This window comes from Nocardia amamiensis (assembly GCF_015477605.1).
GTDB lineage: Bacteria > Actinomycetota > Actinomycetes > Mycobacteriales > Mycobacteriaceae > Nocardia > Nocardia amamiensis_A.
On sequence record NZ_JADLQX010000016.1, the window covers coordinates 57,121 to 113,225 of the forward strand.

Sequence of the window (56,105 nt, forward strand, 5' to 3'; positions counted from 1 at the left end):
GCGGCGCGATCGGCGGCGGTGGTATCACCCGATCGATGAGCTGTTGCAACTCGGGCAGCAGCCCACCGGGCGGCGGGAAGACGCCGGACACGTCGGGCAGCGGCGGCGCGGGCGCCGGCTCCGCGGCGGCAGGGCCGGCCAGGACCGAACCGGCGGCGAGCAATGCGACGGCAATGGCACGCAGGTATCTCATGGCACACGCCTTTGGGTGCGACGGCTATTTCTCTGGCACCCGGGCGTTGCGGCGTTCGACCCCCGAATCTCCCCCTGTCGGACCGGGAGCCAGGACGTCAGGCTACGTCAGTACCCGCAACTCGAGGCGGGAATGCGCTCGAGTTGTGTTGTCGCGTATCCATATCGCAACAACCGGGGCCGAGATCCATGCGGAGACAACGGGTCCGGCTCGGCCGTCGCGCGCTCGGTCAGCAGTTGCTCGGTGCGGGCTCCCCTCGGAACCGGGCGTCCAGCCAGCTCAGTGCCGCCGGGATGCCGAGGACCGCCGCCGTCAGGTGGTCGGGTACCGGGATCTGCTCGGATTGCACCCTGACACCGGCGGCACACCACCGCTTGTCGGTGTTGACCACCGAGTCGATCGGGATCAGACCGTCGATCGGCGAATGCCATTCGAACACCGGTGTCTTGGGCACACCGTCGTAGAGCTCGAGGCTGTTCTCCTCGACGACCGCACGCGCGGTGCTGTCGTTCATCATCGAGGTAGTCTTGGCGAAGTCCATCGCACCGCGGCCTGCGCCGGCGGCCAGGATGTCGTTGGTGCAGCTGTTGGCGATCTGCGCGCGAGCGGCCAAGCCCCGCTCGTTCAGCTGGTCGCTGAGCGGGAAGCGCTGCGGATATTCCCGTTCCAGCCCGAATCCCGCGGCGAGCGCGAGCCCGAACACCGGGTGCGGGTTCAGCCCGAGTCCCTCGAGCATCTTCACCAGATTCATCGGCACACCGCCCATGGCCGCACCGGCGATGTCCAGCTCCGGCGCGTATTTCGGCTGCAGGGCGGCCGCCCACGCGGTTGCCATACCGCCGCCCGAGTATCCGACCATGGACACCGGGCTGCGCTGCACTCCGAGTTCGGCGACCTGCTTCACGGCGCGAATGCCGTCCAGGGTGATCTGGCCGCCGAGTTTGGCCGCGCCGTAGGCGAAGTTCGGCCCGAGGTGGTCGGGCAGCGCGACGCTCCAGCCCCGCGCGAGCAGCACGTTCCAGCCCGGTGCTTCCCGCACGACCAGGTTCGGGTCACCGGTGTAGAGGACCCGCGAGACCGAGCACTCCGAGCCGAGCCCGTTGATGATGTGCTGGAACGACAGCAGCGGCCCGTCGGCACGGTGCGCCTTGGGGGTGAGCACCGTGGTGGTCGCGGCGATCGGCTTCCCCTCCGAGCTGGTCGACCGGAACCGCACCACGGTCACGGTGGTGTCCGGGAAGACCGCCAGCGGCGGCATCGCCCGGGTCGCGAGCACATCGCCCGGCTTGCGGTCGGCGATGTCCGCGGGTGTCGCGTAGAAGGGATCCGGATCCGGCTCCGGGAACAACGGCGCGCTGGTTGCCGCACCGGCCATGCTCACCACCAGCGCCAGGCCCGCGGCCATCGCGCCGATCGCACGTGCGAGACGTCGTCGCCCCACTCCCCTACCCAGCGAACGTGGGTCCTGACTCATCGAACGTGTGCCTCCTGATCGTCCAACGCTGTGACCATCCTTGGCAACATGACCCGCGTAAGGCACCCTTGCACCACGAACATGTTGACAATTCACAAGTTTGGGGTATCGAGCCGGTGGCCGCGACACTGCCCGGCTCGTGACTGTACCCCACCGCCGGGTGTCCGATCTGTGAAATTTCCAGCCGATAACCTGGAACATGTTCTCAGCATTGGCGGCGCTCTACCGTCAGTGGTACGGCGCGGTTGCCGCGCCGGCCGGAAGGAGACGGTGGCATGGACGGCACTGCGCAACGACTAGCTCACTGCGATGACACCCAGGAGACGCCGACCCGGCGGATCACTGTCTACTTCGACGGACCCACCCCTGAGGACGCGTTGATCCTCGAGTACGCGGCGACTGGGACCGAGGCGTGGGAGTTCACCTCGGCCGCCGCGCATGCCGGGCTCACCGTCACCGTTGACGGCGATGTCCGACCCGACCTGCGCAGGCTCCCCTGCCGCTCGCTCTGGCGCTGAGTACGCGAGCTCAGGGCCGATCCAGCACCGCACGCAGGAACGCGAGTGCGTCGGGAAACGCTTCGCGCGCCGCGCCCAGATGATCGCCGGGGTACCAGCCCACGCGCAGATCGGTTCCGGACGAGTGCAGCTGAGCGATCAGTTCCAGCGCCAGCGGCGCGGGAACCTCCAGGTCCGTCAGCCCCTGACCGAGAAACAGCGGCACCGAGTAACCGCTCGTCGGCACCCGCAGCATCGCCCGCAGTGCGGCGAGCAGGGCGGGATCGTCCAGCGGCCGCGACAGCATGGCGCCGATGCCGACACCGGACACCCTCGCGTCCGCCTCGACCGCGCACTCCGTTTCCACGATCCGCAGCACGTCAAGGCCCACCGGCGTCAGATACCCGTCGATATCGAGTTCCGGTGCGCTGGACCGCAGCCCCGCCAGCAGCATGCCGAAGTAGGCGGTGGTCTTCTGCAGCGGCAGCCGCGGCAGCCACGGCCCGGCGAGTCGAACCACCAGATCCAGATTCGACGGTGTCCCGGTGGCGGCCGCGCCGCGTAACTCCAGCTCTGGGGCGTCACCGGGCGCGAGCTGAGCGGTGAACATCGCCGCATGCCCGCCTTGGGACTGGCCGAACACCGCCCAGCGCGTGCCGAGGGAGGGGGCCACCGCGCGCGCGGCGCGCACGCCGTCGATAATGCTGCGCGCCTGCGCTGGACCGTCCAGATAGGGATGGATGCCGGGCGTGCCGAGCCCGACGTAGTCGGAGACCACGACCGCGTACCCGGCGCGCAGGAGATCCGGGTACACCGACGTCAGGTAATAATCCCGCGGTTGCAGCGTGAACGCGCAGTGGTCGGCGATGCCCGACGTGCCGTGCGCGTAGGCGACGATCGGCCACCCGCCGTGCGGCGACCTGCCTTCGGGCAAGTACAGCACGCCGGTGCTCTGCATCGGCCCGCGCGGGCCACGCGACCAATAGGTGAACCGCTCGGCTGTCACGGCTCCCTGCACATGTAATCGCCCAGCCAGTTCCACCAGTTCAGTCACGGTCCCCGGCGCCTCGCCCACTCGCGCCGCAGCGGGGCCGCCCAGCACGACCGTCATCGAGACCACGACCCCCGCCGCCCCCGCCATGATCCGTCCACAACGCATGACCGACTATCTCCAGCCCGAGCCGCACCGGCAAGCCACCACAATCGGTGGCCCGACCGCCTGCCTGCCCGCCGCGGCCGGCTCGCCATGCGGCGACGTCCGCCTTCGCTGCGCCGGGTGCGGGCTGGGACGGACCTCCTCCGGCCGCGCCCATTAAGCTCGAGAGAGCACGCCCGACGGTGCCGAGGAGAACACGGGAGGTTCGATCGTGGCGCAGCGGTACCCGCATCGCCTCGTCCTCTGGCGCCGGGCCGCCGCGGTGTTGTCGATCGGGCTGCTGTCATCGATGGCGTCTTGTGGTTCCGATGAGCCCACCTCCACGACGACCACCGCCACGCCCGTTCCACCGGCATACCCGTCGCCGACCCCGCTGGCCGCCGTGCCCACCGCCGACCCCTACGCGGGACAGCCGCTGGTGGACCACGTCACCTGGACCGAAACGATCGACGGCCCCCGGCTGCTCGTCGTTCCGACCCAAGCAGGGCGGCAGACCACCTTCCCCGGCTCCGACGAGCGGGCGTGGCAGGAGGTCCTGGCCCTCTCGGCGGACGCCGATGCGCCCGGTATGCGCGACCAGTTCCTCTGCCACTGGGCATGGGCGCGGCTTGTGCAACCGGACAAGCCGAGCTGGAATTTGGAACCCTGGCGTCCGGCGGTCGGTTATCCGGCCACCGTCGAAGCACGCTGCAATCCCGGCGGGCCCGAGCGCTAGCGCGGGCATCGCCCAGACGGAAAGGAGCGATTCCATGCGCGTCGTCATCGCGGGCGGACATGGGAAGATCGCGCTGCTGCTCGCCCCCTTGCTCACCGCGGACGGCCACGAGGTCGCCGCGCTGGTCCGCAATCCCGAGCACGCCCCCGAGGTGCGCGCCGCCGGCGCCGATCCGGTCGTGTGCGACTTGGAGAAGGTCGGCAGCGACGACCTGGCAGACGTCGTAAAAGGCGGCGACGCGGCGATTTTCGCCGCCGGCGCCGGTCCGGGCAGCAGCGTGGAACGCAAGTACACCGTGGATCTGGGCGGGTCGGTCCGGCTGGCCGAGACAGCCGAGCGGACCGGAGTGCGTCGATTCCTGCAGATCTCCACGATGGGCGCCGGTCGCCCGCCCGCGCCCGGCACCGACGAGGTGTGGGCCGCCTATGTCGATGCCAAGACCCAGGCCGAAGACGACGTGCGAGGACGGGACCTGGACTGGACCATCCTCCGTCCTGGCGTGCTGATCGACTCCCCTGGCGCCGGACTGGTGACTCTCGCCCCGCCGCCGGTCGGGCGCGCGAAAATCCCCCGCGCCGATGTGGCGGCCGTGCTGGCCGGGCTCCTGCCCGCCGCGCACACCTTCGGCACCACGCTCGAACTCGTTTCCGGCGACACTCCGGTTAGCCAGGCGATAGCGCAACTGGCCGACTGAGCCGGACGAACCTCGCTGCTGCCCTTGCCGATCGACCCAAACGGTCACGATGGGAGAACAACCGTGTTCAGTCGTATCGTCTCGATGAAGATCCGCCCCGGCTCCCGCGCCGAGTTCCTGGCGGCCATATCCCGCAGCGCCGACGCCTCCGTGCGGACCGAGCCAGGGTGTCTGCGTTTCGACATCTGCGCAGATCGGGTGGACCCCCACCGCTTCTTCCTGTACCAGCTCTACACCGACGACGAGGCGGCCGAGGCACACCGTTTCACGGAGCATTTCCTCGCCTGGCGGGAAGCGGCCGATCAATTCGTCGAGCCGGGTACACAGATCGATTACAGCACGGACGTCCTGTTCGGTCGCGAGTGAATTTTTCTCGCGAGCACCTTGTTCGCAAACTCACGCAGCCGAAATACCCACAGCGCACGTGCAATCGATCGTGCAGATGTGCTTGCATCTGAAAGGCGCAGCGACATAAACTCAGTGCCGCAACGCTTTACAGGGGACCACCAAGGGGAGGCGTGTTGGCGAGCCGAAGGCCGAAGTCGCCGCAGGTCCGTCGCCGCCGAACAGCAGGGGCATTCGAATGGAACAACCACTTGCCGGCGGCAGGCTCGGACCAGCCGACGCCGCACTGGCCGACCAGCCAGCGAGCGACAGAACTATGAGTACATACTCGGCCCGAAGCGGCCACACGACCACCACTTTCTCCCGGGAAACCGCCGTGGCGTATGTCATCGACGCCGTCGAATCCACCGGTGCGGCAACACGGCACGACTTCGACATAGAGCGGATCGTCACCACAGCACACGCTATGGCCGACGATTGGGATCTAGACGCATTACAGCCCGCGACGTTCTGGCGAATCGCCTCCAGCTGCATCAAGCAGTAAACCGCCGGCTCCGCTATCCGATGTCCGGCGGCCGCCGAAAAAGGTTGTGCCGTACCGAGTTCCGTCGCACACGCCCGACGCCCTGCGCAGCGTCGGCTGCGACCGGCGCCGGGCGTTCACCCATGTCCACTGTCAATGCGATCACCAGCATGTTGTAGCGAGAACATGCCGACGTCCACCGCCGATTCCGGGGTGGACGTCTCAGGTTGCCGGGCCGTTCGGCATGCCGCCGCGCGGTCTCAGCGACCGGCGGCGTACTGCGCGATGATCTCGATAGATTTGTCCGGGCGTTCGGCCTGGACGCTGAGCCGGTCCATGACCGACAGATAGAGCGCCAAGTCCTGGCGCCGTTCCAGATACAGCGCACTGGTCAGGTGTTCGAGATACACGATGTCGGGAAGTTCCGATTCCGCGAAACGCAGAATACTGAACGAGCTGCCCGCCGCGGCGTGCTCGCCCGCGGAATACGGCAACACCTGGATCGTCACGTTCGGCAAGTCGGCCAAGGTGATCAGATGCAGCATCTGCTCCCGGTGCACCTGCGCGCCGCCGACCGGCCGGTGCAACGCGGCCTCATCGATCACCGCCCAGACCACCGGCGGGTCCGGCCGGAACAGGATCTCCTGCCTGCGTTGCCGCACCGCGACCCGCCGATCCGTGTCGGCGTCGTCATACCCGAGCGCCACGACCGCCCTGGCGTATTCGGGTGTTTGCAGCAGGCCGGGCACAAGGTGCGCCTCGTAGGTGCGGATCTTGCTCGCGGCCTGCTCCAGACCGAGGTAGGTACCGAACCACTGGGGCAGCAGATCGTTGTAGCGATGCCACCACCCGGGCTCATTGGCCTGCCTGGCCAATTCGAGGAACGACTCGCGCTCCTCGGGATCGTGAACGCCGTACAGGGTCAGCAGGTCGCGGATGTCGCGTTCCTTGAAACCGGTACGGCCCAATTCGAGACGACTGATCTTGGCGTGTGAACCCCGGATCGCATCACCCGCTGCCTCGCGGGTGATGCCCTTCTTCTCCCGGAGCTTGCGCAGCTGGCCACCCAATGCGATGCGTAGCACGGTCGGACCACGTTCTGCGACAATGGATTGCACGTGGCCATCGTCATCGGGTTCAGCGATCATCGAGTTCGTCTCCGATACTCCGGGGTTGCCCACAGTGTGTCACAACCACCAGTCGCGAAGACACACCGCACCGACCGCTAATGCTACCGCTCAGCTAGTCAAATAGTCGAACTCACCGGCCTTCGCGCCGCGGACGAACGCATCGATCTCCGGCCGCGTATAGAACAGTACACCGCCTTCCGGATCCCGCGAGTTACGGACCGCGACCTGGCCATCGGACGCTTCGGCCAGCTCGACACAGTTGCCGCTCGGATTGCTGAAGGAACTCTTGCGCCAAGTTCCGATGATCTCGTTGGTGGATGTATCCGACATCTTGCCCACTCCTCGGTTCCCGCAGTTCGGCGAATCGGTTCGTGCAGATGCACGCTCAAACGTTCTTGCATTTGCACCAACACCGGACGATAGCACGAAGTTCGCCCCTTGCGCCCCTGCGCATTCGGGCCACGTGGGCGCAAATGTGAAACATGATCGCGTCGCTGCCAGAACACCGTGATCAGCCGCCGATCCCACCAGACGAGGGACCCCGAATCTTGTAGTGTCACAGTGCACATCGGATGTACCAGTCATTCGCGACACCCGCAGCGCCCACCCGCACGGCAGTGCCGCAAACACGTTTCGCGAGGAGTCCCTCATGCCCGACGACCACACCCCCCTCATCCGGACCGACATTCCGCACTCCGCGCGGATCTGGAACTACTGGATGGGCGGAAAGGACTACTACGAGATCGACCGCATCGCCGGCGACGCGGGCATCGAGGTCGACCCCGACATCACCACCATGGCGGTGCAGTCGCGCCAGTTCCTCATCCGCGCGGTGCGCTACCTCACGGGCGAGCAGGGCATCCGCCAGTTCCTCGATATCGGGACCGGCCTGCCCACCATGCAGAACACCCACGAGGTGGCCCAGAGCGTCGTGCCCGAGTCGCGGATCGTCTACGTGGACAACGACCCTCTGGTGCTCACCCACGCGCGGGCGCTGCTCACCAGCACGACGCCGGAAGGCGTGACCACCTACATCGACGCCGACTACCACGACCCCGAGCGAATCATCGCCGACGCCAAGAACGTCCTGAACTTCAACGAGCCGATCGGCGTGATGTTCATGGGCGTGCTCGGCCACGCGAAGACCTATGACGAGCTCCTGCGGATCGTCCGGACCGTGCTCGACTCGGTGCCCTCCGGCAGCTATCTGGTGATGTGGGACGGCACCGACGACAGCAAGGCGTATGTCACGCTGTGCGAGAACTACACCGGCACCGGAGGCACTCCTTATATTCCCCGCCCCCAGGCCCAGATCAAGGCCGTGTTCGACGGTTTGGAGTTGGTGGAGCCAGGTTTCGTGTCCATTACTCAGTGGCGCCCGTCCGAGACCCAGGTGGGTGAGGTCCGTCCGATCTCGGCCTATGGCGCGGTCGCCCGCAAGCCGTAAGGCCCCTGAACGCCAAACCGCAAGCGGCACAGCGGCGATCGCCGGTACGAGACCGGCGATCGCCGCCGCTTTTTTCTGCAACCGATCGTGCAGATGTACTTGCATCTGTAAGTGCCGCAGGCATAGACTCGGATATGAAATCAGGGAGGTACGCAGGGAGTTCGATCCCGCGTCGCCAGCAGGTCAGCCTCCCATCCGCACGTTGGACGCAAGGGGCAGTCGAATGATCCAGCCATTCCGAACTCCCCATCCGGTTGCCGTCATCGATGGCGCCGGCGCCGAGCCCCTGCGCCGATACCCGGCACCGGATTTCGCCATGTCCGACTGCTCCGCGGAGCCACGCGGCCTCACCTATCGGCAGGCCCGCGACATCCTCACCGCCCATGAGGTCCACGGACCACAGTGCAGGCAGTGGCTGGCTGCCGCCGCCTACCTATCCGCCGGACTGGACGACGAGTAGATCCCTAAACGCCTGGCAAGCAAGAGTTCTGGCCTGCCCTCTCCCCCTGGACCGCAGGCTACGTGGCGCACCGGCTGCGAAGGACGTCCCGAGTCGACCCAGCAGCTCATCCGGCAATGTTCTAGGTCGCCATCGATCTCAGCGATCACTCCCCGCGGACACGACCGTTTCGTATAGTGATCCGATCGACTCGGGCACCATTTATCGCACGCCTGATGTGGCATTTGGAGCGAACTCGTCATGACCTACTCCGCGTTGGACCTGTCCGCTGGCTCGTCCGACCCGGCGCTGGAGATCGGCGGACAGCCGGCTTCGGTGCCGCTCCAGAACACCGACCGCGTCGCCTCCCGCATGGTCGGATACCTAGAGAACAACATGGCCCCCTGCCGGACGCTGCCCGGCGAGCATTTACGCGGAGACGTCACCAAACTCACCCGAAGCTGTCTCAGCCTGGCCGCCGAGATGCTCGACCGGCGCGCCGTGCCGGACGACGAACAGCTCGGCGCGGTGCGCGCGGCCGCGACCCGCTGGGCCCGCGAGGGCGTGCCGCTCAGCACCATCCTGCGCGCATACCACGAGGGGCTGCGGATCGCGCTCGGCCTGGTCACCGCGCGAGCCGAGGCGGATGACGTCGGCGAGGTGCTGATTGCCACCGACCTCATCCTCGAGCTCCTGGAGGCGATCACCGCAGCGGTGTCGGACGCCTACGTCGAGGAGCAGCACTTGGTCGCCAAGGAACACCAGACCGCGGCGCAGACGCTCGCCTCGGCACTGCTCAGCGGTCGCGGCAGCTCGGCATTGGCACGACAGACCGGCATTCCGATCGCGGAGTCCTATCAGGTTGTCGCGCTGTCGATTCCGGAACACCCGGACGAGCGCGATCCACGCGTCGACGGGAACGTCGCCGCGCGCCGCAAGCTACGCAGGCTGCAGTCGGAGCTGGCCACCGTGTTCGCCTCACGCGCGCTCGCGCTGCTCAGCATCAAGGGCGGCACCCTGCTCATACCGCTCGGCGACGAGGCCGAGAGCGCCCTCACCGACGCGACGCTCGACCTGTTGGCCATCGCGGCCGAGGTCCCGCTCACCGCGACGGTGGTGGCCAGCGAGACCGACCAGATACCCGAGTCCGCCGATCAGGCCCACGAGCTGCTCAATCTGGTCCGCGTCGGCGACAGACCGCCCGGTCTCTATCAGATGTCGGATCTGGCCGTCGAATACCAGCTCACCCGTGGGGGCCCGGCGACCCGGCGGATCGCGACCATCCTCGATCCGCTCGACGCCCATCCCGAACTGTTCGACACCATGCGCGCCTACCTCGGCAACGACATGAACCGCCAGCTCACCGCACGCCAGCTCTACGTGCACCCGAACACCGTCGACTACCGGCTGCGGCGCATCGCGCAGCTGACCTCGATCGACCTGGCGACCTCGGCGGGTATCTCGCAGGCGGCGATCGCGCTGCTGGCGCGCGACCTCGACCGCAGCGTCGCCCGGCGCCTCTGAGGCCCGCGCCGTGACCGAATCGTGGCCTGTAACGGATTCGTGCTGGTCACCGGGCCGCGAACTTGCGATCCTTGAAGTGCCGCGACGTCTGGATGGTGAAATATGCGAATTTCGGAGATCCTGCGCAGGAAGGGCAGCGACGTAGCCACGGTCGCACCCGACACGACGGTGCGCACGCTGCTCGCCGCGCTGGCCGAGCGGAATATCGGCGCGGTGGTCGTCTCACCGGACGGGAATGCGATCGCGGGCATCGTCTCCGAGCGCGACGTGGTGCGCAGTCTGCACGCCCGCGGTGCGGACCTGCTGGACACGCCCGTCTCGGAGATCATGACCGCCGACGTGCGCACCTGCGCCCTCGACGACCGGGTCGACGGCCTGCGCCGGATCATGACCGAGCACCGCATCCGGCACCTGCCCGTGGTGCACGAGGGCAGGCTGGTGGGCATCGTCAGCATCGGCGATGTGGTGAAGAGCGCGATCTCCGAACTGGCGGACGAACGCGAACACCTCGTCGAGTACCTGCAGGGCCGGTACTAGTACTTGCTGAGGTCGCCCAGATCGGCCGAGAGCCAGTGCTCCGGCCGCAGATAGACCGCGACCTGCTCACCGAAGGCCTCGGCCGCCTTCAGGTAGCCGTCGACCGATTCGGCGGGCAGATACCGCGCGGCCATTTCGCGGTGCATCTCGTCGGTCATCGGAGTGATCCGGGTGACCGGCCCCTCCACACTCACATACCGGACGGTCGGCTCGAGCTGCTGCACCATCAGGGTGAAGCGACCAGCCTCGCGGAGCAGTCGCATCTTCTGCGACTCCGGGCCGGTCAGCACCCACACCTCTGCGCCGGGACGGTACTGGTACCAGATCGGGACGGTCAGCGGGCCACGACCGGCGCCCGCGGACACCGAGAACGCCGCGATGTGCGGCTGCGCGAGAAACTCTTGACGCTCTTCCAAGGTCAACGGCATGTGGGCCAGGCTAGTCGTGAAAGCCGTTGTCCACGACAAAACTTCGTAGTCCGTACCAAAAATGCGTATCGTGGGTGGCGTCCGAGCAGCCGATGAAGGGAGCGTCACGTTGCGGTCCCCTGCCTCGAGATCGCCGATCACGCGGGCGGAGGCTCTCCGGCTGTCGGCAGCATCCGCGCCGGCCCCTGCCGCGGTGCGGTCGCTGTTCCCCGCGCTCGCCGACGCCACCGAGATCTATCTCGACAGCGCCGCGACAACGCAGAAACCGCTGCCGGTCATCGAGACGATCCACCGCTATCACAGCGGCGGCACCGCCAACGTGGGACGCGGCACCTACCCGTGGGCCACCGGCCTCACCGCGCGGATCGCCCGCGTCCGGGAGCGGGCCGCCGCCTTCATCGGCGCCGAGCATCCGGACGAGGTGGTCTTCACCGGCGGAGCCACCGCGGCGCTGAACGCCGTCGCACTGTCCTGGGGCCTGGCCGCGCTCGCCGACGGCGACGAAATTCTTTACAACGCTACTGATCACGCCTCGAACGTGTATCCGTGGCTGCATCTGCAGGGGCTGCTCGCCCGATTCGGGCGCCGCATCGAGCTGATCCCCTACCGGGTGACCGGCGCCGGTGAGGCGGACACCGACGACATCCTGGCCAGGATCACGCCGCGGACCCGGCTGATCACGGCCAGCCATCTGCACCACGTTTTCGGCGGGCTGAGCACACTGGAGGAACTGCGCGGGCGCATCGACCCCGCCATCCTGCTGTGCTTCGACTGCTCGCAGAGCGGCGGGCATCTCCCGGTCGACGTGACCGCGCTCGGCGCGGATTTCGCGATCTTCGCCGCGCACAAGATGTTCGGCACGCCGGGCACCGGAATCCTGTACTGCCGCAGGCGCGTGCACGACCGCCTCGTGCCGTTCCTGCCCGGCGGCAACTCCGGCGTGCGGCCGGACGCGACCGGACTGACCGCGGGGACGATGCCCGAACTCCTGGAGGGCGGCACCCCCAACATCCCCGGCATCCTGGCGCTCGGCAGCGCGCTGGAAGTGCTGGAGTCCTTCGGCGTCGGCGCCATCGCGGTGCACAACCGCACCCTCACCCGGCGCCTGATCGACGGATTGCGACCGGTTCCCGGCGTCGAGTTCCTGCCCGGCCCCGCGCATGCGGCGTGCGCCGTCGGCTACGGCATCGTCTCGTTCACGCTGAACGGGATCTCGGCCACCGACCTGGGATTCGTGCTGAGCGAGCTGGGTTTCCTGGTGCGCACCGGCGCGCACTGCGTCCCCGCCGATGACGACGGCGCGGGCTCGGTGCGGATCAGCACGCACATCTACAACACGCCCGACGAGATCGACCGGTTCGTCGCGTGCGTGCAGTCCGTCGCCGAGGAGGTCACGTGAACACCGACACCCCGAGCTACGACCGGCGGGCCGCGTCCCGGGTGCTGGCCGAGCTGGCGCAGCCGGGGCTGTTCACCGCGGCGACGCCGCCTCCTCCGCCGCCGCGTCGCTTCGAATTCACTTGTGCTGCATTACGTCCGGAGGCAGGCAGCCGTCTCACGTATTCGCAGCGGCTGTATCTGGAGCGGTTCATGCGGCCGTGCCGCGCGGATCAGGTGACCAGCGCTACGCACCGGATCGCCTGGACCGACAGCGACGGCATCCCGAATACGGGACATTTCCGCACCGACGGCCTCGGCCCCTCGGTGCCGATCGCGATGCGCGAGACCGTTCTGGCACTGTGGCACGAGCTGGACGCGGATCCCGGTTTCGCCCAGCGTGTCTCGACGCTGGGACCGCGGGAGAACGCGGTGCTCGCGGGCACCACCACCGATCACGATCCGCGCGACATCTTCCGGGTCGGCGTCGAAGCCGCCGGGCGCGCGCTGGCCCAGCACGCGCTGGTGGCCGGGCAGACCCCTTATCGCGATCCCGCTGAATTCGCCAGAGCCATGCGCGATTCCGGTCTGTTCGCCGCGGTTGCGACCCGCTGGTACTGGGAGTTGCAGGCGTCGACCTATCGGCGCGGCATGATTCCGGTCGGCCTCGTCGCGCAGCCCGACGGCACCGTCCGCTACTCGGCGGAGACGGTGGCGACGCTGCGGGCGATGAAGGACGCCACCATCGCCGACGCGCACGCCGTCATGCACCGCGCCACCACCGCCGAGGGCCGCACGGTCGCGGAGGCGATCGCCAAGTACCACGACGATCTCGACCTGATCTCCCGGCAATACGCGCTGCTGCCCGCCGGAAACCACCCCGCCTGCCTGGCGGCCATGCCGCATCAGCTCGACAGCGGGCACTACAGCATTCTCCCCGGGCTCGTCGACCGGTTCGTCACCGTGTTCACCGAGATCGTCGATCGCTGCGAGGTCATAGAGGTGAGCGCCGAACTCGACGAGGCGACCGCCGACCGCGCCGCCACCGCCGAGGACCAGGTGTTCTACGTGCCCGACATGACCTGCAAGCATTGCGTCCGCACCATCGGCGGAGTGCTGGAAGCAATGGACGTCCGCGTGCTCCACATCGATCTGGACAGCAAGCGCGTGGTCGCGGAGTTCCGCAGCCCGCGCAACCGGGCCAGGGCATTCGAGGCGATCCGGGACGGCGGCTACAACCCGGTCGCGGAGCAGCCGGCCGTCGCCGCGCGGACAGCGGCCACCGAACCATCGGAAGCCGCGGTGTGACGGGATGGCCTCCGGCGCTACCGGCGAAGCTGCATCCGCTGGTACGCGCCTTCCTCGACGCGCCAGGCGCCGTGGCCGGAACGCTCGCGCGGTTCGGCTCTCCGGCGCACCTGGTGTTCCCTCAGGTCTACGCGGACAATCTCGCCGACTTGCGCGCCGTGCTGGAGCGCAGGCTGCCGCGACACCGAATCTGTTATGCGCACAAGGTGAATCAGTCCCGCTCGTTCGTGCGCACCGCGGAGCGCGCCGGCATCGCCATCGACGTGGCATCACCGTTCGAACTCGCCGGCGCACTCGACGCCGGGTTCGATCCGGCGCGCATCGAGGTCACCGGCCCGAAGGGCGAGTCCTTTCTGCGGGATATCGCCGGCCGCGGGGTGACCGTCAACGTGGACAACCTATGGGAACTCGGCCGGATCGCCGAGCTGGCTGCCGAAGGCACGAAAGTCCCTCTGCTGCTGCGCCTCTCCGGATTCGAAGCCGGACAGGTGAGCCGGTTCGGCGTTCCGCTCGCGCAGCTGGGGCAGGCATTCGACCTGTTGTCGGCGCATCGCGGGCGGCTGGCGTTCCTCGGCTTCGCCTTTCACCTCGACTCCGGCGATCTCGGCGAGCGGGTTCGGGCGATCGACGCCTGCCTCCGCGCGATCGAGCAAGCCTACGATCGCGGGCTTGCGCCGTCGGTGCTGGACATCGGCGGCGGATTCCGTCAAGTGTTCACCGCCGACGCCGAGCGGTTCGACGCGTACGTGCTCGCGCTGCGCGAATCGCTGCTCGGGCGCGGCGAGCCGATGAGCTGGGGCAGCAATACCTTCGGCTATCACGTCGCGGGTGGCGCCGTGCACGGGACGCCGGTGTTCCACAAGTACGCCAACACCATCCCGGCCGCACGCATGCTCGACGACCTGCTGGCCGCGCCGCTGGAGCGGCACGCAGGGCGGACGGTGGCGCAGGTGGCGGGCGACAACCTGCTGGATGTGTGGCTGGAGCCGGGCAAGGCGCTGGTCGACCACGCGGGCATCACGGTGGCCACGGTCGAGTTCGTCAAGGAGGTCGCCGACGGCAGCGTCCTGGTGCACGTCGATCTCAGTCGCGATTCGGTGACGCCCGCCGATCAAGAAGTCATGGTCGATCCGCTCCTGCTGCCCACCGATGCCGCCGAGCTCCGCCGCGGACCGGTCGGGGTGTACGTAGCCGGACGACTGTGCTTGGAACGCGACCTGATCACCAATCACAAAGTGTGGCTGCAGGCCGAGCCCAGGCCCGGTGATGCGATCGTGTTCCCGAATACGGCCGCCTACCATATGGATTTGTCCGCAGCCACGGCGTCGATGCATCCGCTGCCGGTGAAACTCGCCGTCACCCGGAACACCGACGACTTCCAGGTCGTCCCCGACGCGGACTATGAACCCGACGCACGCGTCGAACCGTCGCGGCCCCACCGTGCCGCGCCACCCGAACACCGCCCCACCAGGCCGGTCCGATCCGTCGAGGCTTCCTGATGCGCTACGACCACATCACCGAACTCATCGGCAACACCCCCCTGCTCCGGCTCGATCCCGCGGTGCACGGGCTGGCGAACGTCGAGCTCTACGCGAAGCTGGAGTCGCACAACCCGTTCGGCTCGGTCAAGGACCGGGTGGCCTGGGGGATGCTCCGCGACGACCTGGACGAGATCCGCGCGAGCGGTCAGGCGCTCATCGAGGCCTCCAGCGGCAACACGGCCAAAGCGCTGCGCGTTCTCGGTGCGGTACACGGCGTCGGCCTGCGGGCGGTGACCAATCGGATCAAGGTGGCCGAGGTCCGTGACCTGCTGGAGCTGTTCGGCACCGAGATCGTGGAACTGCCCGGACTTTCCGAATGCCCGGACCCGACCACACCGAACGACGTCTACTCGGTGATCGAGTCGACCATGGCGCAGCGGCCCGGCGCGTACCGCCATCTGTCGCAGTACACCAACGAGAAGAACGTCGAGGCGCATTATCAGGGCACCGGCCGGGAGATCCACGAGGACCTCGCCGGCGATGGCATCACCAGGATCGATTACCTGATCGGCGGGCTCGGCACCACCGGCTCGACCCGCGGCGCCGCCACCTACCTGCGCAAGCACAATCCCGAATTGCGGACCGTCGCGGTGGTCTCCGAACGGTCGGACTTCATTCCCGGGATCCGGTCCGAAAGCGAGATGTGGGACGTCGGACTGTTCCAGCCCGATTTCTACGACTCGATCGTCACCGTGGCCGCAGGCGACGCCGTGGACGCCACGCTGCGGCTGGCGACCGGATACGGTGTGCTGGCCGGGCCGACCAGCGGCGCCAGCTACGCCGCCGCGCTGGAAGCGCTCGGCGCGCTGGATCTTTCGGCAGTCGACTCGGAGGATCCGATCGTCGCGGTGTTCATCGTCTGTGACCGGCTCGAGCCGTATCTGTCGTACGTCAAGAAGCGCAGGCCGGAGCTGTTCGGCCGCGCCGAACGCGAGGCGGACCCGACCGCGCAGGAACTGGCCGCGACACCGGTCCTGACCCCAGAACAACTCGCCGAGCTGGACCGGACCGGCCGCCCGACCATCGTGGACACCCGCGGCGCGATGGCCTACCGCATCGGCCATGTCCCCGGCGCACTCAACATCCGCGACGACCAGCTCGACGACATGTTCGGTCACGGCATCCCGTTTCCACGGTCGCGTCCGGTGGTTTTCGCCTGTCCCGTCGGCGAGCTGTCGCTGCGGTTCGCCGCGCGGGCCCGGCGGGCCGGATACGACGCCGCCAGCCTGGCGGGCGGCGTCGTCGCGTGGCGCGACGCGGGACTGCCTTTGGAGCGCGGCTGACCTTCGGGAGGCCGCACTGGGCTGCTATCGCACCGCGATCGGACCAGGGGCGTGCCCCAGCAATGGAGCGACCGGACCGCAGTAGCCGGTAGCGAACAATTCGACTGTGGCCGTGAACAATTCGACGAATGCCGTCGCGGTACCGCGCTCGAAGAGCGCGGTCGGATAGATGAAAACGCCGTCGATGCCCGCGGGCGCGCCCACCCGGTCGTAGCGGTCCACCAAGCCGAACTCGAGATCGTGCTTGGCGCGGATCACGCCGGTGTCGATCTCGGTGACGGTCAGTTCGCCGCCGGTGCCGGCCGGCTGGGCGGCCGCACCGCGCTGGAGGATGAGCGTCGCCTGGAACAGCGGGCAGCTCGCGTCTTGCAGCAAACAGCGTTTCAACCGCTGATTCGGGGTGTCGGGGTGGGCGAACGCGGCCAGCGCCACCCTGCGCACCTGGTCGAGCAGCTCGTCCACGTCGCCGGCGCGGTCGAGACGCACACGCAACAGCACATCGTCGGCGAAGTTGCCGACCAGGTCGTCCAGCAGGCGATGATCGCGGCCGGCCACCGCGGTCGCCACCGTGACGTCGTCGCTGCCGGAGAACGCGCCGACCGCCACCGCGAACGCTGCTTGCAGCACCATGAACAGGCTGGCTCGCGCTTCGCGGGCTCGCTCCAGCAACGCCCGGTGCACGTCGGGGCCGAACGCCACCGGCGCGGTTGCCCCGGCGCCTGTCCTGCCCGTCCTTCGGGCCGGACGCGGGCGATCGCACGGGAATTCGAGCACCGCGGGCCGACCGGCCAGCGTGTTGGCCCAGTAGCGCAGCTGTTGGGTGGCGCGACTCCATTCGTCCGAATAGTCGCCGAGCTGGGCGTGTTTCCACAGGGTGTAGTCGACGTAGTCGATCGGGAGCGGCGTCCAAGCCGGTGCGGCGCCCGCTGCCCTGGCGAGATATGCGGTGACGAGGTCGCGCAGCAATGGGGCCACCGACCGGCCGTCGATCGAGATATGGTGCACGACCAGAACCAGCACGATGTCGTGCGGACCGAGCACGCACAACCGTGCCCGCAGGGGAAGGCCGGCCGCCAGGTCGAATTCGCGTGCGGCGAATTCCGCGATGCGGTGTGGCAGTTCGGCTTCGGTGACCGCGACGAATTCGGGCGGCACAAGGGCCTCGGCCGCCGGGACGACCACTTGGGCCGGACCGGAAGCGGTCTCCGGATAGCGGGTGCGCAGCGGTTCGTGCCGGGCGACGACGTCACCGATCGCCGCGACGAGTGCCTCCGGTCGCAGCCTTGGTCCGGACAAGCGCACCGCCCGTGCCACATTCCAGTCACTCGAGTTCCCGGCCCGCGCGGCGTGCCACATCCGTTCCTGCGCGGGCGCCAGCGGCACGTGCGCCGGACGCGGACCGCGAGCCAGCAGCACGGGAGGCCGTGGCGGCGGAACAAGCCGCACCGCTGGTCGTGCACCGCGGGCCCAGACGGGCCGCAGGCCGGCGCCGATCGGCTCGGACAAAATCTCCGCAGCGGAGTTGTTCACGCGCCGTTTCCTCCACCACAGAACCACCGATAGACCCGGGGACGGTAACCGGCTCGAGTAAACCTTCAGTTACCGCACCGTGACCGCAGGGAATCCGTTTCGGCAAGCCCGCGCTGCGCGGGCCGGTGAGCGCCGCGCCGGGCACGCCGCCGGGGCACTATCGTTGGGCCGTGCAGACAGGTCAGGAAGCAGACGGAGACGCCGGCCCACGAATCTGGGGTGGAACGACGCTCACCGAGCGCAGAGAGGCGCGCCGGGCGGCGCTGCTGGAGGCCGCGCTCGATCTGATCGGCGAGTCGGGCGCCAGCGGGGTCACCATGCGCGCGGTCTGCCGCAAGGCGGGCCTCACCGACCGCTACTTCTATGAGAGCTTCGCCAGCCGAGACGAGCTGCTCGACGTGCTCTACCGTCAGGTCGCCGATGAATTCCTGAAGCCGATGACGGCCTTCGCCGCCACCGACGACCCGTCCCGTGATCGCGCCCTGTCGGAAATCCTGGTGGACAAGGTGCTGGCCGACCCACGCAAGTCGCGGCTGTTCCTGGTCGAGCCGTACTCGAGCACCGGTCTCGGCCAGACCACCTTCGCCGTGATGCCGGTGTTCACCAGGATCATGCAGGACCATCTGTTCGCCCACATCGATGACCCGGTCCAGCGCAGGCTCGCGGCGGTGACGATGGCCAGCGGCAACGCGGGCATGTTCTCGGCGTGGCTCAATGGGTCGTTGCGCGCTTCCCGGGAGCAGATCATCGACCACTGCGTCGCGACACTCACCGCCTACCGCTCGCTGTACCGCTCCGGACGCTTCTAATCCCCGGAGCGGCCCCGCCAGTAGACCAGGGTGTTCTTGGTCCGGATGGTAGCGGTGTGATTGGGCCCGAGGGCGCGCAGCTCCGCGACGAGCAGCACCTCGAGTTCGGCGATGGCGCGCGGGAGGTCCCCGTCGCGGGCGCGGCAGGCGGCGAGATCGTTGCGGGTATCCAAGGTGTCCGGATGTTCGGGCCCGAGCACGCGCAGCCGGTCGGTGAGCAGTTTCTCCAGGTCGGCGATCGCGCCCGCGAGGTCGCCGCTGTCGGCGCGATAGGTGGCCACCCGCCCGCGGGTCAGCAGGGTGTCGGGGTGCTCCGGGCCGAGCACCCGCAGCCGGTCGGCGAGCAAGCGGGTGAATTCGGCGCCCGCCCCGGCCAGGTCACCGCTGCGGGCACGGAACGCAGCGAGGTTGTTGCGGGCGCCGAGCGTCTCGGGGTGGTCGGGACCGCGTACGCGCAGATAGTCGGCAACCAGCTGTTCGAATTCGGCGCGCGCGCCGTCGAGATCGCCGCTGTCGGCACGCCAATACGCCAGGCTGTTGCGGGTACGCAGGGTGTCCGGATGGTCCGGCCCTTGGACCCGGGCGCGGTCGGCGCGCAGCTGCTCGAAAAGTGCGATCGCACCGGCAAGGTCGCCGATGTCACCTCGATTCGATGCGAGATGGGTTCTGGTGCGCAAGGTTTCGGGATCGTCGGGCCCCAGCAGGCGGAGCTGGTCGGCGAGCAACCGCTCGAACTCCGCGCCCGCGCCGGTGTGGTCGCCGCAGTGGGCGCGGTAGCTGGCCAGTCGGTCCCGGGTGTTCAGCGTGTTCAGGTCGTCGGGGCCGAATACGCGCAGGCGGTCGGCGAGCAGCCGCTCGAAATCGGCGATGGCACCGACCAGATCGCCGCTCTCGGCGCGGTGGAAAGCGCACCGAGAGCGGGTGGTGAAGGTGTCGGGGTGGTCGGGGCCGAGTGCCGCGACGAAGTCGGGCAGCCATGCGGCCCACAGGTCGCGGTCGTCGGCCGATCTCCCGGTCTCCAGCTTCACCAGGAAGTCGATGGCCAACGCGGAATCGCCGTAGGCCAGGCAGTGGCGCACCGCGGCACCGCGCGCGTAGTCGGCGGCGCGGTCGCTGGAGGTGGACTGGATCGCCGCGACGAGGGCGCGGTGCGCGTTCATGAGAGAAACGCCCAGCCTGCGGCATTCGCGATCCAGGGCGGGCAGGAACGCGCCGTGGCTCACGCCGAGCGACTCGCGGGCGGTGCCGGGGTGACTGCGGATGACCAGTGCTCCGAGATTCACCGCGATGTCGCGGATCCGGGCGGTGCCGAGGTCGACCCCCGACGACGCCAGTGCCGCGTCCAGCAACTCCAAAGGCAACACCGGGCCCACCCCCGCCGCCACGAGCACGCCCAGCAGAGCTCCGGTCGCCTGGGCGGTTTCGGAAGCGAGCGGCCGCATCGCGGTCTCCAACCGCAGCGCGACCACGCTGTCGAGACCGATCCCCGCTGCGACGGCGCCGTCGGTCAGTCGCCCGGCCACCTCCAGCAGGAGCCGCGCCAGCAACCAACCGCCCGACACGACGCGCGAACCACTCTTGTCCGTCGGCGTCTCGGCCAGCAGCCGCTGGATCCAGCCGATCCAGTCGACCGGGCCGATCGGCGCCGTCCCGCGGGCCGTCTCCACCACCGCGGCGATGTCGTCGGCACCCGGTTCGGCGACCTCGATCCGATGCATATGCGCCAGCGCCGGATCGTCCTCGACGCCGGTACCCGGCCGGATGCCCGCGATCACGCGCACGTGCCGCAGATCCTCCCGCCGGGTCAGATCGGCGATCGCGGCGACGAGCAGCCGCCTGGTGCCCTCCTGCGGGTGGTTGAGCCCGTCGAACACCAGGGTGACGCGGCGGCCCGCGGTGGATAGTCGCGTCAGCGGATGACGGACCATGGTGTCGAAGATGTCGGACTCGTCCCTGGTCCGATGGCTGCGCGCCGCCTGGGACGCCTCGGTGAAGCCGGGCATGCGCGCACCGAGCTGCGCGGCCAGCTCCGCGGCGACCGACTCCACCGAGCTGTTCACCGTCAGGAATACCGCGGCGGTGATGTATTCGGGGGTCACGGCGAGCCCGTCGACCAGGCTGGGGCGGATCAGCAAGGCCAGCAGCGTCGATTTGCCCACCCCCGCCGGCCCCAGCACCGCCCGGAGCCGATAACTGCCCGCGTCGACGATCGCGGCGAGATTCTCGCGCACGTCGGGGGTCAGCAGCAGTCTTCTGGTCAGCTGGTCGACGAAACCCGCGGCGGAACGCCCGCTCACCGCGTCCCGGTGGCGCGCGGTGTTCGGTACCAGCCACAACCCCGGGTCGACACCCTCCTCTGTCGACACCGCCCCGGAGTTGAACGAAAGATGTTGCGGCTGTTGCTGCGTGCACTGCACCGCGACCGGGTCGACCAAGTCCGAGGCAAGCAGGTTCTCCCCGCGCAGCGGCAGCCCGGTGTCGAAGGTGGCCAGCATGGTCCTGGTGAAGCATCCGGAGAACGCGGGCCCATCGCCGGAGGCGACCAGCAGCTCCATCCGCCCGCCCGCCTGCGCCAGCAGATCGGTCCACCGGCGCGCCGCGCCCTGCACGCCCTGCCCGGCCTCGCACGCGTCGACGAGCATCACCAGCCCGTCGAGCGCCGCGCGATCGAGCCGCTCCCTGATCTCCTGGGTCAGGTGAAACGCGTTGTGCGAGTTGGGCGCCGACGGCGAATCGTGGCCGAGCAGGTAGAAGTCCTCCGCATTGGTCGACACCCCGTGTCCGATGAAACCGAGCAGCAGCGTGGCCTGGCGCTCCGACGCCGCCGCGAACGCCGCGTCCACCGCGGCGAACAATTGCGCCGCAGTGGGATTCAGGACCGGCCCGTCGAACTCGGTCGCCGACCGCCAACCGCCCACCTCGATCAGACTCGTGTACAGCCCGGTGGCGAGTTCCTCGGTGAACCCCAGTTCCCCCAGTGCCGCACATTCCGAACCCACCACCAGCGCGAGACGCCCTCCCATGCGAAAAACATACCTGCGCGGGCGAGGTTTACCCGCGCTGGCATCGAATCCGCCGGGTGACTACGCGATATCGAAAGACGCTGTGCGAGACGTAGGGTGACGGTTCGAGCGGCGGAAAAGGAGATCATGGGATGACCGACCCGGTGGTGGGTTTGACGGGTACGCTCACATCGCCGATCCGGGGCGCCGGGACGCTGGGTGAGGTCCTGGTCGCGATTCGAGGGGGAACCGAGCTGTACATCGCACAAGCCACCGAGCCGATCTCGGCCGGTTCGGCCGTGCTGGTCATCGCGGTCCATCCGGGGCGCGTCGTCGACGTCGTCCCGTGGATTCCGCTCGGCCCGGATCCGGCGGACGGAACCTGAAACAGTAAGGGAGACAGACGTGCTGGGCTACCACGTGCCGGACCCGGACGAGGCGATGCTGGTCAGCGGCGGCAAGAGCCGGGACAACACGCCGTTCAAAGTGATCATCGGACGCGGCGCCTGGGTGATTCCGCTGTTCCGCAAGGTGCGATACCTGTCGCTGGCGATGTTCGAATCCGAGATCAAGGAGCGCTGCGTCACCAAGCAGGCGATCCAGCTCGACGTCCGCGCGGTGATCGCGTTCAAGGTCGCCAACGACACCCAGTCCATCGTCAACGCGGCGCAGCGGTTCCTCTCCGAGCAGGAGCGGGAGATGTCGGTGCTGACCGGACGGATCTTCTCCGGGCACCTGCGCTCGATCGTTGGGTCGATGACGGTGGAGGAGATCATCCGGGAGCGGCAGAGGCTGGCCGACGAAGTGCTCGTCGCCTCGAAAGTGGAAATGAGCAATATCGGCCTGTGGGTCGATTCCTTCCAGATCCAGTCCATCGATGACGGCAACCTCGGCTATATCGCCGCGCTGGCCGCACCGCACAATGCCGCGGTGCAGCGGGACGCGCAGATCGCGCAGTCGCAGGCCGCGCAGGCGGCGGCGCAAGCCGAGCAGGAATCCCAGCGCAGGCAGGCGGAGTACCAGCGCGAGACGGCGATCCTGCGCGCGCAGTACCAGCGCGATATCGACAAGGCGAACGCCGAGGCCGCACAGGCCGGACCGCTCGCCGAGGCGATGGCGCTGCAAGAGGTGCTCACCGCCCAGGCCGAGCAGGCGCGGAAAGAGGCGCAGCTGCGGGAACAGCAGTTGCAGGCCGAGGTCGTGAAACCCGCTCAGGCCGAAGCGGAACGGGTGCGCATCCTGGCCGAGGCGGAGGCCGACCGCACCCGCATCCAGGCCGAGGCGGCCGCATCGAACAACCGGATCGCGCTCGACCAGTTGTTGATCGAACAACTTCCGGAAATCGTCAAGCAGGCATCCAACGGGTTGGCGAACGCGAATCTCACCGTGCTCAACGGTCCCGACGGCGTCGGCGAACTCGTGAACGGAATGGTCGGTCAGGGACTGACCGTTTTCAATTCGCTGCAAAAGGCGCTTTCCTCCAACGACGGCGAAAATGCGGGTTAAGGTGACCGAGTAGCGACGGCGACGAGGAGCGGGTGTTGGTGTCCATCGGGAAATTGGTGTCGTTCGACAGCTCTCGGGGGTTCGGATTCATTCGGCCGGAAGACGGCGGACCGGACGTGTTCGTCCATGTCAACGACATCGGTCTGGATGAGGACGAGTTGCGTCAGGGGCGGGTGTTCGAATTCGAGGTGACCGAAGGCGACCGCGGGCCGAAGGCGGTCAATCTCAGCGCGGTCGGCGGATCGTCCGCCCCGCCTGCCCGGCACAAAGGAAAAGACCGGACGGGTTCGGGACAGCTGACCGTCGCCGAACACAAACGTCTGATCACCGAGTTGCTCCTGGATGCCAGCCCCGCGCTCACCGCAGGCGAGATCCTCACCATCCGCGACCGGCTCACCGCGTTCGCCGACCAGCACGGGTGGCTGGAGAACTGAGCGGGGACATCCACGCCGGTGTCGGTGCGGCCACCTACGATCGAGCCGAGGCGGCCGCATACCGATGAGTTTTCTCTATGCGCGACGTCGGTATGGGTGAGGATCGAACCCGAGGAGGATCGCGTGGACCTACCGGTGATGCCACCCGTCCGGCCGATGCTGGCCAAATCCGCGTCCGCGGTGCCGCGCGAGCCGGGCCTGAGCTACGAACCCAAGTGGGACGGCTTCCGCTGCATCGTCTTCCGCGACGGCGCCGAGGTGGAACTCGGCTCCCGCAACGACCGCCCGCTGACCAGGTATTTTCCCGAAGTGGCCGAGCTGCTGCGGCAGGCGCTGCCGGATCGGTGCGTGGTGGACGGCGAGATCGTGGTGGTCACCGACCACGGCTTGGACTTCGACACTTTGCAGAACCGGCTGCACCCGGCCGCGTCCCGGGTCGCCAAGCTCGCCGCGGAGACGCCGGCCAGCTTCGTCGCGTTCGATCTGCTCGCGCTCGGCGACAAGGATCTGACCGGTCAGCCGTTCACCGAGCGCAGGCGGCTGCTGGAGACGATCCTGGACACCGCGCTCGCCCGCGTGCACCTCACCCCGATCACCCACGACCCCGATGTCGCCGAGGACTGGTTCACCCGGTTCGAGGGCGCCGGGTTCGACGGCGTCATGGTCAAGTCCGACGACCTGGCGTATCTGCAGGACAAGCGGGTGATGCTCAAGGTCAAGCACGAGCGCACCGCCGATTGTGTGGTGGCGGGCTTCCGCTGGCACAAGGACGGCGCCGGGGTCGGCTCGCTGCTGCTCGGGCTCTTCGACGACGAGGGCCGCCTGCACCACGTCGGCGTGGCAAGCAGCTTCACCGCGGCGCGGCGTAGAGAACTCGTCGAGGAGCTGGCGCCGCTGCGGGAGAACGCGCTGGCCGAGCACCCGTGGCGGGACTGGGCCGACGCCGCGGCGCAGGCCGCGGCCGAGGGCAAGATGCCCGGCGGGGTGAGTCGCTGGACCGGCGGCAAGGACCTGTCCTGGGAAGCGCTGCGACCGGAGCTGGTCGCCGAAGTCCGCTACGAACACGTCCAATCCGGTCGGCTGCGCCACGGCGGCAGGCTGGTGCGTTTCCGCACCGACCGCACCCCCGAATCCTGCACCTATGCGCAGCTGGACGAAGTCGCGCCCGCGGAATTGAGCGCCCTGTTCGGCGACGGTGCGGCGGCGCGGCACTCGCTCGTGCCGGAGGCGAGCGCCGGCGAGGTGCAGGGATGAGCGAGTCGGTCGATATCGAGGTCGACGGCAGAACCGTCGCGATCAGCAACCCGGGCAAGGTGTATTTCACCAAGCGCGGCGAAACAAAACTCGATCTGGTTCGTTACTACCAAGCGGTCGCCGAACCGTTCTTGAACGTGGTGGGCGGACGGCCATTGCTGCTGGAGCGTTATCCCGACGGCGCCTCCGGAAAATCCTGGTTCCAGAAGCGCGTGCCGAAATCCGCGCCGGAGTGGTTGCACACCGTGGAAGTCTCCACGCCCAACGGCACCACCAGCGACGCGCTCGTCGCGCACGATCTCGCCCATATTCTGTGGGCGGTGAATCAGGGCTGTCTCGGATTCCATGTCTGGCCCAACCGCGCCGACAATCTGGAGATCGCCGACGAGTTGCGCATCGACCTCGATCCCTCCCCCGGAATCGCGTTCGCCGATCTCAAACAGGCCGCGGTGCGGACAAGGGACTTGTTCGCCGAACTCGGCATCGAATCCCGGATCAAGACCTCCGGTTCCCGTGGATTACACATTTACGTCGCATTGGAACCGAAGTGGGACGGTTATCAGGTGCGTGCCGCCGCGGTCGCGCTGGCGCGCGAATTGGAGCGCAGATATCCAGCGGACATCACCGCGCAGTGGTGGAAAGAGGAGCGCGGGAACCGGGTGTTCATCGATTTCAATCAAAATGCGCCGCACAAGACGGTTTTCGGTGCCTGGTGTGTCCGGCCCAAGGTCGGTGCGCAGGTGTCGACGCCGATCAGCTGGTCGGATCTGGATTCGGTGGTCCCCGACGATCTGACGATCGCCACGGTGCCCGCCCGCTACGCCGAATTCGGCGATCCGTGGGCCGACCGGACGCCGCAGTCGATCGCCCCGTTGCTGGAGATGTCCGAGCGGGACATGGCGGCGGGGCTCATGGACGCTCCCTGGCCACCGCAGTATCCGAAGATGCCCAACGAGCCGCCTCGCGTGCAGCCGAGCCGCGCGAGGAAGGCCGAATAGCGTCGGCCGCTATTCGGTCCACAGCACCCACGTGCCGCTGCGGCCGCTGACCTCGCACACCAGGGCGCGGCCGTCGGCGGTGCGGCCGGTCTTCGCCCCCGACGCGTCGCATTTGGCGCCAGGCTGCTGCACGGCGGTCGCCACGGTGTGCGGCCCGGACCACTGATAGCCGCTCGCGGCGGTGAGGCAGATCAGCGTGCTGCCGTCGGTGCCGGTGCCGATCTGGCCGAGCTGGGCCTCGGTGCACACCGAGCCCTTCGTCACGGGTCCCTGTGCGGCCGTCGATGGTGGAGTCGTCACGGCGGGACTCGGCGCGGCGGGCGTCGTCGCCACCGGACGCTCGACAGTCGTCGGCACCGAGGCGACGGCCGTCGGCCCGGCTGCGGCCGTGCGGTTCATCACATCCGGCAGCCAGTTGCCCGACAGCAGCACGAATCCCGCCACCGCGGTGATCTCCGCGACGCCGAGCAGCAGCGCGAACATCGCCATGACGCGACCACGGGGATGGCTGAAGGCGATGAACCCGAACACGATGGCGACCGGGAACAGCCCGAGCAACGCGGCGACCAGCGCGATGATCGCGTACGGGTTGACGATCGGCGGAATCTCCACCCGGAGCCGTCCGGTCCGGCGGCGGCTCGGCGGCTGCTCCGGCCAGCGTTCGTCGTCATCCTCTTGCCAGCGGCGGTCGGACTCCTGCTCCGACCAGCGCTCCTCCGGCTGTGGCGCAGCCCAGCGATCCGTCTCACGCCGTTCCGCTCGTGTCATCCAGGTCCCTCTCCACACCAACACACCGCGCAGGAACCTCGAACCTGTCCGGACCCGCCCCGATATACCGACACAGAATAGGGTGCGCAACGCCAAAAGTTGATCCGAAGTATGCAATATCCGTGATCGAGCGGTAATAACAAACCCGCTGCAGCCCTCGCGGATCTGTTAGCCGAGGTGCATGCTGGTCGGCAAGCAGCTGGTCCGGCCACGGCGCTTCCCCAGGAGGATCCATGTCCGATAAGACGACGTCCACCGGTCAGGACAGGCCCGACTGGCATGCCAGGGCCGGGGATTTGCTCGACGACAATTTCAACCTGCCCGGCATCGTGCTGTGCGCGCTGGCGGTCGCGGCGATGGCATGCACGCTGACCGCCGCCGGGTACGGCTTCACCGGATGGACCGGGGTGGGCGCGGTGGTGACCGCGACCCTGTGGATCGCGGGCGTCGGCGCCCTGCTGCTCGAGCATCACCGGGAGCAGGTGATCGAGCGGAAGTACGGTCGTCACGGGCACGCTCCCGGAGGTCTGCGACCAGTCCACTACAGCCACGAGCCGCACCGGCGCTGACTCTCGCGGCCGCCGGCTCATCGTCTGCGGTGCACCTTCGGCAGCGACTCGGTAACCAATGTCAGCAACATGTCGCACAGCAGCTCGTGCACCTGCTCGCGGGTGAGCGTGCCCCGGGTGATCCATTCCCGGCCCGCAACCTTGACCATGCCGCCGTAAGCGCGGACCATCGCGCGCAATTCGGCGCCGTGTGCCGAGTCGGCGAGTCCCACCATCAGCAGCAGACGTTCGGCCGCCGCGTCGTCGGCGGCGTCCAGGATCTGCTGCACCTCCGGATCATCGCCGACGCCCTCGTGGCTGGTCACCTTCACCCAAGTGCTGCCGTGCTCGGCGATGGTGTCCAACAGCCAGTGCACGCTGGCGTCGACCCGTTCGCGCGCGGTGCCGGTGGGCACGACCATGTTGTCGAGCTTGGGCAGGGTGACCATCCGCCGCACCACTGCCAGATAGAGGTCGCGCTTGTTGCCGAAGTAATGGTTGATCAGGCCGCGGGCCACGCCCGCCCGCTGGGCCAGCTCGGCGGTGGACACGGCCGCATACGGCCGCTCGCCGAACATGTCGATCGCACAGGCGAGAATCTGCGCGCGCCGCTCGTCGGGTTCGAGCCTGCGGCGGCGCGGTGGCGCCGAGTCGGCGCCATCGTCCGCCGTGGCGCTGCTGGTTTCAGAGAGACCGCGCAATGAGATCCTTCATCACCTCGTTGCTGCCCGCGAGGATGCGCAGGACGCGGGCGCCGGTGTAGAGCTGCGAAATCGGATACTCCGTCATATAGCCGTAGCCGCCGAACAGTTGCAGGCAGCGGTCAACCACGATACCGAGCTGATCGGTCAACCAGTACTTCGACATGGCAGCGGTGGGAACGTCGAGATCGCCGCGCAGGTGTTTGCTGATGCAATCGTCCAGGAAGGTGCGGGAGACCCTGGCGATGGTCGCGCACTCGGCGAGTTCGAATTTGGTGTTCTGCATCGCGAACAGCGGTTTGCCGAATGCCTCGCGGCCTTTGGTGTAGTCGACGGTGAGTTGGACGGCTTTCTCCATCATGGCGACCGCGATGATCGCGGTGACGAGGCGCTCCTGCGCGAGCAGCCGCATCATTTGATAGAAGCCCTGACCCTCGGCTGCCCCGAGCAAGTTGGCCGCGGGCACCCGCAGGCCGTCGAAGAACAGCTCGGCGGTGTCCTGGGCCTTGCCGCCGATCTTGTTCAGGATGCGTCCGCGGGTGAAGCCCGGGGTGTCGTCGCCGACTTCGGCGAAGATCAGCGAGACGCCCGACGCGCCCTTGGTCGGGTCGGTCTTGGCGGCGATGATGATGCCGTCGCAGAGCCAGCCGTTGGTGATGAAGATCTTCGAACCGGTGATCACGTATTCGTCGCCGTCCCGCACCGCGCGGGTCTTGATGTTCTGCAGGTCCGATCCGGTGCTCGGCTCGGTCATCCCGATGGAAAGCACCATTTCGCCGCTGGCGGCTTTGGGCAGCACCCGCCGCTTGAGTTCTTCGGAGCCGAACTCGTTGAGGTAGGGCGCGATGATCGAGCTGTGCACGGGAACGCCCATCGAACCGTCACCGGCGCGCGCCTGCTCTTCGATGATCGCCGCCTCATGGGCGAACGTGCCGCCGCCACCGCCGTACTCGGCCGGAATCGCCGGGCACAGGAGCCCCAGTTCGCCCGCCCGGTTGTACAGCGCCCGGTCCGGGTGCCCCTGCGCGACGAATTTCTCCTCGTGCGGGACGACCTCTTTCTCGAAGAAGGTCCTCGCCAGGTCTCGTACCGCCTCGACCTCGTCGTCACTCCACGCCGCGCGCGCCATCGCCCGATCCTTCGCTCATTCCGGTCCGGCCCCGTCGCCGGTTCCGCCCTGAGATTTCCGAACTATTGGCGCGTTGTCAACAAGCGCGGATCACTCCGGTGCGATCGTCGTACCCGCCGACAGGAGTCGCTGCCCCAGCGCGCGGCAGCGGCTCCCGAGCTCTGGTGGGTCGAGTACCTCGAAGTCGTGTCCCAGCAGGAGCACGTGCATGAGCACGGTGTCGAGGCTGTGGGCGCCGCTGAGCACCTCGCAGAGCTCGCTTCCTCGCGGTCGTACGACAGCCGCCGATGCCGGGAGCTGCGCGCGCACCGTGTCGGCCGATGCGTGCACGAGGAAGCGCGCCCGGTGCGGGTAGACGCGACTCGCCACACCCTCCTGCACGTACGCCGCCGCGTCGGGCGCCGTCCGCGGGTGGAAGCGCCAGGTCCGCGCTGACACGTCGGTCATCCGGTCGACGCGGAAGCTGCGCCAGTCGTTCCGATCCAGGTCGTAGGCCATGAGGTACCACCGCCGGTCGGAGACGACCAAGCGGTAGGGCTCGACCCGCCGCCGTCGCACCTCGCTCCCGGACGGATAGTCGAAACCGGCCTCGACCTCGTCGCGGCAGGCTCTGGCCAGCGTCATGAGCACCTCGGGGTCGACCAGCATGAGGTCCACGCCGAAGGATTCCACCGATCCGGAGAGCGCGCGCATCTCGTGCCGCAACCGCGTCGGCAGCACCCGGTCGAGCTTCGTCAGCGCACGGAGGGCGGCGTCCCCGGCGCTGGAGACCGCGCAACCCGCGCCGGCCAGCAGCGAGACCGCGGTGGCAATCGCCTCCTCGTCGTCGAGCAGCATCGGCGGCAGGTCCTGCCCCGGCCCGAGCTGGTAGCCGCCGCCGACGCCTTGGCTCGCATGCACCGAATAGCCGAGCGCGCGGAGCCGCTCGACATCGCGCCGCACCGTGCGCGGCGTGACCCCGAGCCGGTCGGCGAGTTGGGGGCCGGTCCAGACCTGGCGCTGCTGCAGTAATCCGAGCAGGGTGAGCACCCGCTCCGTGGTACCCCGCTCCGCACCGCTGGCCATGTCCATGTCGTCCACCCTGGCAGAAAACAGCGGACCGATCCTGTCCGCTATCCGTGCCAGGGTCGCTGCATGGCTGGAGACCGACGCCTCTGCTGCGCGACCTCTACCTGCTCAGGAAACCCAGCAACAGGAGGCGACCGATGACCGCGAAGACCACCGCCCACCTCGACCCCGAAGAACTCCACAGCAACCCGGCCTTCACTCAGGGCGTGATCGCACCCGCTGCCCGGACGCTCTACGTCGGCGGCCAGCTCGGCACCGACAGCACCGGAAACGTGCTCGACGGCTTCGAGGCGCAAGCCGCGCAGGCAATGCGCAACGTGCTGTCCGTGCTCGCTGCCGCGGGAACCGGTCCCGAGCATGTCGTCAAACTCACCATCTATCTCGTCGATGGGGTCGACGCACAGGCGGGATACGCGGCGTCACGATCGGTGTGGGGTGACCACCGCACCGCCGTCACGGTCGTTTCCACCGCAGGACATGCTCGCCCTGGCGCGCTCGTGGAGATCGACGCAGTGGCGATCATCCCCGAATAGGAGCAGCCCACGCGCGAACATCCGTGAGCTGCGCCATATTCGGCATCGCACATCTCCCCTGCCCAGTCGATTCTTCGTACTCTCCGTATGGCATTACCGATGTGGTGCACGACGGCGACGTGCCCTCGGAACGGCACGAACGAGGCAGGACATGACCGAACCGCTGGACACCACCAAAACGCCCCGCCCCGACCGTGTCTGGACGGTCACTCGGGACGGCGCCGATCTCGCCGTCTTCGAATGGGGCGACCCCGCCGCCGAACCCCTGGTGCTGGTGCACGGCCTCACCGATACCCATCGCGTCTGGGCCACGGTGGCGGCGCTGCTGGCCGACGGTTTCCGCGTGATCGGCTATGACGTTCGCGGACACGGCCGTTCGAGCGGGCGTGGACTGCTCTCGGACTATCGCCTCGACCGGCTGGCGGAGGACTTCTTCGCGGTGATCGATGCCGCCAGCCCGCGCACGCCCGTGCACATCTGCGGCCACGGCTGGGGCGCGGTGCAGCTGTGGGAGGCGGTCTGTGACGAACGGGCCAACACTCGCGTCGCGTCGTTCACCGCGATCTCCGGCCCGAATCTCGACCACCTCGGCCTGTGGCTGCGCGCGCTGGCGCCGCGTACCCATCGACAGCTCGGCGATCTGGGCTGGTGGCTGCGTGGGGCACGGTGGGCGCTCACGCCCAGTGCGATCGCCCGCAGGCTCTACCCGCCGCGCGTCCGCGGCATGCTGGCGCGGCGGCTCGGCGGCATCTCGCCGGTGCCGGCGCGCCTGGCGCGTACCTGGCCGGCGGATCTGGTCGCCGGTGCGCGGATCGCGCAGGTCAATGTGCTGCATCACGTGAGCGAGCCCCGAGTGCGGCGCACCGCCGTTCCGGTGCAACTGCTGGTGGACACCACCGATCCGTTCGTCCCGGCCGCCGTCTACGACGCCTCCGCGCGCTGGGTCGACCAGCTGTGGCGCTGCGCCGTCCCGGCCGATCACTGGCTGCCGGTCACCGAACCCCTGCTGGTCGCCGAGGCGATCGCCAACTTCGTCGACGACTTGCGCGCCGACCGCGCGGCGATCAGCCCGCGGCGCAGCAGCTGACCGCAACCGGAGGGCTACCCCGCGGGCGGGTTTGCGACAATGGGCCGGTCGCTTGCCCAGCTCACGAAGGATGTCTCCCGCCGCGATGGCCGAAAGCATGATCGATCCCGACGACCTCGCGACCTGTCTGCGGGTCCTGGAGCAGGCCGGAACGCTGGAGAAGGATCATCCCGACTCGGTGACGGTGCAGCGCGCGGTCGGGCACATGTTCAAGAAGCTCAAGCAGCGGCGCAGGTCCGCGGCGCGCGAGGCCGTCTCGGCCGCCGACCAGGCGGTGGTCGCGGCCACCGCGACCGGCTCGCCGAACCGGATCGATGACGAGACCGCGGGCATCCCGATCAGCTCGACCGCGACCGCCGCCAGCGCGGGCACGCTGATCCGCCCGCGTCCCTGCTACATCTGCAAGCAGCGCTACACCCGGGTCGACGCGTTCTATCACCAGCTGTGCCCGGATTGCGCGGCGAGCAGCCACGCCAAGCGCGATGCCCGCACCGATCTCACCGGGCGCCGCGCACTGCTCACCGGCGGCCGCGCCAAGATCGGCATGTACATCGCGCTGCGACTGCTGCGCGACGGCGCGCACACCACCATCACCACCCGTTTCCCCAACGACGCCATCCGGCGTTTCACCGCGATGGACGACAGCGCGGACTGGCTGCATCGCCTGCGCATCGTCGGCATCGACCTGCGCGATCCGGCCCAGGTGGTCGCCCTGGCCGACGATGTCGCCGCGCAGGGGCCGTTGGACATCCTGATCAACAACGCGGCGCAGACCGTGCGCCGATCTGCCGGGGCCTACAGCGCGCTGGTCGATGCCGAGTCCGGACCGCTGCCCGCGGGCGCGCTGCCGGACGTGGTGAGTTTCGGCAAGACCATGCAGGCCCACCCCACCGCTCTGACCGCCTCGCTGACTCCGTCGTTGTCCGCCGCCGACGTCGCCGAGCTGGCACTGGTCGCCGGATCGGCAACGCCGGAACGCATTTCGCGTGGCGTGGCGATCGATGCGGGCGGCCTGGTGCCGGACCTCGCGCACACCAACAGCTGGGTGCAGACGGTCGCCGAGGTGGATCCGACCGAACTGCTCGAAGTGCAGCTGTGCAACTCGGTCGCGCCGTTCATCCTGGTCTCCCGTCTGCGCCCGGCGATGGCCGCCGCGGCGGCGCGGCGCAAGTACGTGGTGAACGTGTCGGCCATGGAGGGGCAGTTCTCCCGCGCCTACAAAGGGCCTGGGCACCCGCACACCAACATGGCCAAGGCCGCACTGAACATGCTGACCCGCACCAGCGCTCGGGAGATGTTCGAGAACGACGGCATCCTGATGACCGCCGTCGACACCGGCTGGATCACCGACGAGCGCCCGCACTACACGAAAATCCGCCTCGCCGAAGAGGGTTTCCACGCGCCACTGGACCTGGTCGACGGCGCGGCGCGCGTCTACGACCCGATCGTGCAGGGCGAGAACGGCACCGACCTGTACGGCTGCTTCCTCAAGGACTATCAGCCTTCTCCCTGGTGAAACCGGTTGCGCCAGCGGTCGTACGGGACCGTCGACAGTCAGCGAGGGATATCCTGGAGACGTGCTGTACCGGCTGCTGGCCGACGCCACGGCCGCCGCGCATTTCGCCTTCGTGGCCTACGTGGTGGTCGGCGGATTCCTCGCGTGGCGCTTCCCGCGCACGATCTGGCTGCATCTCGTCACTGCCGGGTGGGGATTCAGCACGATCGTATTCGGGCTCGAATGCCCGCTGACCCAAGTGGAGAACTGGGCGCGCGAACGCGCGGGCCGGGCGCGGCTGCCGTCGAGCGGATTCATCGACCACTACATAACGGGCGTGCTCTACCCTGAGGACGCGCTCGGGCCGGTGCGGTCGCTGGCCGCCGTGCTGGTGGTGGTCTCGTGGATCGGCTGCGTATCGATCCGGCGGCAGCGGTCGGTCGCCGTCCGCTGAACTCTCCGCAGTGCGAACGTCCGCCGCTCCTTCAGGCGTGCGCGAGACGGCGCCCGACGAAGTCGGCGACCTCCGCGGTGCGCTCGTCGAGGTAGAAATGCCCGCCGGGAAATGTCGCCCGATCGAAGCCACCGCTGGTGTGCGCCCGCCATTCGTCGGCCTGCTCGGGCCGCATGGTCGGGTCCCCGGTGCTGACCAGTGCCGCGATATCGGCGCGCAGCGGATCGCCCGGCCGATAGCGATAGGTCTCCACCGCCTGGTAATCGGCGCGTACCGCGGGCAGGACGAGTTCGGCGAGACCGGGTTCCGCGCGCAACATCTCGAGTGGCGCGGGATCGGCGGCCAACCGGATCAGGTCGCCGATGAGTTCGTCGTCGGAGGCCAGGTGCAGTCGCTTCGTCTCCTCGAACGTCGGTGCCGGACGGCCGGAGACGAACAGCGTGACGATCGGCCGCCCGCCGCGTTCGAGCCTGCGCGCGGTCTCGAACGCCACGGTCGCGCCCATGCTGTGGCCGAACAACGACAGCCGGTCGACTACTCCCTGCGCCAGAACTTCCGCGGCGATCCGGTCGGCGAGCACGCCGAGTTCGGTGATCGGCTCCTCGCCCAACCGGTCCTGCCGCCCGGGGTACTGCACGGCGTGCACCGCGACGCCCGCACCGAATCGCAGGGCCAGATTCCGATACGCCGTGGCCGGTCCGCCGCCGGGTGGGAAGCACAGCAGACGGTGACGCGCGACCGTCTCGGATCGCAAAGTCCGCAACCACTCCGAATCGGTGAAGGCTCCAGCCAACGTTCGGTCTCCTTGTCCGTCGTCCGTCCCGCGTCAACCTGGATCGGACCACGGTAGTCGTCCGGTCGTGTTCCCGGCCGGGCGGCACGGAGACCGCTGCTGGTCAGAACCGCGGGATCGCCTTCGATGGCGTCAGCTTCACATTGCCGGTCCAGTATTCCGAATTCGCCATGGTCTGCAGGAGTTCCGACGCCCGAGGAAGATCGGCGGCGTTGGCGGCGTCCAGATACTGGCTGGCGAGGTGGGGCATGATGAACCTGTTCATCAGCTGGCCCCGTTCCTGGCTCCAGCCTTCGAACTGCACGGGCAGCGGGTAGTCCGGGTTCGACTGCACGATGTTGCCCGCCGCGTCCCGGGCGATCGTGCTTCCTCCCGCGAGCGCCTCGATCCCCCTGATCTTGTCCCGGGTCGGCGCGCGGAAGTAATCCTCGAGATAGGCGCGTTCTTCGCGGGTGAGCTCGGATTCCGCGACATGGTCGATGTAGCGGCGGTTCGCGAGCCGGTGCGCCGTCTGCTGGAACAAGGCCATGTTGGCGGGTGAGCGGCCCAGCTTGAGTACCGCGAGCGACGCCGCCGCCTCGCCGATGTACTTGTCGCCGTCCCAGACGCTGGGCGCGAAGTTCTGGCGGTAGTTGTAGGCCCGGACCGCGTCGATGACCATCCCCTGATCGCGGAAGCCGGCATCGATCAGCGCGCTGCCCAGATCACTGAGCCCCCCACCGCGATTGACGACGCGGTCGATGGCCGCGGCGGCGCTGCGTGGCGTGTGCCGCCCGCCGTGCTCGCGGACGGCACTTCTGGCCCCCTCCATGAGCTGTTCTCGGGTTCGCATGTAGTTGACATTCCAGCCCCGTTCGTTGATCAACGCGTTCGATCGCCAACCCCCGAGTTCCGCGCGATTGCGCAGTCGCGCGTGCGGGTCGAGCGGATTGCGTTTGTTGCCGAGCAGCAATGCCGCGATCGGGCTGTTGTTGACGGTGTTGACGGCGGCGAGCCCGGCGATCAACCCGGCGCCGGACAGAGAATGCGACGTGCCACCTGGGCCCATCCCCAGGGCGGTGCCCGAGCCGCCACCCTTGCCGCCGCCCGCGCCTTGCACGGCGAGGGCGAACCGGTTGGCGATCCAGTCGTTGCCGCGGCTGATGCCTGCGCTGAGCCGCTTCAACTGGAGGATGGCGACCACCTCGACGATGGCGCCGAGCACGAGCACGATCATCACCTGTCCGCGCGCTTCGCGGAACAGATTGCCCAGGAACAGAACATAGACCCCCAGAAAGATGGTGTAGGCCGCCATCCGCCCGGCCGCGACGAGGCTGTCCACGATGTTGCGCACCAGGAAGGTCTGTGTGGGGCCGTACACGAATCCGCCCGCCGCGAATCCGAAGATCGACATGAAGCCGTGGTAGACCGAGTCCAGCGCGGCCCAAATGATCTTCAGCCCGAGATACACCCCGAAGCACAGCAGGACCGCGGCGCAGAACAGCAGCACCAGACCGGAACCGACCTGTCCGAAGCCCGGATTGTCGGCCTTGGCGTAGGCCGCCGCGTCGCCGCAGGCACGCAGGCCGTTCAGCACCCCGGAGTCGTCACCCGACCGCACCCCGGCCGACCAGGCGGCGGCGCAGCGCGGCGACTCGTCGACCACGTGCCCGAAGTTCCACACCTGCACCGGTTTCCGCACGAAGTTGTCCGCCAGATCGCCCTGCATCGTCGTGATCAGCTGGTCGGTGTCCGGCGCGGCGTGGCCGTTCAGCCCGGCGGCGACCGAGATCCCCAGATCGCGGCCCTGTGCCAGCAGACCGTGCGACGACAACACGTCCGCCAGCGGCTCGGCGAGGAAGATCGGACCGAGTATCGCGACCCCCACCATGGTGACCACCTGCGCGGTGGCCTTGGCGTGGTATCCGCGCACCACGAACCAGCCGACGAAGAACGCCCCGATCGCCGCCGCGACGGTCATCAGCAGCGGGGTGGCGATCTGGCCGGTGACGCTGTCCGCGACTCCGGTCAGCGCGCGCCCGAACGGATCGAGCCATTGGAAGCTGATCACAAAGCCGATCACCCACACCCCGGTGGTCGTGATCACGATGTATCCCACGAATTCCAGGCCGATCACGACCACCACGATCGTCACGATCGGACGGAGTACGCTGCCGCCGCTAGACGCGAAGAGGTAGTCGGTCACCCGGACACCGGCCGAGTCCCGGACGTTCATCCAGCCCACCGCGTCGATGCTGGAGCCGACCCCGCTCTGGCCATCCGCGAAGGCCAGCGCGGTGGCCCCGAGGAGGCCGGGAAAGATGAACAGCACGAAGACGAACGCGAGCAGGTACACGACCCGTCGGCGCGTGCGGGACGCGCCGATCCAGGCACGCCATCGGCCCAGCAGTGTGCGCAGTGGCCAGCGCGCCGGATCCCAGAACGCCATCTCCCAGGCAGTCCACGAATGCTGCGCTCCGGTGTCCCCCACCGTCGCAACGACATCCGTAGCGGTCAGGGAAGGCTTCGGCGGCACGGTAATCGGCTCTTTCCGGTCGACAATCGGTCAGCCGGGATCGATGAGTCACCGGCGCGTTCCGTCCGGCGATGCTATGTTCCGCGGAAAGGCCGCCCGAGGGATACAACCAGCGTGATCACAAATACCGGGTGAGCTCTTCGCACATGGTCGAAACCGATTGGCCGAGCCGCGAACAGGATTCGGGCCGACCAGGCCACGCCAACAGGCGCGCACCGATCAGAGTGTGAAAGTCCGCAGATGGTCGATCAGGTGCTGCGCGGGCTCGCCTCGGTTACCGCGGCACGGCCACCATCGGCATGCATCCGGCGCATCTGCCCGATCATGGGCGATCAGGTCAGCAGCCGCACCATCTCGCGTGGGGTGCTCGCGATGGTTCGCCCGGATCACGCGCACAGCAGAACGCGGTGGTCGTCGCTGAGGCTGAACGCGAAGTAGCGGCGTCGCGCAAGATCAGCCCGCCGTCGTCGGTACAGCCCGCGGGACCGGCGCCGCCGAGCCGGTCGGTACCGCGCGCCCGTACTCGACGGAGTCGAGCTGTTCCGCGGACACCGTCTCCTGCACGGATGAGGCATTCCCGGCCGGAGCGGCACGCATCCCACCGGGGTCGAGTGGGCGGACAGGATGGATCAGGCGTCGCCGAGGCGAGTCCGCGCCAGTCGTCGTTCGAGTTCGGCGACCCGCTGCCGGTAATCGTCCAATTCGCTGAGCCGCGAATCCATTTCGTGCATCAGCTGGGCGATGCGACCGAGATAGCGGTGCGCCGGGCGATCAGCCCAGTAGTCCCCGGCGCGTCCGTACTCCACCGCACGATCGACGTCGCCTGCGGGAATCCCCGCGGCGATGGCGTCCGCCGTGGCCGCCGCGAGCGCCGCCTCGAGCTGTTCCAAGCGCAGCCGCGTCGCCTGATCATGGCCTTTACGCCCGCCGAGCGCGGCGCGTTCGGCGGCGAGGTCCTGGATTTCCCGCAGGTATCCGGCGTTCTGGGCGTCCTGCACCGCCATCAGCTCGTAGTCGTGTTTGATCGGCGCGTGGCGAACCCGGTCCGGGATCAGCGCGGATCGCGGCTGTATATCGTTGCCGAAAGCCGGGGTCCTCTCCCGCCCAGGCGGGTCCCTTCTCACCCTCGTCGTCGGGACTGTGTACTCCGGACTGTCGGCATAGGCGTTCGTCATCGTCGCTCGACCTCAGGTATCGGTGCCGCGTGGTGGTGCGGTACGGCCAGTCATGCTCTATCCCTATGTCCGCACGTGACGGACAGGTCATCCGATTCACGCGTTGTTTTCCGCGCCGTGAGCTGCGGTGCAGCACTCGGACATATTCGCCGAATTCACGCCGCGCGTCGCCTGCCTATCCTCACTGGCGAGAAGACCTGCGTGACAGCTTGTTTCACGTCGTCGTCGGCGATCGTGCCGAAACATCTACGCAACTCCACTGTCCGACGTACGCCCTGATGCGCTGTCGAGCCGGTCCGACCCGCTTGTCGGCATTCCTTCCGCAATCCCACCGAAACGTATCCGCGATCGCATGATCGCCGCCCGAGTACGCCCGGCGGCACGGCGCCGATGACTACGGGATCCGAGCGGCTACGACTCCGGCGCCGAGTGACGCCGCACACCTGCGCACCGGTGAAGTTCCCATCCCGATCCGAAACACCGCAGGTGGCACCTGAGATCGGCGGCGCACCCCGGAAATCGTGGCCGCCCCGAGCCCGCGCGAAGATCAACCGCGGCCCGCGACTTCTCCGGCGCGGCAACTACGCTGAAGCGAGTGAACACGCACGCACGGCTCGTCCGCGACTACGAGGCCGGTATCGGTGTCACCGCCTCGCCCATCTCCCCCGCGCCCGACCCGGGTAGCAATCTCGCCGCGACATTGCCGGTCTGGGCGCTGGCGGCCGGTTCGGTCGCGACGCTGACGGCCGCGGCGAACCGTATGCGCGAAGCGCGTGGCCTCGATCCGGTGCCGCACCGCATCGATCCCACCCGTATCACCGCGGCCTTCTCCAGCGAGAAACTGCTCCGCGTCGGTGGCCAAGGGCCGGCGGTGTTCACCGACCTGTCCGGATTCTTTCCCACCTTCGACGGCTGGGTTCGCACGCACGCCAACTATCCGCACCACCGCGCCCGCCTGCTCGCCACCCTCGACCTGCCCGAATCCGCGCCCGCCGATCTGGCCGTCGCCCAGATGGCCATGAGCCGCGCCTCCGATCTGGAGGAGCGGGCCGCCGCCCACGGCGCGATCGCGGTCCGGGTCCGCACCGAGCAGGAGTGGGCCGAGAGCCCGCAGGGACAGGCCGCCGCCGCGGGCCCCGTGGTGGCGATCGCGCCCCGCACAGACCGCGGCGAACCCGGCTTGCCGTCGGGTGCGGCACCTTTGCAGCCGCTGCGGGGTTTGCGGGTGCTCGATCTGACCCGGGTGATCGCGGGACCGGTCGCGACGCGAGCGCTGGCGTTGCTCGGCGCCGAGGTCCTGCGGGTCGATCCGCCGCAGCTGCCGGAGATCCCGTGGCAGTACGCGGATACCTGCCAGGGCAAGCGCTCCACGCTGGTGGACCTGCGCACCCACCGGATCGATGAACTGATCGCCGCCGCGGATGTGCTGATCACCGGCTACCGTCCGGGCGCGCTGGAGCGCGCGGGCGTGCGCGCCGCCGGCCGACCCGGCCTGGTCCACGGGCGGGTGTCCGCGTGGGGTGAGACGGGTCCGTGGGGCGGGCACCGCGGTTTCGACAGCATCGTGCAAGCCGCCTCTGGCATCTCGATCCTCGAAGGCGCCCCCGCGGTACCGGGCGCGCTGCCCGCGCAGGCGCTGGATCACGCGTCGGGCTATCTGCTCGCCGCGGGCGTGATCGATGCGCTGGTCGCCCGCGGCCAGGACGGTGTCGGCCGGGACGTCCGCGTCGCGCTGGCACGCACCGCGTCCTGGTTGCTCGACGCGCCGGATCGCACGCCGCGTCACCCCAAGGCCGCGGCGCCGAACCCGGCGCAGGCGGTGCGCCATGGGCAGGTCGTCACCGCGCCCCCCGCCCTCGCCGAATACCCGGATTACGCCTGGCCCGCGCCCGCCTACGGCGCGGATCGCCCCGCCTGGCCGCTCCCGGCGCACTGACAGGCCCGCCGGGGCGCCGCGAAAATACTTTGCGGCGTCCCGGCAGCGGGCGATGAAATGGTTGTCCTCGCGTCGTCTGAACCGGCATGACGCTCACCGACACCATTTCGGAAGGAACCCGCGCCGTGGACACCACGCTCGACCGCGCCGCCGAGCCGCTCGGCGGTCGGCGAGAGTGGATCGGGCTCGGCGTGCTCGCGCTCGCCTGCCTGGTCTACGCGATGGACATGACGGTGTTGCACCTCGCTGTGCCGATGATCAGCGCCGAACTGCAGCCGACCAGCTCACAGCTGCTGTGGATCATCGACGTCTACGGGTTCATGGTGGCCGGGCTGCTGGTCACCATGGGCACACTCGGCGACCGGATCGGCAGGCGCAGGCTGCTCATGGCGGGCGCGGCGGCGTTCGCGGTGGTGTCGGTGGTCGCGGCGTTCGCGCCTAGCGCGGAGCTGCTGATCGCGTGCCGCGCTCTGCAAGGGATCGCCGGCGCGACGCTCGCACCATCGACACTGTCGTTGCTGTTCAGCATGTTCCGCGATGCCAAGCAGCGGTCGGTGGCGGTCGGCGTGTGGGTCGGCGCGTTCTCCGCCGGTGGTGCGGTCGGGCCACTGTTCGGCGGCGTCCTACTGGAGCGGTTCTGGTGGGGGTCGGTCTTCCTGCTCGCGGTCCCGGTCATGGCGCTGCTGCTGGTCTTGGGGCCGAAAGTGCTTCCCGAATACCGCGATCCGGACGCGGGGCGATTGGATCCGCTCAGCGCCGCACTGTGTGTTGCCGCGATGATCGCGCTGGTATTCGGCATGAAGAAGATCGCCCAGGACGGGCCGGGCGCGGGCGCCGTGCTCGCGATCGTCACCGGTCTCGCCATCGGCGTCGTGTTCGTGCGCCGCCAGCTCGGCAGTGCGCACCCGATGCTCGACCTGCGCTTGTTCCGGCTGGGCACGTTCCGGATCGCGCTGCTGATCAACGTGGTCGGCATCTTCGTCGCGTTCGGCTATTTCCTGTTTGTGGCCCAGTACTTCCAGCTCGTGCTGGGGCTCTCACCTCTGGCGGCGGGCTTGGTGATGGCGCCGTCCGGACTCGGGTTCATCGTCGGCTCGCAGCTGGCGCCCCGCATCGTCCGGGTGGTGCGCCCGGCGTACCTGATCGGCTCCGGCTTGGCCACCTCGGCCGTCGGCCTGGTGTTGATGACACAGGTCGAGGTGACCGGCGACGTGCTGCTCGCGCTGGCCGCCTCGGTGATCATCGCCCTGGGACTGGCGCCGGTGTTCGGCATCACCACCGAACTGATCGTCGGCTCGGCGCCACAGGAACAGGCAGGCGCCGCCGCGGGAGTTTCCGAAACAGGCGCGGAACTCGGTGGTGCCCTTGGCATTTCGATTCTCGGCAGCATCAGCGTCGCGCTCTACCGCGGCGACCTCGCCGGCTCGCTCCCCGCTGGGGTCCCAGCCGAGGCCGAGCGTTCTGTGCGCGACACTCTCGGCGCCGCCGCGCACACCGCCACCACACTGCCCGGCGAAGTGGGCGAGGCAGTTCTGCTGGCCGCGCGCCAAGCGTTCCTGCACGGCGTGCAGGTCACCGCAACCATCGCTGCCCTAGCGGCCCTGGCGCTGTCCGCGGTCGCGGTGCTCCGCCTGCGCCACATCCCCGCCGGGGAAATCAGCGACGACTGACCGAGCCTGAGTCCATCGCCGTCTGCGGTGGTCCGTTGGGCCGCTCATCTTTACGTCGGAAACGCGACCGCCTGGAACGAGCTGGCTCACCTCCGCGGGAGACCGCGGAGTCTCCACCGTTGCGTGTCCGCAGTGCAGGAACGGAATTGGAGGTGCGCCGTCGATTCCAGAGCTATGGCTGATAGGTCAGCATGTACATGCCGGCTCCACCGACGGTACAAAGTGTGGTGGTGTTGGGATGCCACGCGATACCGACCACGGGACCGGCGAATCGCAAGGCGCACTGACAGCGGGCATCGGCTATCCGCCACAGCCGCACAGTCCCGTCGTTGCTCGCAGTAGCGAGCAGCGTGCCATCAGGAGAGAATTCGCACTTGTCCACCCAGCTTGCATGACCGGAGAGCACGGCGCGCTCGGTGCCGTCGGACACCCGCCATAGGCGAACGGTCCGGTCGTCGCTAGTCGTCGCGAGCAGCGTGCCGTCCGGTGAGAACGTGCAGTCATTGAGTAGATCGCCATGGCCGGCCAGCACCGCTCGCGTAGTGCCGTCGGAGACCCCCCACAAGCGGGCTGTGCGATCGCTGCTCGCGGTCGCGAGCAGCACGCCGTCGGGGGAAAACGCGCAGTGTTTGACGCGGCCGGTGTGACCGGTCAGCACCGCGCGCTGCCTGCCGTCGGCCACCCGCCACAGCCGCACGGTGCAGTCGCTGCCGCCGGTGGCGACCAACGTCCCGTCCGGGGCGAAGCTGCAGCTGTTCACCCACCCGGTATGGCCCGCCAGTATTGCCCGCTGACTGCCGTCGGCGACCAGCCAGAGCCGGGCCGTGGAGTCGTTGCCCGCCGTCGCCAGCAGGGCGCCGTCGGCTGAGAACGCACAGCGGTTCACTCGGCCGGTGTGACCGATCAGTACGTGCTGTCTGCCGGTCACGATGTGCCGCAGTCGCGTCGTATCGACGTCGTTGGTGGCGAGCAGACTGCCGTCCGGCGAGAACACGCAACCGTGCACCCGGAGGCGGCCTGTAAAGGCCGCCACTTCGGTGCCCCTTGCAGCCCGGTGGTCAACCCCACCTCCACCGGCGTCGGCGCGGTCAGTGCCGCCACAAGCCGGCCACCCAGCTCGGGCCGCTCCACCATGCGGTCCAGTGGCGGGGCCATCCACGGTCGCCGCCGATCATTCCCTCGACCGGCATCAGCCGATCCGTCCTCGGCCAGCAGCAACATCAGACCCAGCGCGGAGACGGGCAACGCCAAGATATTCGCCCACCCGGCTACCTTGTTGACATCGCCGGTCGCGATCGCCCATACGGGAAATGCCACGCACACCATCAACAGTGCCCAGCCGAGCAGAATCCACCCCAACCGGGCGCGCCACGACCTCCCGGCCCGCCGCCGACGCCTAGCCATGGATACATCCTCGCGTAACCCTGTGCCCGGTCATAGGTTTCAGGCGAGATCGACCTCCTGGCGAGTGGTGTTGAGGCGGAAGTCCCGGTAACGCGGCTCGCCGATCACCCGCTGTCCCTCGTCGGTGATCTGCCAGCACGCGGCGGCGCGGCGGACCCACCCGAGGTAGGCGAGTGCGTGCATGGTGGCGCGTGTGGTGTGCTCCGAAAGCCCTGTGCGGATACGGATATCGGCGAAGGACATCGGCGTTGCCGAGATCGCGCCGAGCACCTTCGCCTGCGGCTCAGTGAGCGCCATCGGTTTTGTCTTCCGCGCGAACACCCTGCTGCCGCAGATATTCGGACGCGGTGCGCTTGCGCGGGCAGTCCGGGACGCAGTGCTCGTGAATCGCGATGATGCCGCGAGCCTGGCGGATGTCGATACCCGGCACCGCGGCGTCCTCACACCCTTCGCCGACGAGTCGTTTCCTCATCGCAACACCACCGATTCGCGCCCGAGCGCGGCGAGGAACTGATCACATCCGTGGCCGTCGTGGTAGGTGAGCACGAACCGGGCGTGCTCGAGGTTCTCGATCGCCGGATTCGTACAGGGCTGTGCCCGCCACCGGTCGAGCACGTCCGGGTGCGTGACCGGCGTCATCGGAAGCTCCTGCCGGGCCGCATGCGCCCTGCTTCGATGAGGATGTCGATAGCCGCGCCCTTGGCGCCGCAGGTGCGGGCGTCGCAGTCGATGTGTTCCTGGGTAACCCAGTGAGCCTCGTCCACCAGGTAGGGCATTCTCGGAGCGGCGTGCGGGCCTAGGGGTTCTGGCATTTCATCAGCGTGCTGGAGTTCGGGCCACTGGCGGCCCAGGTCGATCAGCCAGGGCAGCACCCAGAACAGAAGTAGCACCATCCCTACGACGGCGGCTGCGACGATCAATACGACTGCAAGCTCTTCGGGCATCTCGATACCCCTTGACGCGGTGGTTGTTCTATTGGATGGGGCACCCGACACCGAGGGCTCTGCATTTCGCCACCGGCAACACCTCGGCGTCGAGGGCCTGGCGTCGACGGTAAGGTTCGCGCCTCGCTTGATGGAAGCTTGTTGCGAAATGTTGCGGACCAACCGCCGATCCGGCAGCAACAACTTGAAATGTGCTGTAAGGCAAGCATGATGGTCGAGACATCTTCTCTGACCGAGGCTCGCGAGGCAGAACGATGGACTGAGCGGGCCGCAACTGTCCGCAACACGATAGGCAGGGGGCCAATCATGCGTTTGACGTTCATCGGCAAGGATCCGGCGTCGAACCCAAGCGGTTCACCAACCGTGTACCGCACCGATACAGGTTCATGGGTGGTGCAAGGATGGGAGATCACTGATCCCGCCACGCTCGCTCAGATGGACATCCCGGACGGCGAGACGTGCGTCGAGATCCCAGACCGGCTAGTCCAGTTCTTCAGGCAGGAAGAAAGTGACCTCGATCAGTGACGATGAGTTCGAGCAGCTGCTGACCGACTTCGAGCATGCGGCTGTCCATCTCGAAACCCGAGACGCGTATGGCACAGCAGTTGAGTTGCCGCACATGGCAAAGTGGGCGGTAGGCGAGGCCGACGACCTCGAATGGCTGCAAGATTGGTGTGCCACGCTGCGCAAGCACGTCGCGACCGGTCGCTCGGTGCGACGGGCTCGAATCGTCTCCGAGCCACTGAGCGACTATCAACGCTGGTCCTACAGCATCGCTTATCCAATGGTCGAAGCCGGCGAGGATATTCGTTGGGTACCGCGCAGTCGAGTGTCGTCGATCGCCATACCCGGCAACGACTTCTACCTGTTGGATGACCGATTGGTGGTGTTCCTTCACTACGCAGGCAATGGTCTCGGTGTCGACAAAGTGACATCGACAGACCCGCACGATATCCAGCTGTGCCGCGGCGCATTCGACGCGGTGTGGCAGGTGGCGATACCACACCGTGAGTACCAGCCCTTCTAGCTCCGCGCATGAAGCGCGGCGTGCGCTGGGTGGCCGGCTCCGCGACCTCCGCAAAGACGCGGGGCTGACCATCCGCCAACTCGGCGAAGCAACCAGCCAGCACTACACCCGAGTGTCGAAGATCGAGAACGGGGTTCAACAGCCAACCGATCAGGACATCCGCGAATGGTGCCGGATCTGCGACGCTATCGACGAAGTCCCGGACCTGATCGCCAGTCTCCGCGCGGTCGACTCCGCCTACCTGGAGTTCCGTCGCCAGTCCCGCGCAGGAATGAAGCGAGTCCTCGGCGCCCACACGTTGCAGCGGTACGAAAAAACGAAAGTGTTCCGCATCTACGAGCACAACGTCATCCCCGGCCTGTTCCAGACAGCCGAATACACCGCGGCAATGCTGTCGTTCTGGATCAAGTTTCTCGGCACCCCCAACGATGTCAAAGACGCCGTGGCAGTCCGGATAGAACGGCAGCGGATACTCCAGCGCGGCGGGAAACGGTTCGTGGTGCTGCTGGAGGAACAGGCGCTCCGCACGTGGTTCGGCACCGCCGAGGTGCAGGCAGGACAACTCGGCCGCCTGCTCGAGGTGATGGCGCTCCCGAACGTCTCGCTCGGTGTCATTCCATTGATGACCGAGCGGGATGCCGTTGCCTCCGCAGGGTTCTGGATTTTCGATGACGATCTCGTCGCACTCGAAACGCCCACGGCGAACATCCAGGTAACCCAGCCCGCCGAGTGTCACTTGTACATGCGCATGTTCGAGGTTCTCAAGAGCAGCGCGGTGTACGGCCGCGACGCCCGCGGCTTGATTGTCCAAGCGCTCGATGAGCTGAATGGCTAGGGCAACATTCGAGCATGAAGACCGTGCGCGGGTTCGCCGCCGTGTGAAATCACCACCGCCTATGATCGGCCACAAGGCCGCTAATCGGCAGCGGTCAGAGCTGTTACCGCCTGCGCCAGCCGGTCCCCGTCCGGAAGCTTCGCCTCTGGTGCGATGGTTTGCAGTATGCCGAGTCCCTGCACGAGTACAAAATACAGTTCCGCAATCGCTTCGGACTGGTCCTCGCTCAACTGCGGGTGCGCCTCTCGCAGGGCCTCCGCCATGTCCCGATACGCCCCGGGCAGGGTCTCGGCGAAGAATTTCCGCGATTCCGGCGACCGCGCCACACGCACCAGGTTTTCCATGCTCGCCAGCATGCTGTCGCGATTGTCGGTGAATACGGCGGGCATCGCATTCCACAGGGCGGCGAATGCGGCCAGCGGTGTAGCGCCGCCCTGGCGGATCAGCGCCTCCATGCTGTCGCCGATCGCGGTGCCGAGACCGTCGGTCAGTGCCTCGGTGATCAACTGCTCCTTCGAGCCGAAGTGGTAGCCGATCGCCGCCAGGCTCACCCCGGCGGCGGAGGCGATGTCACGGGCCGTGGCTTTGGCCACGCCCCGCTCGATGATGACTTTCCGTGCTCCCGCCAATAGATCCTCGCGATTTCCCATGACCACAGGCTACTATGTCTTAGACAAATGTACTAGACGCATGTACTAATTCCGCCACTTCCGAGCTATCGGCACCTCGGCGCGGGGGGAGCGCTGCGGGTGGATAGTCTCGTGCTGTGCGGCAGAAGATCATCCTGGACGTCGACACCGGCATCGACGATTCCCTCGCCCTGCTGTACCTGCTCGGCTCCCCCGAAGCCGAAATCGCGGGGATCGCCGCCACCGCGGGCAACGTGCCCGCGGCGCAGGTGGCGGCCAACAATCTCGCCTGGCTGGATATCTGCCACGCACCCGATATCGAGGTAGCGCTCGGCGCCGCCGACCCCTTGGCGATCCCGCTGCGCACCACCGAGGACACGCACGGGCCACAGGGCGTCGGGTACGCCGAACTGCCCGCGTCCGCACGCCGCCTCTCCTCGCGTTCGGCCGCGCAGATGTGGGCCGACCTGGCGCGTGCGCATCCCGGCAAGATTGTCGGGCTTTGCACCGGGCCGCTGACCAATCTCGCGCTCGCCCTGCGGATCGAGCCCGAGCTGCCGCTGTTGCTGCACCGCTTGGTGATCATGGGCGGCGCGTTCAACCACCCCGGCAACACGACGCCGACCAACGAATGGAACGTGCACGTCGATCCGGAGGCCGCAAAGGAGGTCTTCGACGCCTTCGCCGCGGCGCCGGCGGACCGCAGGCCGATCGTCTGCGCGCTCGACGTCACCGAGACCATCGAGATGCGACCCGAGCACCTGGTCCGTCTCGCCGAGCGCGCGAAAAGCTTTCCGCTGGAACACGTCTCGTCCGCAGAACCACCCGGGTCCCGCTCGGTCGCGAGCAATCCGATAGTCCGGCACGTCACCGACGCGGTGCGGTTCTACTTCGACTTCCACGACGGCTACGACCTGGGCTACCTCGCTCACATGCACGATCCGTTCGCGGCCGCGGTAGCGCTGGATCCGTCGCTCGCCCGCACCCGGCCCGCGACGGTGGACGTGGAGTTGGCCGGCACCATCACCCGCGCGACCACGGTCGCCGACTGGACGGGCATGTGGGGACGCGAACCGAACGCCGACATCGTGATCGGCACCGACCCGGAGCTCTTCTTCGAACGGATGATCACCCGGATCGGCGATTTCGCACGGACGGTCCACCCGCCCGCCGCCCAGGAGGTTCGGTGACCGGCGCCGACGACACCGATTACCTGTCCGCCTTCCGCACCGAGCTCGGACTGCCCGGAATAATCGACGTCCATACCCATTTCATGCCCGACCAGGTGCTGCGGAAGGTGTGGGCATACTTCGACTCGGCCGGTCCGCTGATCGGCCGCGCCTGGCCGATCGCTTACCGCGCCGACGAACAGGTCCGGTTGAAGACTTTGCGCGATTTCGGCGTCCGAGCCTTCACCGCGCTGGTGTACCCACACAAGCCGAACATGGCCGCATGGCTCAACGAATGGACCGCCGACTTCGCGGCGCGCACCCCGGATTGCCTGCACACCGCGACGTTCTTCCCCGAGCCGGAGGCCGAGAGCTACGTCGCCGCGGCCGTGCAGGACGGAGCCCGCGTCTTCAAAGCGCACGTCCAAGTCGGTGACTACCATCCTGGAGACCCGCTCTTGGAACCGGTTTGGGGCCTGCTGGAGGACGCACAGATCCCGATCGTGATCCATTGCGGTTCCGGACCGGCGCCGGGAACGCACACCGGAACGGAGCCGATTGCCGGTGTGCTGCAGCGCTTTCCACGCCTCCCGCTGATCATCGCGCACATGGGCACGCCCGAGTACTCCGAATTCCTCGACCTTGCCGAGGCCTACCCGAACCTCCGGCTCGACACCACCATGGTGTGGACCGATTTCTCCGAGGCCGACGCCCCCTACCCGATCGGCGAGCACAGCAGACTGCGATCCCTCGCCGACCGCATCCTCTTCGGCAGCGATTTCCCGAATATTCCGCACTCCTACGGCCATTCGGTCCACGCGCTGGAGCGGCTCGACCTCGGCGACGACTGGCTGCGTCAGGTCTGCTATCACAACGCGGCGACGTTGTTCGGCATCGAATGACCCGGTTCGACGCCGAAATGCCGATCAGGCTGCGACGACTGTGAACCGGGTGCGCCGATGGGCGGGCCGTTCCGCCTCATCGAGAAGCGCGACCGCGAAGTCCTCCATGGAAATCGCGGAGAGGCCGTCCGCACGCGCCAGCAATTCGTCCGTACCCAGACGGTAGGTCCCGGTTCGCTCGCCTGGCACCAGTTCGGCGGGCGGGCTCAGGTAGGTCCAGTCCGCGGCGGTATCGGCCCGGCACAGCGCGAGCTGATCGGCGCACGCCTGGGCGATACCGCGCAATTCCGCTGGGAAGTCCGGTGTTTCGTGCAGGGTCACATCACCCGCTCCCGGCACGGTCAGGGTGGCGGCGCCGCCGACGACGAGCAACCGGACGCCGGTGCGCGCCAGCCCAGCGAGCAGCACCGACGTGACCGTGGGCAGTTCGTGCTCGCGGCCGAGGGCGGGCCTCGTCGCCGTGATGACCAGATCCTGTCCGGTGCTGAGCGAAACCACGTCGTCGAGTCTCGACGCGTCGCCTTGCCGGACCAGCGCCTCCGCGGGAACGGTGGTCGCACGAGCCGGATCACGAACCACGGCGGTGACCTCATGCTCGCGTGCCAACGCCTCGGCCACCACCCGGCGCCCCACGTCACCTGCCGCACCGAACACCGTAATACGCATGATTTGGCACCCCCTTCCGTCCAATACTTAGCTCTAAGGAACATAGCTTAGCGGTGAGCTAACAGCGCTATGAGATAACTCACCGCTGAGCTATTCGTTAGAGTGCGGTGGTGACCGATCATGTCGACCGGGTGCTCGCACAGTGGCAGGCGCAGCGTCCTGACCTGGACGTCTCACCCATGGCCGTACTGGGACGCCTGACCAGGCTGTCCCAGCTGACCTGGGCCGAACTGCGCAAGACTTTCGCCGCGCACGGTCTGGACGCCGCGTCCTTCGATGTGCTGGCCACTCTGCGCCGCGCCGACCCGCCGCACTGCCTGACCCCGACCGAGCTGATGCGCGCCGCCATGGTCACCTCCGGCGCCATCACCCAGCGACTGGATCGACTCGAAGAGCGCGGACTGGTGCGCCGCTCGCGCAGCGAATTCGACGGGCGGGGAATCCGCGTCACGCTCACCGCCGCGGGCCACGAACTCATCGACGCGGCACTACCGGATCATGTGGCGACCGAGCGGCGTCTGCTCGAACCACTCAGCGCCGAGCAACGCGAGCAGCTGGCGGGCATGTTGCGCGCGTTGCTCGAATCGCTCGGCGACTCCCTTTGAGCGGCAGGCAGGTGTGGTACTACGCTGCGCCAACTCGCAACCGTTTCAAGGCGTCCGATGGAAATGGAAAGGACAGTGCGAGCCACCTCTGCCGATGGTGGTCGGCCGTTCGAAGCTGAACCGGTGCCGAGCCGGGTCGATAGCCTCGATCCAATTCGCGTCGAACTCGCACATCACCGGCGTCAATTCCGCCGCCGAGTGCGCGACGAGCACTTCGTGATAGAAGCAGCGCGTGACATCCACGTGGTAGGCGTGGTCGTCATCCGCAGGCCGCACGAAGGTGAATCCATCGCCGAAGGCGTAGCGCTCTCGCGCCTTCGATACCGCGACCATGGCGGCGAACGGATCCGGCGCGGCGTCCAGCATGGCCCGGGTGCCTGCGCGCACCGGAGCGCCGAGAGGTTCGACGAACGCGCGGCGCAGCGCCGCGATCGTCGCGGTGCGTCCCAACTTCGGACGCAGGATACGGTAGGCCACCACGAGCGCGAGAGTCATGCGCAGATTGTGGGCGGCAGGTTCGTCGACGATGCGGTGCCGGTTGGCGTCAACGGATTCATCGAGACGCGAACGCATTTCGGCGATGAGGCCGGAGTCGAGGTCGTACTCGCGTACGGTTGCCGCGATGTCATCGAAGAAGGCATCGATGATCGCGTCGGCATCGCCGGAGGCATCGGGGATGTAGTCGTCGCCGAGGTCGTAATGGCCGGTGTGCACAAGGGTGTCCTTTCGAGACTTTCGCCGGTCTCGAAACACAGCCACACCACCGAGGGCGGAGTCGGCCGTGCCCGCCACCGACGAGCACGCCAACGCGCTCCACCGACCTACCTGGCGCTGACGATCTGATTGATTCGTACCGTCGCAGCATGCCACGGGCACGGGTGGGCCGTCCACTCCGCACAGTCCCGGCACGGCATCCGCAAACGGCGGGACCGCGCGATCAGCGGCCGTCGAAGGCTCGCAATAGTTCCTCGGCGGCGAGAGCCGCGGTCAGGGTGCCGTCGCGAACCTGCTTCTCCACCTGCGCCCGAATCGCTTTCACGTCCGGGTTGTCCGCGAGCCTGCGCAGTAATTGATCGTGCACCATGGTCCAGGTCCAATCGACCTGCTGGCGGCGGCGCTTCTCGTCGAACTCCCCGGCTTCGGTGAGCACTCGGCGATGCTCGAGTACCGTGTCCCAGAACCGGTCCAGCCCGATCCCGTGCAACCCGCTCATGGTGAGCACCGGCGGACGCCACAGAGCGTCGTGCGGATGGATCAGGCGCAGCGCCCCGGCGAGTTCCCTGGCGGCGGCCTTGGCCTCGACTTCGTGTTTGCCGTCGGCCTTGTTCACCGCGACCACGTCCGCGAGTTCGAGCACGCCTTTCTTGATGCCCTGGAGCTGGTCACCGGTCCTGGCCAGGGTGAGGAAGCAGAACACGTCGACCATGTTCGCGACGGTGACCTCGGACTGACCCACGCCGACGGTCTCGACCAGGATCACGTCGTATCCCGCCGCTTCGAGCAGCACGATCGTTTCGCGCGTCGCCTTGGCGACGCCGCCGAGCGTGCCCGCCGTGGGCGAGGGGCGGATGTAGGCGTTGCGTTCCACCGACAGCCGCGCCATCCGGGTCTTGTCGCCGAGAATGGAGCCGCCGGTCCTGGTCGAGGACGGATCCACGGCGAGCACGGCGACCCGGTGCCCTGCATCGATCAGGTGCATGCCGAGCGCGTCGATAAAGGTGGATTTGCCCACGCCGGGAACGCCGGTGATGCCGACTCGGTTCGAGACCGGCCGCCCTCCGGGCGCCCCCGCCTCGGGCGTCACCTTCAGCAGCAGTTGTTGCGCCAGCGCTCGGTGATCGGCCCTGGTGGACTCCACCAACGTGATCGCCCGCGCCAGGGCGGCCCGCTCATTGGCACGGACCGCCGCGGCGAGCGCGTCGACGTCGATCGTCCGGCGCGCGGCCGCCTTCGCGGTGTGCCGCGCTGCTGAACCCGCTTCGCTCATTCCGTGGCGGCGGAATCCGCGGCGCCGCTACCGAGTTCGTGACCGAGTTCGGTGCCGAGCTTCTTCAGCAGGTCGATCGCCGCGTCGGCGATCACGGTGCCGGGCGGGAAGATCGCCGCGGCCCCGGCCTGGTAGAGCTCGTCGAAGTCACCGGGCGGGATGACGCCGCCGACGATGACCATGATGTCGGGGCGCCCGACATCGGCCAGGGCCTGCCGCAGGGCGGGCACCAGCGTGAGGTGGCCCGCCGCCAGCGACGACACCCCGACGACATGCACGTCGTTGTCGGCCGCCTGCTGCGCCACCTCTTCCGGGGTCTGGAACAGCGGGCCAACGTCGACGTCGAAGCCGAGGTCGGCGAAGGCCGTGGCGATCACCTTCTGTCCCCGGTCGTGGCCGTCCTGGCCCATCTTCGCGACGAGGATGCGCGGGCGGCGGCCCTCGGCCTCGGCGAACTCCTCGACCAGCTCGCTCGCCTTGGTGATGTTGGTGACCTTTCCTGCCTCGTCGCGGTACACACCGGACAGCGTACGGATCTCGGCCTGATGGCGTCCGTACACCTGTTCCAGTGCGTCGGAGATCTCGCCGACGGTGGCCTTGGCCCGTGCCGCGTCGATCGCCAGCGCGAGCAGGTTGTTCGCCATGCCGCCCTCGGAAGAGGCGGCGGCTCGGGTCAATTCGGCCAGCGCCCGGCGCACCGCGTCGGGATCCCGCTCGGCGCGCAGCCGCTGCAGCTTCTCCAGCTGCTCGGCGCGTACCCGGGAGTTGTCGACCTTGAGAACCTCGACTTCGTGATCCTCTTCGACCTGATACTTGTTGACGCCGATGACCGGCTGCTGACCGGTGTCGATGCGCGCTTGGGTGCGCGCGGCGGCCTCCTCGATGCGCAGCTTCGGGATGCCCTCGCCGATCGCCTGCGCCATGCCGCCGTGCGCCTCGACCTCGGCGATGTGCGCACGCGCCCGGTTGGCCAGCTGGTGGGTGAGCCACTCGACGTAGTACGAACCGCCCCACGGGTCGATCGGGCGGGTGGTGCCCGACTCCTGCTGGATGAGCAGCTGCGTGTTGCGGGCGATGCGGGCGGAGAAGTCCGTCGGCAGCGCCAGTGCCTCGTCGAGTGCGTTGGTGTGCAGCGACTGGGTGTGGCCCTGCGTGGCGGCCATCGCCTCGATGCAGGTGCGCGCCACGTTGTTGTAGGCGTCCTGGGCGGTGAGCGACCAGCCGGAGGTCTGCGAATGGGTGCGCAGCGACAGCGATTTCGCGCTCTTCGGGTTGAATTTCGCGACCAGCTCGCTCCACAGCAGGCGCCCGGCGCGCAGCTTCGCGACCTCCATGAAGAAGTTCATGCCGATGGCCCAGAAGAACGACAGCCGCGGCGCGAACTCGTCGACCGCCATGCCCGCGTCGATGCCGGCGCGGATGTACTCCACGCCGTCGGCGAGGGTGTAGGCCAGCTCCAGGTCGGCGGTCGCGCCCGCTTCCTGGATGTGATAGCCGGAGATGGAGATCGAGTTGAACTTCGGCATCTTCGCGCTGGTATAGGCGAAGATGTCGGAGATGATCCGCATCGAGGGCTTCGGCGGATAGATGTAGGTGTTGCGGACCATGAACTCCTTCAGAATGTCGTTCTGAATGGTTCCGGCCAGCTGCTCGGGCGCGACGCCCTGTTCCTCCGCGGCCACGACGTACAGCGCCAGGATCGGCAGCACCGCGCCGTTCATCGTCATCGACACGCTGACCTGGTCCAGCGGGATGTGGTCGAACAGCTGGCGCATGTCCAGGATCGAGTCGATGGCCACGCCCGCCATGCCGACGTCACCCTGCACGCGCGGGTGGTCGGAGTCGTAGCCGCGGTGCGTCGCCAAGTCGAACGCCACCGACAGGCCCTTCTGGCCCGCTTGCAGGTTGCGCCGGTAGAAGGCGTTGGAGTCCGCGGCGGTGGAGAAGCCCGCGTACTGGCGGATGGTCCACGGCTGATTGACGTACATCGTGGGGTACGGCCCGCGCACGAACGGCGCGACGCCGGGCACGCTGTCGAGCGGATACCCTTCGGCCGCAATGGCATCCCGGTCGGCCTTGGTGAACACCGGCGGCACGTCGATGCCTTCGGGCGTCGACCACACCAGCTGCTCGGGGGCGTACCGGTTGGCCGCCGCGGCAGCCCGCACGTAGGCCGCCACCTGCGCCGCGTCGACCGCGGCCGGCTCCGGCGCGCGCTCGGTCAGCGGAACCTCGGCGAAACTGCCGATCACGTGCTTGATCTCACGAGTAGTCATCAGGCTCCCACCTTCTCCAGCAGGCCGGACAGCGCGGCGACCGCGTCGATGCGCGCGGCGAGGAATCCGTCGGGGCGTCGCGCGTCGTCCAGGTCGGCGACGGCCTTCGCGGCACCGGCCAGCAGCACGGTGGGTACGCCCGCGGCACGCAACTGCTCCACCGCCGCACCCGCCTCGGCCCCGTACCGCGCGTCCGACCCGCACAGCACCGCGATCGGCGCACCGGATCCAGTTGCCGCCGCGGCGATTCCGCTCACCTCGAGCGGGCCGGGATTGATCGACTCGATCCCGCCCGAAGCCAGGAGGTTCGCGACGAAGGTGACCCGGACGTTGTGCTCGGCGACCGAACCGAGCGGCACCAGCAGCGCTTTCGGCCGGGTGCCGTGTTCGGCCAGGTAGTCGTCGGACCGGTTGCGCAACTGCTCGAACGCGGCGCCGTAGCGGGCGACCCGGCCCGGCTGCCTTGCGGCCTCCGACAGCGGCCGCTCGGCCAGGTTCGGGAATTCGTTCACGCCGGTGACGGCGGCTTTCCGGTGCGCGACATCGGCGTCGCGGGCGATCTTGGTCGCGGTGATCCGCTCGGCGAGCAGACCCGACTCGAGCGCGGCCGGGTAGCCACCGGCCGCCTCGATCTCCTGCAGGAATTCCCACGCCTTCGCCGCCAGCGCGGCGGTGAGGTCCTCGACGTACCAGGAGCCCGCGCCGGGGTCGAGCACGTGGCCCAGATGCGATTCCTCGAGCAGCAGCAGCTGGGTGTTGCGCGCCATACGGTCGGCGAACGACTTCGAGACGCCGAGTTCGCCGGGCGGCAGGGCGGAGTCGAACGGAAGCACGGTGACGGTATCCGCGCCGCCGACGCCGGCCCCGAACGCGGCGAGGGTGGTGCGCAGCATGTTCACCCAGGGATCACGCTGGCTCATCATGGCAGCCGAGGTGACCGCGTGCTGGGGTGCGCCGCCGAAATTCGGTGCTCCGCACACCTGCGCGACACGCGCCCAGAGTTGCCTGGCGGCACGGAACTTCGCGATGGTGGCGAACTGGTCGTCGGTGGCGGCGAAGCGGAATTCCAGCTGACCGAGCGCGTCGGCGAGGTCCAAGCCCTCGGTGAGCGCCCGGACGTAGGCCAGTCCGGCCGCGACGGCCGCGCCCAGTTCCTGGGCGTCGGAGGCTCCCGCGTCGTGGAAGACGGTGCCGTCCACGGTGATCGCGCGCACCGTCTCCGGCCGCCCCGCCGCCCGCCCGGCGAGTGCGCAGGCCTCCGCGAGACCGATGTCGGCGAGGCCGGCGAATCGACTGGTCAGCGGCGCGGCGCCGAGCGCGACCCGGATGTCCTCGCGCGCGGGGGCCGCATAGCCGTCGAGCACCGCGAACACCTGATCCGCCGCCGCGGCGGTGGCGCCCCCCGCGTTCAGGGTGAGCGGAGCCAGCTCGAACAGCAGTCCCGCCAATGCCGTCGGCAGCTCGGCCACCGGCACGCCGCGTTCGCCGGCACTCAGCCAGATCGCGCTGATCCCGTTCTCCAGCCCGGCCAAAATCTCCCGGTTGGCCGCCGCGGCATCACGATCACTCACTTGGTCGCTGACGAACCACCCTCGGTGCACGTCCCGGGTGGCGTCGCGTCCGCGGACGAACGGGAAGGTTCCGG

The 56,105-nt window shown here is 68.2% G+C and carries 59 protein-coding genes (2 of these 59 only partly in view); 33 read left to right on the plus strand and 26 right to left on the minus strand.

The window, feature by feature from the left end; genetic code table 11:
• Both IU459_RS21455 and IU459_RS21460 read right to left on the minus strand, forming a co-directional pair.
• Positions 1–193, minus strand: partial view of a lipase family protein gene (locus tag IU459_RS21455; protein ID WP_195131346.1) — the beginning only. Its footprint begins 1,211 nt before the window's first position; only the first 193 of its 1,404 coding nucleotides appear in the window; the start codon lies at positions 191–193; its stop codon lies off the left edge, out of view.
• Between the two features lie 229 nt (positions 194–422).
• Entirely contained in the window at positions 423–1,598 is a 1,176-nt protein-coding gene (locus IU459_RS21460) for a lipase family protein (protein ID WP_195131470.1), read from the minus strand.
• Positions 1,599–1,942: 344 nt separating this feature from the next.
• Here IU459_RS21460 and IU459_RS21465 point away from each other — a divergent pair, with 344 nt between their 5' ends.
• On the plus strand, positions 1,943–2,185 hold the full coding sequence (locus tag IU459_RS21465; protein ID WP_195131347.1) for a hypothetical protein: 243 nt from the start codon (positions 1,943–1,945) through the stop codon (positions 2,183–2,185).
• A 10-nt stretch (positions 2,186–2,195) separates the two neighbouring features.
• On the opposite strand, the gene IU459_RS21470 is transcribed toward IU459_RS21465, so the two are convergent.
• Complete coding sequence (locus IU459_RS21470; RefSeq protein WP_228838282.1) at positions 2,196–3,305, minus strand: lipase family protein; 1,110 nt, start codon at positions 3,303–3,305, stop codon at positions 2,196–2,198.
• A gap of 226 nt (positions 3,306–3,531) precedes the next feature.
• Here IU459_RS21470 and IU459_RS21475 point away from each other — a divergent pair, with 226 nt between their 5' ends.
• The 4 genes from IU459_RS21475 to IU459_RS21490 all read left to right on the plus strand — a co-directional run bounded on the left by IU459_RS21475 (position 3,532) and on the right by IU459_RS21490 (position 5,618).
• Positions 3,532–4,035 (plus strand): DUF2599 domain-containing protein, encoded by a 504-nt coding sequence (locus IU459_RS21475; RefSeq protein WP_324198968.1) that lies wholly within the window; start codon positions 3,532–3,534, stop codon positions 4,033–4,035.
• 34 nt (positions 4,036–4,069) lie between these two features.
• Positions 4,070–4,729, plus strand: a complete 660-nt coding sequence (locus tag IU459_RS21480; protein WP_195131348.1) for an SDR family oxidoreductase — start codon at positions 4,070–4,072, stop codon at positions 4,727–4,729.
• 63 nt (positions 4,730–4,792) lie between these two features.
• On the plus strand, positions 4,793–5,095 hold the full coding sequence (locus IU459_RS21485; RefSeq protein ID WP_040778103.1) for a putative quinol monooxygenase: 303 nt from the start codon (positions 4,793–4,795) through the stop codon (positions 5,093–5,095).
• Positions 5,096–5,390: 295 nt separating this feature from the next.
• On the plus strand, positions 5,391–5,618 hold the full coding sequence (locus IU459_RS21490; protein ID WP_228838283.1) for a hypothetical protein: 228 nt from the start codon (positions 5,391–5,393) through the stop codon (positions 5,616–5,618).
• 239 nt (positions 5,619–5,857) lie between these two features.
• Here the strand turns inward: IU459_RS21490 and IU459_RS21495 are convergent, their stop codons facing one another.
• Positions 5,858–6,745, minus strand: coding sequence for a helix-turn-helix domain-containing protein (locus IU459_RS21495; protein WP_195131350.1), 888 nt, complete (start codon positions 6,743–6,745; stop codon positions 5,858–5,860).
• A 90-nt stretch (positions 6,746–6,835) separates the two neighbouring features.
• The gene (locus IU459_RS21500) at positions 6,836–7,057 is read right to left on the minus strand and encodes a DUF397 domain-containing protein (RefSeq protein WP_195131351.1); all 222 of its coding nucleotides are present in this window, start codon (positions 7,055–7,057) and stop codon (positions 6,836–6,838) included.
• A 319-nt stretch (positions 7,058–7,376) separates the two neighbouring features.
• On the opposite strand from IU459_RS21500, the gene IU459_RS21505 reads away from it, so the two are divergent.
• The 4 genes from IU459_RS21505 (at position 7,377) to IU459_RS21520 (ending at position 10,674) form a co-directional block, all read left to right on the plus strand.
• Positions 7,377–8,174 (plus strand): SAM-dependent methyltransferase, encoded by a 798-nt coding sequence (locus IU459_RS21505; RefSeq protein WP_195131352.1) that lies wholly within the window; start codon positions 7,377–7,379, stop codon positions 8,172–8,174.
• 223 nt (positions 8,175–8,397) lie between these two features.
• Entirely contained in the window at positions 8,398–8,634 is a 237-nt protein-coding gene (locus IU459_RS21510; protein ID WP_195131353.1) for a hypothetical protein, read from the plus strand.
• A 240-nt stretch (positions 8,635–8,874) separates the two neighbouring features.
• Positions 8,875–10,137 (plus strand): PucR family transcriptional regulator, encoded by a 1,263-nt coding sequence (locus IU459_RS21515; protein WP_195131354.1) that lies wholly within the window; start codon positions 8,875–8,877, stop codon positions 10,135–10,137.
• A 102-nt stretch (positions 10,138–10,239) separates the two neighbouring features.
• Positions 10,240–10,674 carry a CBS domain-containing protein gene (locus tag IU459_RS21520; RefSeq protein ID WP_195131355.1) on the plus strand — a complete coding sequence of 145 codons (435 nt, stop codon included), beginning with the start codon at positions 10,240–10,242 and terminating at the stop codon, positions 10,672–10,674.
• Here IU459_RS21520 and IU459_RS21525 read toward each other — a convergent pair.
• Entirely contained in the window at positions 10,671–11,102 is a 432-nt protein-coding gene (locus tag IU459_RS21525) for a pyridoxamine 5'-phosphate oxidase family protein (RefSeq protein ID WP_195131356.1), read from the minus strand. The genes IU459_RS21520 and IU459_RS21525 overlap by 4 nt on opposite strands.
• 193 nt (positions 11,103–11,295) lie before the next feature.
• Here IU459_RS21525 and IU459_RS21530 point away from each other — a divergent pair, with 193 nt between their 5' ends.
• Genes IU459_RS21530 through IU459_RS21545 form a run of 4 tightly spaced genes read left to right on the plus strand, consistent with a single transcriptional unit; the run spans position 11,296 to position 16,611 of the window.
• Complete coding sequence (locus IU459_RS21530; protein WP_324198969.1) at positions 11,296–12,501, plus strand: aminotransferase class V-fold PLP-dependent enzyme; 1,206 nt, start codon at positions 11,296–11,298, stop codon at positions 12,499–12,501.
• Positions 12,498–13,787: a heavy-metal-associated domain-containing protein gene (locus tag IU459_RS21535; protein ID WP_195131358.1), complete on the plus strand. Its 1,290-nt coding sequence runs from the start codon at positions 12,498–12,500 to the stop codon at positions 13,785–13,787. The genes IU459_RS21530 and IU459_RS21535 overlap by 4 nt, the downstream gene beginning before the upstream one ends.
• On the plus strand, positions 13,784–15,286 hold the full coding sequence (locus IU459_RS21540; protein WP_195131359.1) for a decarboxylase: 1,503 nt from the start codon (positions 13,784–13,786) through the stop codon (positions 15,284–15,286). Before IU459_RS21535 ends, IU459_RS21540 begins: the two co-directional genes overlap by 4 nt.
• A complete protein-coding gene (locus IU459_RS21545) occupies positions 15,286–16,611 on the plus strand; it encodes a pyridoxal-phosphate dependent enzyme (protein WP_195131360.1) in 1,326 nt (441 codons plus the stop codon). Before IU459_RS21540 ends, IU459_RS21545 begins: the two co-directional genes overlap by 1 nt.
• Positions 16,612–16,635: 24 nt before the next feature.
• On the opposite strand, the gene IU459_RS21550 is transcribed toward IU459_RS21545, so the two are convergent.
• Positions 16,636–18,141, minus strand: a complete 1,506-nt coding sequence (locus IU459_RS21550) for a condensation domain-containing protein (RefSeq protein ID WP_324198970.1) — start codon at positions 18,139–18,141, stop codon at positions 16,636–16,638.
• Between the two features lie 170 nt (positions 18,142–18,311).
• On the opposite strand from IU459_RS21550, the gene IU459_RS21555 reads away from it, so the two are divergent.
• Complete coding sequence (locus IU459_RS21555) at positions 18,312–18,950, plus strand: TetR/AcrR family transcriptional regulator (protein ID WP_195131361.1); 639 nt, start codon at positions 18,312–18,314, stop codon at positions 18,948–18,950.
• Here IU459_RS21555 and IU459_RS21560 read toward each other — a convergent pair.
• Positions 18,947–21,973, minus strand: coding sequence for a tetratricopeptide repeat protein (locus IU459_RS21560; RefSeq protein ID WP_195131362.1), 3,027 nt, complete (start codon positions 21,971–21,973; stop codon positions 18,947–18,949). The genes IU459_RS21555 and IU459_RS21560 overlap by 4 nt on opposite strands.
• Positions 21,974–22,104: 131 nt before the next feature.
• On the opposite strand from IU459_RS21560, the gene IU459_RS21565 reads away from it, so the two are divergent.
• The 5 genes from IU459_RS21565 (at position 22,105) to ligD (ending at position 26,144) form a co-directional block, all read left to right on the plus strand.
• On the plus strand, positions 22,105–22,338 hold the full coding sequence (locus IU459_RS21565) for a hypothetical protein (protein ID WP_195131363.1): 234 nt from the start codon (positions 22,105–22,107) through the stop codon (positions 22,336–22,338).
• Positions 22,339–22,357: 19 nt separating this feature from the next.
• Positions 22,358–23,458, plus strand: a complete 1,101-nt coding sequence (locus IU459_RS21570; protein ID WP_195131364.1) for an SPFH domain-containing protein — start codon at positions 22,358–22,360, stop codon at positions 23,456–23,458.
• 38 nt (positions 23,459–23,496) lie between these two features.
• Positions 23,497–23,892, plus strand: coding sequence for a cold-shock protein (locus IU459_RS21575; RefSeq protein WP_440446517.1), 396 nt, complete (start codon positions 23,497–23,499; stop codon positions 23,890–23,892).
• 123 nt (positions 23,893–24,015) lie between these two features.
• Positions 24,016–25,146 carry an ATP-dependent DNA ligase gene (locus IU459_RS21580; protein ID WP_324198971.1) on the plus strand — a complete coding sequence of 377 codons (1,131 nt, stop codon included), beginning with the start codon at positions 24,016–24,018 and terminating at the stop codon, positions 25,144–25,146.
• Entirely contained in the window at positions 25,143–26,144 is a 1,002-nt protein-coding gene (gene ligD, locus IU459_RS21585; RefSeq protein WP_195131366.1) for a non-homologous end-joining DNA ligase, read from the plus strand. Before IU459_RS21580 ends, ligD begins: the two co-directional genes overlap by 4 nt.
• Positions 26,145–26,153: 9 nt before the next feature.
• Here the strand turns inward: ligD and IU459_RS21590 are convergent, their stop codons facing one another.
• A complete protein-coding gene (locus IU459_RS21590) occupies positions 26,154–26,912 on the minus strand; it encodes a DUF4190 domain-containing protein (protein ID WP_195131367.1) in 759 nt (252 codons plus the stop codon).
• 233 nt (positions 26,913–27,145) lie between these two features.
• On the opposite strand from IU459_RS21590, the gene IU459_RS21595 reads away from it, so the two are divergent.
• Positions 27,146–27,481: a hypothetical protein gene (locus tag IU459_RS21595; protein ID WP_195131368.1), complete on the plus strand. Its 336-nt coding sequence runs from the start codon at positions 27,146–27,148 to the stop codon at positions 27,479–27,481.
• A 17-nt stretch (positions 27,482–27,498) separates the two neighbouring features.
• Here IU459_RS21595 and IU459_RS21600 read toward each other — a convergent pair whose 3' ends face one another.
• The 3 genes from IU459_RS21600 to IU459_RS21610 all read right to left on the minus strand — a co-directional run bounded on the left by IU459_RS21600 (position 27,499) and on the right by IU459_RS21610 (position 30,361).
• Entirely contained in the window at positions 27,499–28,161 is a 663-nt protein-coding gene (locus IU459_RS21600) for a TetR/AcrR family transcriptional regulator (RefSeq protein ID WP_195131369.1), read from the minus strand.
• Positions 28,145–29,290 (minus strand): acyl-CoA dehydrogenase family protein, encoded by a 1,146-nt coding sequence (locus IU459_RS21605; RefSeq protein ID WP_195131370.1) that lies wholly within the window; start codon positions 29,288–29,290, stop codon positions 28,145–28,147. Before IU459_RS21605 ends, IU459_RS21600 begins: the two co-directional genes overlap by 17 nt.
• 90 nt (positions 29,291–29,380) lie before the next feature.
• Positions 29,381–30,361: a helix-turn-helix transcriptional regulator gene (locus tag IU459_RS21610; protein ID WP_195131371.1), complete on the minus strand. Its 981-nt coding sequence runs from the start codon at positions 30,359–30,361 to the stop codon at positions 29,381–29,383.
• Between the two features lie 134 nt (positions 30,362–30,495).
• Here IU459_RS21610 and IU459_RS21615 point away from each other — a divergent pair, with 134 nt between their 5' ends.
• The 4 genes from IU459_RS21615 to IU459_RS21630 all read left to right on the plus strand — a co-directional run bounded on the left by IU459_RS21615 (position 30,496) and on the right by IU459_RS21630 (position 33,927).
• Positions 30,496–30,891, plus strand: a complete 396-nt coding sequence (locus IU459_RS21615; protein WP_195131372.1) for a RidA family protein — start codon at positions 30,496–30,498, stop codon at positions 30,889–30,891.
• Between the two features lie 151 nt (positions 30,892–31,042).
• Entirely contained in the window at positions 31,043–31,978 is a 936-nt protein-coding gene (locus IU459_RS21620) for an alpha/beta fold hydrolase (protein ID WP_195131373.1), read from the plus strand.
• 85 nt (positions 31,979–32,063) lie between these two features.
• Positions 32,064–33,494, plus strand: coding sequence for an SDR family NAD(P)-dependent oxidoreductase (locus IU459_RS21625; protein WP_195131374.1), 1,431 nt, complete (start codon positions 32,064–32,066; stop codon positions 33,492–33,494).
• Positions 33,495–33,555: 61 nt separating this feature from the next.
• Positions 33,556–33,927: a DUF2784 domain-containing protein gene (locus IU459_RS21630; protein WP_195131375.1), complete on the plus strand. Its 372-nt coding sequence runs from the start codon at positions 33,556–33,558 to the stop codon at positions 33,925–33,927.
• Positions 33,928–33,958: 31 nt separating this feature from the next.
• On the opposite strand, the gene IU459_RS21635 is transcribed toward IU459_RS21630, so the two are convergent.
• Entirely contained in the window at positions 33,959–34,720 is a 762-nt protein-coding gene (locus tag IU459_RS21635) for a thioesterase II family protein (RefSeq protein ID WP_195131376.1), read from the minus strand.
• Positions 34,721–34,823: 103 nt separating this feature from the next.
• Positions 34,824–37,190, minus strand: a complete 2,367-nt coding sequence (locus IU459_RS21640; RefSeq protein WP_195131377.1) for a hypothetical protein — start codon at positions 37,188–37,190, stop codon at positions 34,824–34,826.
• A 285-nt stretch (positions 37,191–37,475) separates the two neighbouring features.
• Here IU459_RS21640 and IU459_RS21645 point away from each other — a divergent pair, with 285 nt between their 5' ends.
• Positions 37,476–37,673 (plus strand): hypothetical protein, encoded by a 198-nt coding sequence (locus IU459_RS21645; RefSeq protein WP_195131378.1) that lies wholly within the window; start codon positions 37,476–37,478, stop codon positions 37,671–37,673.
• 191 nt (positions 37,674–37,864) lie between these two features.
• On the opposite strand, the gene IU459_RS21650 is transcribed toward IU459_RS21645, so the two are convergent.
• Positions 37,865–38,410, minus strand: a complete 546-nt coding sequence (locus IU459_RS21650) for a hypothetical protein (RefSeq protein WP_195131379.1) — start codon at positions 38,408–38,410, stop codon at positions 37,865–37,867.
• Positions 38,411–39,005: 595 nt separating this feature from the next.
• Between IU459_RS21650 and IU459_RS21655 the strand changes: the two genes are divergently transcribed.
• On the plus strand, positions 39,006–40,346 hold the full coding sequence (locus IU459_RS21655) for a CoA transferase (protein WP_195131380.1): 1,341 nt from the start codon (positions 39,006–39,008) through the stop codon (positions 40,344–40,346).
• 86 nt (positions 40,347–40,432) lie between these two features.
• Positions 40,433–42,016: an MFS transporter gene (locus IU459_RS21660; RefSeq protein WP_195131381.1), complete on the plus strand. Its 1,584-nt coding sequence runs from the start codon at positions 40,433–40,435 to the stop codon at positions 42,014–42,016.
• Between the two features lie 172 nt (positions 42,017–42,188).
• On the opposite strand, the gene IU459_RS21665 is transcribed toward IU459_RS21660, so the two are convergent.
• The 5 genes from IU459_RS21665 to IU459_RS21685 all read right to left on the minus strand — a co-directional run bounded on the left by IU459_RS21665 (position 42,189) and on the right by IU459_RS21685 (position 44,364).
• Positions 42,189–43,049, minus strand: coding sequence for a WD40 repeat domain-containing protein (locus IU459_RS21665; protein WP_195131382.1), 861 nt, complete (start codon positions 43,047–43,049; stop codon positions 42,189–42,191).
• 410 nt (positions 43,050–43,459) lie between these two features.
• Complete coding sequence (locus tag IU459_RS21670) at positions 43,460–43,717, minus strand: hypothetical protein (protein WP_195131383.1); 258 nt, start codon at positions 43,715–43,717, stop codon at positions 43,460–43,462.
• Positions 43,704–43,892 (minus strand): hypothetical protein, encoded by a 189-nt coding sequence (locus IU459_RS21675; RefSeq protein WP_195131384.1) that lies wholly within the window; start codon positions 43,890–43,892, stop codon positions 43,704–43,706. Before IU459_RS21675 ends, IU459_RS21670 begins: the two co-directional genes overlap by 14 nt.
• Entirely contained in the window at positions 43,889–44,059 is a 171-nt protein-coding gene (locus IU459_RS21680; RefSeq protein WP_195131385.1) for a hypothetical protein, read from the minus strand. The genes IU459_RS21675 and IU459_RS21680 overlap by 4 nt, the downstream gene beginning before the upstream one ends.
• A complete protein-coding gene (locus IU459_RS21685; protein WP_195131386.1) occupies positions 44,056–44,364 on the minus strand; it encodes a hypothetical protein in 309 nt (102 codons plus the stop codon). The genes IU459_RS21680 and IU459_RS21685 overlap by 4 nt, the downstream gene beginning before the upstream one ends.
• A gap of 306 nt (positions 44,365–44,670) precedes the next feature.
• On the opposite strand from IU459_RS21685, the gene IU459_RS21690 reads away from it, so the two are divergent.
• Genes IU459_RS21690 through IU459_RS21700 form a run of 3 tightly spaced genes read left to right on the plus strand, consistent with a single transcriptional unit; the run spans position 44,671 to position 46,226 of the window.
• On the plus strand, positions 44,671–44,889 hold the full coding sequence (locus tag IU459_RS21690) for a hypothetical protein (RefSeq protein ID WP_195131482.1): 219 nt from the start codon (positions 44,671–44,673) through the stop codon (positions 44,887–44,889).
• A complete protein-coding gene (locus tag IU459_RS21695) occupies positions 44,873–45,391 on the plus strand; it encodes a DUF6879 family protein (RefSeq protein ID WP_195131387.1) in 519 nt (172 codons plus the stop codon). The genes IU459_RS21690 and IU459_RS21695 overlap by 17 nt, the downstream gene beginning before the upstream one ends.
• A complete protein-coding gene (locus tag IU459_RS21700; protein WP_195131388.1) occupies positions 45,372–46,226 on the plus strand; it encodes a helix-turn-helix domain-containing protein in 855 nt (284 codons plus the stop codon). Before IU459_RS21695 ends, IU459_RS21700 begins: the two co-directional genes overlap by 20 nt.
• An 80-nt stretch (positions 46,227–46,306) precedes the next feature.
• On the opposite strand, the gene IU459_RS21705 is transcribed toward IU459_RS21700, so the two are convergent.
• Positions 46,307–46,876, minus strand: coding sequence for a TetR/AcrR family transcriptional regulator (locus IU459_RS21705; protein WP_195131389.1), 570 nt, complete (start codon positions 46,874–46,876; stop codon positions 46,307–46,309).
• A 116-nt stretch (positions 46,877–46,992) separates the two neighbouring features.
• On the opposite strand from IU459_RS21705, the gene IU459_RS21710 reads away from it, so the two are divergent.
• Positions 46,993–48,045 carry a nucleoside hydrolase gene (locus IU459_RS21710; RefSeq protein ID WP_195131390.1) on the plus strand — a complete coding sequence of 351 codons (1,053 nt, stop codon included), beginning with the start codon at positions 46,993–46,995 and terminating at the stop codon, positions 48,043–48,045.
• A complete protein-coding gene (locus IU459_RS21715) occupies positions 48,042–48,926 on the plus strand; it encodes an amidohydrolase family protein (RefSeq protein WP_195131391.1) in 885 nt (294 codons plus the stop codon). The genes IU459_RS21710 and IU459_RS21715 overlap by 4 nt, the downstream gene beginning before the upstream one ends.
• Positions 48,927–48,950: 24 nt before the next feature.
• Here the strand turns inward: IU459_RS21715 and IU459_RS21720 are convergent, their stop codons facing one another.
• Positions 48,951–49,592 carry an NAD(P)-dependent oxidoreductase gene (locus tag IU459_RS21720; RefSeq protein ID WP_195131392.1) on the minus strand — a complete coding sequence of 214 codons (642 nt, stop codon included), beginning with the start codon at positions 49,590–49,592 and terminating at the stop codon, positions 48,951–48,953.
• Positions 49,593–49,702: 110 nt separating this feature from the next.
• Here IU459_RS21720 and IU459_RS21725 point away from each other — a divergent pair, with 110 nt between their 5' ends.
• On the plus strand, positions 49,703–50,197 hold the full coding sequence (locus tag IU459_RS21725) for a MarR family winged helix-turn-helix transcriptional regulator (protein ID WP_195131393.1): 495 nt from the start codon (positions 49,703–49,705) through the stop codon (positions 50,195–50,197).
• 45 nt (positions 50,198–50,242) lie between these two features.
• On the opposite strand, the gene IU459_RS21730 is transcribed toward IU459_RS21725, so the two are convergent.
• The 4 genes from IU459_RS21730 to IU459_RS21745 all read right to left on the minus strand — a co-directional run.
• On the minus strand, positions 50,243–50,911 hold the full coding sequence (locus tag IU459_RS21730) for an L-2-amino-thiazoline-4-carboxylic acid hydrolase (protein ID WP_195131394.1): 669 nt from the start codon (positions 50,909–50,911) through the stop codon (positions 50,243–50,245).
• A gap of 223 nt (positions 50,912–51,134) precedes the next feature.
• Positions 51,135–52,184 carry a methylmalonyl Co-A mutase-associated GTPase MeaB gene (meaB, locus tag IU459_RS21735; RefSeq protein ID WP_195131395.1) on the minus strand — a complete coding sequence of 350 codons (1,050 nt, stop codon included), beginning with the start codon at positions 52,182–52,184 and terminating at the stop codon, positions 51,135–51,137.
• The gene (scpA, locus tag IU459_RS21740; RefSeq protein ID WP_195131396.1) at positions 52,181–54,460 is read right to left on the minus strand and encodes a methylmalonyl-CoA mutase; all 2,280 of its coding nucleotides are present in this window, start codon (positions 54,458–54,460) and stop codon (positions 52,181–52,183) included. Before scpA ends, meaB begins: the two co-directional genes overlap by 4 nt.
• Positions 54,460–56,105: the 3' portion of a methylmalonyl-CoA mutase family protein gene (locus IU459_RS21745; protein WP_195131397.1), read on the minus strand. It continues 211 nt past the right edge of the window; the window shows 1,646 of its 1,857 coding nt (coding positions 212–1,857); its start codon lies off the right edge, out of view; it ends in the stop codon at positions 54,460–54,462. Before IU459_RS21745 ends, scpA begins: the two co-directional genes overlap by 1 nt.

Coding starts and splice junctions, on each gene's coding strand:
- IU459_RS21610 (WP_195131371.1), bottom strand. CDS start 30,361: ATGGACATGGCCAGCGGTGCGGAGCGGGGTACCACGGAGCGGGTGCTC.
- IU459_RS21465 (WP_195131347.1), top strand. CDS start 1,943: ATGGACGGCACTGCGCAACGACTAGCTCACTGCGATGACACCCAGGAG.
- IU459_RS21680 (WP_195131385.1), bottom strand. CDS start 44,059: ATGACGCCGGTCACGCACCCGGACGTGCTCGACCGGTGGCGGGCACAG.
- IU459_RS21645 (WP_195131378.1), top strand. CDS start 37,476: ATGGTCGATCAGGTGCTGCGCGGGCTCGCCTCGGTTACCGCGGCACGG.
- IU459_RS21660 (WP_195131381.1), top strand. CDS start 40,433: ATGACGCTCACCGACACCATTTCGGAAGGAACCCGCGCCGTGGACACC.
- IU459_RS21685 (WP_195131386.1), bottom strand. CDS start 44,364: ATGCCCGAAGAGCTTGCAGTCGTATTGATCGTCGCAGCCGCCGTCGTA.
- IU459_RS21620 (WP_195131373.1), top strand. CDS start 31,043: ATGACCGAACCGCTGGACACCACCAAAACGCCCCGCCCCGACCGTGTC.
- IU459_RS21705 (WP_195131389.1), bottom strand. CDS start 46,876: ATGGGAAATCGCGAGGATCTATTGGCGGGAGCACGGAAAGTCATCATC.
- IU459_RS21500 (WP_195131351.1), bottom strand. CDS start 7,057: ATGTCGGATACATCCACCAACGAGATCATCGGAACTTGGCGCAAGAGT.
- IU459_RS21675 (WP_195131384.1), bottom strand. CDS start 43,892: ATGAGGAAACGACTCGTCGGCGAAGGGTGTGAGGACGCCGCGGTGCCG.
- IU459_RS21490 (WP_228838283.1), top strand. CDS start 5,391: ATGAGTACATACTCGGCCCGAAGCGGCCACACGACCACCACTTTCTCC.
- IU459_RS21625 (WP_195131374.1), top strand. CDS start 32,064: ATGGCCGAAAGCATGATCGATCCCGACGACCTCGCGACCTGTCTGCGG.
- IU459_RS21505 (WP_195131352.1), top strand. CDS start 7,377: ATGCCCGACGACCACACCCCCCTCATCCGGACCGACATTCCGCACTCC.
- IU459_RS21560 (WP_195131362.1), bottom strand. CDS start 21,973: ATGGGAGGGCGTCTCGCGCTGGTGGTGGGTTCGGAATGTGCGGCACTG.
- IU459_RS21545 (WP_195131360.1), top strand. CDS start 15,286: ATGCGCTACGACCACATCACCGAACTCATCGGCAACACCCCCCTGCTC.
- IU459_RS21590 (WP_195131367.1), bottom strand. CDS start 26,912: ATGACACGAGCGGAACGGCGTGAGACGGATCGCTGGGCTGCGCCACAG.
- IU459_RS21470 (WP_228838282.1), bottom strand. CDS start 3,305: ATGGCGGGGGCGGCGGGGGTCGTGGTCTCGATGACGGTCGTGCTGGGC.
- IU459_RS21650 (WP_195131379.1), bottom strand. CDS start 38,410: ATGACGAACGCCTATGCCGACAGTCCGGAGTACACAGTCCCGACGACG.
- IU459_RS21605 (WP_195131370.1), bottom strand. CDS start 29,290: ATGGCGCGCGCGGCGTGGAGTGACGACGAGGTCGAGGCGGTACGAGAC.
- IU459_RS21520 (WP_195131355.1), top strand. CDS start 10,240: ATGCGAATTTCGGAGATCCTGCGCAGGAAGGGCAGCGACGTAGCCACG.
- scpA (WP_195131396.1), bottom strand. CDS start 54,460: ATGACTACTCGTGAGATCAAGCACGTGATCGGCAGTTTCGCCGAGGTT.
- IU459_RS21595 (WP_195131368.1), top strand. CDS start 27,146: ATGTCCGATAAGACGACGTCCACCGGTCAGGACAGGCCCGACTGGCAT.
- IU459_RS21670 (WP_195131383.1), bottom strand. CDS start 43,717: ATGGCGCTCACTGAGCCGCAGGCGAAGGTGCTCGGCGCGATCTCGGCA.
- IU459_RS21525 (WP_195131356.1), bottom strand. CDS start 11,102: ATGCCGTTGACCTTGGAAGAGCGTCAAGAGTTTCTCGCGCAGCCGCAC.
- IU459_RS21720 (WP_195131392.1), bottom strand. CDS start 49,592: ATGCGTATTACGGTGTTCGGTGCGGCAGGTGACGTGGGGCGCCGGGTG.
- IU459_RS21690 (WP_195131482.1), top strand. CDS start 44,671: ATGCGTTTGACGTTCATCGGCAAGGATCCGGCGTCGAACCCAAGCGGT.
- IU459_RS21510 (WP_195131353.1), top strand. CDS start 8,398: ATGATCCAGCCATTCCGAACTCCCCATCCGGTTGCCGTCATCGATGGC.
- IU459_RS21460 (WP_195131470.1), bottom strand. CDS start 1,598: ATGGCCGCGGGCCTGGCGCTGGTGGTGAGCATGGCCGGTGCGGCAACC.
- ligD (WP_195131366.1), top strand. CDS start 25,143: ATGAGCGAGTCGGTCGATATCGAGGTCGACGGCAGAACCGTCGCGATC.
- IU459_RS21495 (WP_195131350.1), bottom strand. CDS start 6,745: ATGATCGCTGAACCCGATGACGATGGCCACGTGCAATCCATTGTCGCA.
- IU459_RS21515 (WP_195131354.1), top strand. CDS start 8,875: ATGACCTACTCCGCGTTGGACCTGTCCGCTGGCTCGTCCGACCCGGCG.
- meaB (WP_195131395.1), bottom strand. CDS start 52,184: ATGAGCGAAGCGGGTTCAGCAGCGCGGCACACCGCGAAGGCGGCCGCG.
- IU459_RS21565 (WP_195131363.1), top strand. CDS start 22,105: ATGACCGACCCGGTGGTGGGTTTGACGGGTACGCTCACATCGCCGATC.
- IU459_RS21615 (WP_195131372.1), top strand. CDS start 30,496: ATGACCGCGAAGACCACCGCCCACCTCGACCCCGAAGAACTCCACAGC.
- IU459_RS21480 (WP_195131348.1), top strand. CDS start 4,070: ATGCGCGTCGTCATCGCGGGCGGACATGGGAAGATCGCGCTGCTGCTC.